This window comes from Pseudarthrobacter niigatensis (assembly GCF_030812615.1).
GTDB lineage: Bacteria > Actinomycetota > Actinomycetes > Actinomycetales > Micrococcaceae > Arthrobacter > Arthrobacter niigatensis.
The window spans coordinates 570,255-627,925 of sequence record NZ_JAUSTB010000001.1 but is presented as its reverse complement, the minus strand read 5'-3'; the positions used below and the strand labels follow the sequence as shown (position 1 = coordinate 627,925).

Genomic DNA, 57,671 nt, shown 5'->3' with positions numbered 1-57,671 from the left:
CTGTGGGCCCCTCTCTTGTCGATCATGTCGTGGCAGGCCGCGCAAAGGAAAATCGCATTGTCTGGGTTTGCGCGGCTAGACGGATCCTCGTGGCACTGGTGGCGTTCGCTTCCGTGGCGGTTCCCATAGATATGGGCCACTTGTCCGAGTTTCAGCGGGCCGGCCGCGTTCTGATCCAGCGGCGCCCGTAGAAGTCGGTTGCATTGTGGATTGTTGCAGAAATAAGCCGAACGTGCGGCCACGTCAGCTTTTACATCGTCAGTGAACCGTCCGTTTTGCTTTCCGTCATCGCTGGTCGCCTTGCATTTAGTCGCCACGGCGAAATCGTATCGCCCATTTCCTTTGCTGAGCAGATGCAGGGTAGTCATAGGACGGTGTGGCCCTGCGTGAGCCTGCGGTGGTGGTTGGCGCCATAGATGTGATTACAACGCCATTCAGCCCGCTTGCTGTGCCCCGTTGTGTCGCAATTGGGATTGCCCAGCCAACGCATATCTGCGAAGGCGTCCGTTCTGTACACGTCATGGTTGCATCACCCATGAAGTGGTCGCCAATAGCTGTACCTGGTTCGTGCTTCAGCCAGTTGGTGGATACTGCAATTCATCTCGGTCTGTGTAACGGCGCTGAGAGAATCGTCCTGTCTGCTTGGTCCTTGGATGCGTCAATGACCGTCCCGGCAGCCCCGTCAGCGGACGCTGACCATTTGGCAGATTCTGTATTGCGGCGTTTGTTTTGGACTGGTGATCAGGGGCTTCACGCATTTAGTGGCAACGTAGACGGCAGAGTCGCGGGTCGAGCATCGTATTAATCGCTCCACCGAATAGGGTGGCACGTGCCGGCGAGCTTGCGACTCCGAATCTCATCCTCGCTGGCGCCGGGAACAAGTCGACCACCTCTGAAGTTTCAGGGCAATCCTCAACAAATCGACCCGACCTTTGTTCAGCTGGCTTCCTCCGACGTTCCTGGCGATTCGCAGGAGTGGAACGGCGATTCCGACAGGTGGGCGCCCTCAGCATCTGGGTATCTCCGGTCGGTAACAGGACATTGGAACCCGGTGGATAGCTCTTGAAGATGCTTTTCAATCTGGTCCACCTGGGCAGAAAAGGTCCCTGTGAGCGGGCTGATCAGACCCGCGTCGCACAGCAGCATGATCTGTCGGCGGACGGTCGACTGCGACAGTCCCAGGGCTATAGAGGCGTCGCCGCAAGACGCTGGGCCATGCGCTACCAGGAAGCGAAGGAGTCGGCTTCGCGTCCGGTTCATCAAGATGTCCTCTGCCATGGAGACCCCACGAATGACTGAGCTTGGACTGTAGACGGGTCTACAGGAGAACGATACGCTCATCTGGAAGGGGATGGAAGCGTCCCGGAAGCGTTATTGCAGGCGGCGTTCGGCAGCGGAATACTGGGCACCAGGGTTGGCATGAACCACTGCACCAGGAGGGAGGCGGGTCTTGTATTCTGACCAAGAGGCATTCAGTGCTGGCTTGTCTCCACAGGCGGAGTTGGCGCGACGCCTGAACCTTCTGCTTGATGTTGTGGTCGCCGAGCGAGGTCAGCCCGTCACGTTCCGTGAGGTTCAGCAGAAGCTGCAGAGCAGGGGAATCAAGCTTTCCAGAGCCCGCTGGTTCTACATGAAGGACGGCACAGGGAGACTCGTCAGTGACCCGGCATTGCTTGGAGCTCTGTGTGAAATCTTCAATGTGGACTCTGGGTATCTGCAGGGTGGCGAGGCCGCAAACCTGCCCGAGCGCATTGATTCACAGCTTGAGTTTGTGAAGTCCCTTCGCGCAGCCCGGGTGAAGACCTTTGCGGCCAGGACTCTTGGTGATGTGTCCCCGGAGACGCTTCGTGCCATCACAGAGTATTTGAACAGGGACATCAACCGGCGGCCGGAAGGTGAGCAAGCAGCGGCGGGTTCGTCGTCGGATGCGGGTGAAGCAGTGGAGTAGGTCGAATAGGCGCTACCGCCGTCGCAATGTTGCCACTACTTCTCGAGCAAATAGCTTAGGTGCGCGTCCAGCAGTTCCTTGATTCGGACTGCGTTGGCCGAGTACCGGGGCGACCGTCCGTGCCGGCGCCCAGGTTCGACGTCGACAATCACCACGCCCGCTTCCTCCAAAGCCGCGAGGTGCTTTGCCACGCTGGGTTCGCCGGCACTGACTGCGGCGACAATGTCGCCGCGCGTAGCCGGTCCCTTAGCCGTTAGGAATCGGAGAATTTCATTCCGCGACCGGTTACCGAATGTAGCGACGGCAGCCTCAACGTCGGCCGACCAGGCGGCGTCGTGTGGCTGAGTAATCCGCGGCATAGCCACATTCTTCCCGAAGGATGCTGAAAAAGTAAGAACGGCACCCTTGACGATACTACAAGTATCTTCGACAATAATTTTTGTAGCTTCTACTGATCGTTGCTGGATCTGCGCATCCACGTCCGCGAGTGGCCTCTTCCGCGACTCTGCTAACTACTCGATCTGAACAAAGTGGTGAAGTCGTGAAAATCGACGCTCAGCCAATTCAAAACGGCTCGGAACCATCCAAGACCATCTCTGTTGATGTCTCGTTGCTGAAGCCTCCTGCGGCAGGGCAATGCAACGTCCCGATCGACCAAATCATGAGCGCGGTGAACAGCGTGAAGGGTTACGTCGTCTCACGCCTGGCACGGATTGGACGCACGTGCGATGTGGACGACCTCATGCAGGACATTCGGGTCGCGGTATGGGACGGGGTGACGAAGGGGCGCTACCGGGAGTTGCCGGGAATTCCGTTCGAAGCTTGGGTCCAAGGCGTCTGCAACAAAATCTGCGCGGCACATGTGCGGCGCGAACTCAGTCATCAGACTTTGCCGCTGCTCATGGATTTCACGACGGCGGAAGTCTCGCCTGAAGTTTTTGCTGTCGTCGGCGCAGGGTTGGGTTTGGACAGCGTTGAGAGGTATGTCGACCACGCATGGGCGCAGGCCATGCTCAGCTTGGTGCAGAGAAACGTCAAGGAGGACACGTGGCAACTCGCTGTCTCAAGCCTGGTTGGGCCACGGCACTATGGACCCCCATCGCCAAGGGACAGGCGACGCTGGCATGCCGTTACTGTCGTGCGGCAGACAGCTATGACGATCAGTGCTGCACTGAACTGCCACCCCGAGCCGGGGCTAAGCATGGAAGGTCTTTGCCGGTGCGCCGCCGATTGCCTTCCCACGGCTGTTCTGAGAAGAGTCGCGGAGACCATAGTCCGTCCAGGGTTGCGCGGCCTGCCTAGGTCCGTGCAGATGGCTGCGCTAGCGACCGAGCTTGGTGTCACTGAGCGGTACGTCGCCGTAAACATCGGTTTCGCGCGGCAGTTGTACCGGACGGCTTGGCGGGTGCTCCAGCACGAAGCCAACAGGCAGCCAGGGTAAGTCATGGTCGGCTGGGGGACGGCAAGCAGGGGGCTGCGCGCACTCCATGCGGTGGGCCGTCAGCGCTCGATCGTTGCCGGACTGTTTGTTGTCTTGATGATAAGCGGGTTCGTTTTCCTGTTCTGGCCGATTGATAGGCCGGGCGCGGCATCGGTCCCAAGCCCGGCACCAAGCTCGCCCTTAGCGCCGGTACCTTCCGGGACACCCCCGGCAATCGCTGTGCCTACTGCTGTTCCTGGCGAAACCGATATGGCCGCACTGAGCTCACCTGTTGATCTTTCGCCAACGCGCGACTTCCGTGCACTCGCTGTAGAGGCAGCAAGGGGAATCTACACGTGGGACAGCCGCTCGTCGTCATACTCGGATGTGTATGCACGGGTGCGTTCGTGGTGGGAGTTGCTTCCCGATGGATCCAACCCCTTGTCGGTATTGGTCAAAGAGTTCGAGGCCACTGGTGTGACTCCCACTTCCTTTGCGAGTCTTGGACAGCAGTCGGCGCGCCGGAGCGCCAAAGCCCAATCTGTTCGCTGCGATCTCGAGCTATCCAAAGTTCAAGAATTCCCTCCGCCGTGGGCTGGCCTTCACGTGTGCACTGTGATCGTGCAAGTGCTCGATGAGACGAGCAGGGACCGAAACACTTATTCCGCACCTATAACGGTGATGCTGAACTGCCCGCCTGCGGCTACAGCTCCGGCTGACCGCTGCGCCATGGTTGCCTTCTATGCGACCGCGGACCGGATCGTCTACTGATGGTCGGTCCTATGGCCGTGGCCGGTCTGGCTAGAAGGCGGGCACTGCTGAAAGGTGTCGCTGCCGCTGTGACTGTCCTTGTGCTTCTCGGCCTGATGGCGTTCGTCGCGGGTGTGGCTCTACTTGCCAGTCTGAGCGGAGAGCCAGTTGTCGCTTGTGCTCCGGCTGATGCTGCATCCATCAGCACGGGTACGGAGACTGGCGATGGCCTGGAGGTCCGCGATGGTAGCCAGGTGCTATACGAGCTGAACTCGCGACAGGAAAGCGTGGCTCGCGCGTACATTGGGGTCGGAAAACAGCTTGGTGTACCCCGTTCGGGACAGATCATTGCCATCATGATGGCGATGCAGGAGTCGAGTTTGCGCGTACTCGCAAATCCCAGGGTTCCGGCTTCCATGGGTTTTCCAAATGATGGCGTTGGGAGCGACCATGACTCGATAGGCTCGGCTCAACAACGTTCCACGGCAGGGTGGGGGAGCGTTGAGCAGCTTATGGACGTTTTCTACAACGCCCGCGCCTTCTACGGCGGCCCTTTGGGTCCCAACCGAGGAAGTCCACGAGGGCTGCTCGACGTACCGGGGTGGCAGGCGATGGACAAAGACTTGGCTGCTCAGGCAGTCCAGGTATCTGCTTTTCCCGAGCTTTACGCGCGTTGGGAGCGTGCAGCGACAGCAGTCGTTGCTGCGTTGGAACCGGACACGTCGCCAGCTCCTTGCTCATCTTCGCCGCCCAAAGTGGGGCCTGCGGCCTCTTGGAAAAACCTGAGTCAACTCCGCCAGGACATTCTGCGGTTCACGCAGGAAGGTCTAGGTGGACGATATGTGTGGGGCGGCACTGCATTCAAAGCCTGGGACTGTTCCGGCTACGTGCAATGGATTTATCGGCAGGCTGGAATCGAACTGCCGCGGGTGGAGCAGTGGCGTGTTGGGGTTCGGACCGACGACCCGCAGCCGGGGGACCTGGTGGTTCAGAATCCCCAAGGACCGGATAACTGGGGGCACGTTGGCATCTACGCGGGCAACGGCATGATGTGGAGCGCCTTGAACCCCGCCGTGGGTACGTTACTGCATCCAATTAGCTGGAATTCCGGCACCGTCTACTTTGATCTGCTTCCGCGCTGAGGGCTCTGTCGCGCGCTGTGGGCATCTCGGCCATGGCGCGTCAGCGCATAAGCGACGTCCTGTTGGGAGACCCACCTCCCCGCGGTGAGTGGGGTCAATGCAAGTCTGGTCGTCGTCGTGTCCGATAGGCGTGTTCGATGTTCAGGTCATGTCGTTCCATGCTTCACCTCCCATGAACGTGTGAGCTCATCTGCTCACTCCATGGAATACGACGGACGGAGCACCCATGTTACTGGCAGCGGTGGACCCAGGAATCACGCCGAACGCGAGTTTCCCCTTCCTTGAATCGCTCAAACAAATTGGCGGCGGCATCCTGGTCGGCGCTTTCATCATCATCGCCATCGTGGCGATCATCGGCGCAGCCCTGCTGCTGGCCGGCAAGCTGAGCCAATCGTCGCGCCTGGCTTCCAGCGGAGGCGTGATCCTCCTCTGGACAGGGCCCGTGGCTGCCATCCTTGGCGGCATCAACGGCTACATCCTCTGGTCGCAGACCGCATTCCCTCTCGGGTTCTAGGTCATGCCCGTTGAGTGCGATCTCAATGGATGGTGGCCGCCCGGATGCGGCTTGGTGTCACAGGCAAACGACAACGCCCTTGGCGCGGTCACGTCACTGTTCGCAAACATTCTGCAGAACATGGCGTCGTGGCTGTGGGCCTTCATCACGGGTGCCTTCACTGTGTCGAACGTCGACGACTCCCAGTGGCTGTCCATCGAGGGACTCACGAGCTGGTGGGTGGTTGTAATGCTGACTCCACTCGCCGTCGTAATGATTATGCAGCTGCTCTCGGGGCTTATCAGCCAGCAACCCAGACGCATTGGAAGGGCGATGATAGGCGGGGCCGTCGCCATCCCACTGGTGGGCGCCGCCGTTTACCTTGTCCGTAAGTTGACGCGGGCAACGGACCTGGCATCCGCCGCCCTGCTCCAATCGATTGGTTCCGACCCCTATCTCGTCTTCATGCGGCTCTTCGGCTTTGAACGAGCGCCTCAGGGAAGTGGCCGGGAATGGAATCTGGTCTCGTTGGCTCCGGGAAACACCGGCGGCCCTGCAGGCGCGGCGGTGGTAACCATGATGGCCTTAGTAGTCGTCTGGATACTCGCCTTCATCCTGATGTGCTCGATGATCTTCCGCTCGTTTGCTGTCGTTGTCCTCGCCGCCGTCGCGCCAGTGGCCCTCATGCTGCTGCCCTGGGACAAGACAAAATCCTGGGCTCGTCGCTGGTGTGAGGTCGTCATCGCGTTGGTTGTGGCCAAGCCCTTGGCTGCAACAGTCTTGGCCGTCGCCGTAAAGCTCTTTGCCGATTCCAAGTCCTTCGCGGGCTTGGCAGCCGGAACCGTAGGCATGGCCCTCGCATGTGGGGCACCCATGATGGCCCTGCGCCTCGTGAGCTTCGCTGGAGGGGAACTGGCTGCAGCCGCGCAAACGGCTGGCGGCGGCCACGTTCTGTCGCGAAGCACCAGTGTTGCGGCCCGGCAGATCAGTCGGCAGGCAGGCGGCCGACTGACTCTCGCGAACATGGTGAGTCGTTCCGCCATGACACGGCCCATCAGTTCGAGCCGTAACGTCTTCCCGACACAGGTGTCAGCTCCTCCTGTGCCCGCCGGGTTGACCTCACCGGGCCCCGATGGAGGACAGAGAGCCTTGAAGACAGGATCGTCAACCGGATCACCGGGTGCACCGCAGTCCGCGGAACCCACACGGTTCGTGCGTGAGAGTCCGAGAAGCCAAGGCGGCGCTGCTCCAGCGCCAGCCCGGCAGAGCACACCTACAGAACCGGGACCGCGAGGGCGGCCTCCCGCTAACACCCCCGGACCGTCGAGCCCGCAACCTCCGAAACCCCAGCCACCAAGAATTGATCCATCGAAGGGAGGCACCCCGCATGTCTGAAGACGGGCGCGCGCTGGAAGCCGTCAAATTCCCAAGGTACGAACGCCGCGGCTTTTTCCTTGGGCTCAAGTGGTACCAATTGCTCATCGTGGCCGGGGGAGCTAGCGTCGCTATCGTTGCATCAGCGAGCAATGGTCCAGTCGGATTACTCACCACTGGGCCTATGTGGCTCGCGCTGGTACTGCTCGGAATACTGCAGTACTCCCGCGTCCCATATCCAGTCTGGGCACAACAGATCGCGACGTTCTTCTACCGCGCAGCTGCGGGCGAGACGAGGTTCCTCGCGAAGCCCGAAGCTCCACGCCTCGCCGGCCGACTTGCCCTCCCGGGTGGGTTGGGCAATCTGGAGATTCGAGCAACCGCCCGTGGGGAATGCTTCCTGGTCGATGGCCACGGCAAGGAAGCAATCGCGGTGCTGAGGTGCAGTACGCGTTCGTTCGCTCTCCTGGATGCAGACGATAAAGCGTGGGCAGTCCAGGCTTGGTCACGCGTTCAGGCCGGCATGGCCCAACGGCAAAGCGTTGCCCGCATCGCCATCCAGGACTACACCGTGCCTTACCCGTCATCGTCCCTCTGGGACTTCTACAGGGAGAATGCCCTGCCGGCGCGAGACCGCAAGGAAGATGCTGCTTGGGGACGCCGCGCGTATGAGGACTTACTGGGCGCCGCGGGCTCAGCTATGAGCCATGAGCTGGTTGTCTCGGTTGTCCTGGCCACGAGCAAGGCGCGACGGCGGATCAGGGAGTCGGGCGGGGGCGTCACCGGCCTTGAACACGTCCTGCGGCTCGAAGTCGAGGCGATACGAACGTCGCTGGGTACCCACAACGTCAAAGTCGATGAATGGCTCGGCGAGCCGGGGCTGCTTGCCATCATCCGCGGTGCCTTCGATCCTGCCCTTCTGCCCGTCGGCAAAGCGACGGCCGCGACAGCTTCGGCGTCGAATGCAGCAGCAGCAGCAGAGTCTACCGATGATCTAACGAGACACGGCCCGATGGGCGTGGAGGAGCACTGGACGTACTTGCGGACGGATTCCGGCTTTCATCAGACCTTCTGGATCGCTGAATGGCCGCGGCAAAAAGTCTTTCCGGGCTTCCTTCACCCTCTGATTTACGTCGGCGAATTCCGCCACACCTTTACCGAGGTCATTCGGGCGGTACCTACCGCTGAAGCTCTGCGCGACATCCGTTCAGCCCAGGAAGCTCACGAGACCCGCCGCCGCATCAACGCCCGCTTCGACAGGCCACTCACCCGTGAGCAAGGGGCCGAGGAAGAAGAGGTGACACAGCGGGAGGAAGAGATTGTCGCCGGCCACGGTGACGTCCGGCCGGCCGCGTACATGACCGTCACGGCTACTTCACTGGAGGACTTGGCGCGGCACCGCCAGGAGCTTGAGTCCGCCGCCGCCGGAGCATTCGTGGAACTGCGCCTTCTGTACGGGCAGCAATGGGCGGCCTTTGTTGCCAGCGGCTTGCCCTTGGGAAGAGGACTGCGATGAACAAGACGAAGGGTAGCTTCGAGTACCATCCGTCGGGTGTAAGTCGGGGGGATCAGAAAGCACGACGGCAGTCCGCACCTTGGGCGTCCAGGTTGGCGAGTTCTTCGTTGGAGCATGAGCAGCCGGAACCTCAGAAGTTTCGCTTCACGGGCGACTGGGGGAGCAAAGAGCCGAATTCGCTCCGTGGCCCACACCGGTTGCGTCCCGCGCCCCACCGCGCCTCAACCATGACCTTCGCCGCCGCTTACCCATTTCTTACCGAATCGGGGCTGGGGCACGAAGGCACCTACATCGGAACCGATGTCTTCGGGTCAGGAGCCTTCTCCTACGATCCCTGGATCCTTTACGACAAAGGGATCATCAGCGGCCCATCCATCGTCGTTATCGGAACCGTCGGCACAGGCAAATCGATGTGCGGCAAGTCGCTCGTCGCGCGGTCCATCACGTTGGGCAGGAAAGCCGCCGTCGCCTCCGATCCCAAGGGTGAGTGGGTTGCCGTCGCCAAAGCTGTAGGCGGAAAGGTCATTTCCGTCGGACCAGGCCGTCCCGCACGAGTAAATCCCTTGGACGCCGGGCCGCGGTCCAGCGCCCTTACCGAGGCACAGTGGCAGGCTGTCGTTCGCCAGCGCCGCCGGTACCTCCTGGTCGCCTTGGTATCCCTCATGCGTCAAGGAATGCCGCTCCGACCCGTCGAGCACACGGCCTTGGATATCGCCCTCATGGAAACCATGGCGGAAAACACCAACCCCACGCTGCCCATGGTGCTTGACCATCTACTGCGACCGTCGAAGGAGATGGTGGCCCTCGTCGGCGCGGAGGGCGGAACCGCCGTCAGCCATTCCCTCCGACGCACGGTGTCCGGTGATCTCGAGGGCATGTTCGATGCTCCGTCCACCGTAGCCTTCGACGCGGACGCGCCAATGATGGTGATGGATACCTCCGCCCTCATCGGAGCGTCAGAGCAGGCCCTTTCGCTAGCCGCCGCTTGCGGCGCCACCTGGCTCGAGGCGGCAATCACCAATCCCGACGGCGGCAAGCGCCTTGTCGTGTACGACGAAGGTTGGCGGATGCTCGCCGATCCCTACATGTTGGCGAAGATGAGCGAGCAGTGGCGTCTCGCCAGAACATACGGCATTGCCAACCTGCTGATCATGCATAAGGTCGCTGACCTCAATGAGATCGGTGACAGCACCAGCGGACATCGGCAGAAAGCCCTGGGCCTCCTCACCGAAGCAGATACCAGGATCATTTACCGCCAGAAGCACGATGCCATGCGACTTACAAAGGAAGCCTTGGGCCTCACCGAAGCTGAGTGCGAGCACGTAGAGAACCTTCCGAAGGGCGTCGGTCTCTGGAAAGTCGGGAACCGCTCCTTCATCGTGGCCAACCGGGTGACAACCGACGAGTTGGCCGTTTTCGGGACAGACGAAAGGATGCTGTGAGACGGCCAGCGAGTTCACGGGCTGCCAGCGACAATCCGCTCGTCACCGCTGCCCTCGTTGGAGCGGCAGCTTACGTATGTCTCTGCGCGCTGGTGCAGGCCGCGGCGCAGCTCGCGACCTCTTGGCACTGCGGCGCCTTGCCGCCGTCGCCCTTCAACCCGGGTGCCGTCGCCGGACTTTTGGCCAACAGGATGGACTGGATAGTCATCCGCCGTGGGGACTGCGCAGTCGGCATAGACAGCGTTTGGTGGATCCTGGCTCCGGCCCTGCTGCTGGTCGGAGTGCTCGCCGTGGCTGCACTTATTGCATGGAGGCGGTGGAAGCAATCGGGGGCATGGCTCCGGCAGGACATCCTGAATCGGGACGGAGTTGCCCGTCGCGCCGAAATCGTCCACGACTTTGGGGCGACGGCGGTGCAGAAGCGAGGGAAGTTCACGCGCCCGGGACTGGTGAAGCCTTCGGTCCAGGACCTTTCTTGGACCCTGGGCCGTTCCCGCGGCGTCACGGTCCACGTCTCCACTGAAGAATCGATGGTGATCCAAGGTGCTCCCCGGTCCGGCAAGGGTCTGTATGTAGTTATCAATGCAATCCTCGACGCACCGGGCGCCGTCGTGACGACGTCCACCCGGGCAGACAACATTGTAGTGACCATGAAGGCAAGGGCTTCTCACAATCGACCGGTGACGGTTTTCGATCCGCAGGGCATGTCGGGTTTGCCGTCGTCCCTCCGCTGGTCACCGGTTCGCGGATGCGAGGACCCGGACGTTGCCACCCGGCGAGCGCTGGTCATCACCGCGGACACGGAGATGAAGGGCGAAAACGCTGCGTGGCAGAAGCGTTCGCTGATCGTCCTCCAATGCCTGCTCCATGCTGCTGCACTGTCCGGTGAGGGAGTGGCTGCATTCCGACGCTGGTCCTCCAGTCCCGTGCTGGCCCGGGAAGCGCTGGAGGTGCTGGGCAGGCCTGGCGCGGCGCTTGGCTGGCAGTCAGACCTGATGGGAATCCTGGAAGACGACCCACGGAATACCTCGAACTCCTGGATCGGTGTCTCGGCAGCGGTTGCACCGCTGTCTTCACCGAAGGTTTTGGCGGCACTGAACCCGCAGGACGAGTCCGAGGAGTTTGACCCGAAGGCCTTCATTCGGGAACGGGGCACGCTCTATTTGATCGGCACGCGCGCGGGCGCCGCTGCCGCCGGCCCATACCTGTCCGCCCTGATCGACGACATCGACAGCGCGGCACGCGAAATGGCCTTCGTTTCGCCAGGCGGCAGGCTTGAGCCGCCGCTGTCCCTCATACTCGATGAGATCGCGAACCTGGCACCGTGGCCCGGGCTGCCCGTGGCGCTCGCCGACGGCGGCGGCATCGGTATCTCCACCCTCGTGGTCCTGCAATCCCTCTCCCAAGCCCGTTCGGGCTGGTCCATCGATGAGGCGTCAACAATTTGGGACTCCGCGATCATCAAGGTGATTTTCGGAGGTGGATCTGACGAACACGATCTCCGATCCCTCGCCGGTCTGCTCGGCGAGCGCAGCCTGACGCTCACCACGCGTTCCTGGTCGTCACAGGGCCGGCAGGACGGTGAACAGCTTCGCGACCGTCCGGTGATCGCCTTGGACGAGATTCGACGGCTCCCTGCTGGCACCGCACTCATGCTGGGTCGGCGCACGCGGCCCATTTTGTTGGATCTCCTGGAATGGCATAAGCGCAAGGACGCGGGGGAACTACGCCGCCTGAAAGCTGAGATGGAGCGCCTGTTGGCCGACGGGCACAAGCAGCGCCAACAGAAGACCGAAGGGACTCCTGATGCATAGCCGTGACAACGTCGATGAGTTTGATGTTCCCTCCTCTGGTTCCTTTGGGGACGACGAGATTACTGCACAACTTTTCAGGTCGGCATTTGCCGGACAGGCTGGGCCCAAGTCCGTGACCCGCCGCTGGCGGGAGATGACGACCGAGCAATCACAGGAGGCATGGCGATCGCTCTCTGCCTGGGTGCGATGGCTCGTGGCCACCTACCAACTGACGACGTCGGTCGTCCCGGACTGCTGGTGGCGTCACCCTGAGATCGTGGCCGAGTTGTACGCGCTGCACCGCGCGGAGCTGGCCTCCTACACGACGGACGACCCCGGCTTCGGGCCGCTCGCCTTTCACGAAAGGCTCCCACACGCCGTCGAACGTCTGAGGACGCACACCAGGGCGGCCGGATGCGTCGGACTGCAGGCACACAAGGAGCCAGCACCGCGCATGCTTGCGAACGACGATCCGGCCTTCCTCGACTGGTGCAAGGCGGCCCATCAACTGGTTCCCGAATTCTGAGTCATGTCGCTCGGATGATCCGGTGACCATGAACCGGTGTCTGCGCAGCTTAGCTGCGGTCCAAGAAGCAGAAGGGTGGCTGTCGTGGCCGCTGCACCCGAAGTTCCGTCAAGCCCAACCGCTGGCCTGAACTCTGCGTTGGGGACTCGGCGAATGGCGCCGGAGGAGCGCGTTGCTGCATTGATGGACGGACTCCACTCGATTCTTGAAAAGGCTGTCGAGTCGCCGTCGCATTGGCAGGTTCTCCTTGACGCTTCCGCCAGCCTGTGGCGCTACTCCGGCGGGAACGTTGCCCTGCTGATGATGCAGATGGCACAGCGCGGTACCGACGAGCCCAAGCTCGTGGCGGGCTACAAGGAATGGGAGCGGCACGGGCGGACTGTTCTTCGCGGTGAACATGCTTTGTGGGTAATTGCCCCAAGGACGGCCCGCGTACAACAGGTGCTCTTGCCTGACGGCACTCGTCACCGCCTCCCCGTTGGCGACAAGGCTCCCAAGGGTGCCGTTGACGAGGGGAAGAAGACGCTCATCACTGGCTGGCGGGGCCAGGCGGTCTTCGACGTCTCCCAAACTGAGGGCACCCCGCTGCTGGTTCCTCGATCAGCTGGACGCACTTCAGTCGAAGTGCCCCGGCTGTGGGAGTCGCTGGCTGGAGTAGCCCGCGCACATGGCTTCTCGGTGCAAGTCACAGACGCGCAGTTTGGGCTTACAAGTGGCTTCACGGACTTTGCCCAGCGCCGGGTGCAGGTGGGTGGCTGGCTGAACTCGGAGGAACGAGCAGCGGTGCTTGCGCACGAGCTCGGGCACGTTCTGCTGCACGGACCAGACGACAAGGTGGGCAAGCTGTATGGGAGCAGCGTGGACCACCGCGGGTTGGCCGAAGTCGAGGCCGAGTCAGTGGCCTACACGGTGCTCAAGGCCCATGGGATTGATCGAGGTCCTCAATCAGCAAGCTATCTGTCCGGTTGGGCTGATGCAGTTATCGAAGCGGAGCAGTCAGCAGTCGGGGCTACTTCTGGAAAGCCGTCGGCCTCACGCGCGGATATTGCCAAGTCAGTGCTCGGCCGGGTGACGGCCGCAAGCAAGGAAATTCTCGAAGCGACCAATCCGCCCGGACTGGGTGGGAAGATTCCGGCTGCAGAAGCCTCCCTGCGAGTTGAAGGCCAGGAAACCTATGCGGGCGTGAAACCGGCAGAGGGACCGTCGCATGGTCTGGCGATATCTGGCCCGTAAGGCCAGCCGTTGAAGCGTGGGATGGGAAAGTCCCGTCCGCGAAGGAAGGACGCACGATATGAGCACCAAAATACCGATCAACATCGCCGGTAACCTCGTGGCAGATCCGGATCTGACCTACGGTGAGTCGGGGGTAGCCCACGCCAAGCTCCGCGTTGCGGTGAACCAGCGCGTCCAGGGTCCAGACGGATCCTGGCATGACGGGGAACCTGTTTTTCACAACGTCTCCGCGTTCCGGGCGCTCGCTGAAAATGCCTCCAATTCTCTGAAGAAGGGCGACCCCGTCACCGTTTCGGGTGAGCTGGAATTCCGCTCCTTCGAAAAGGATGGGGAGCGGCGTGAAGCTCGTCGGATCGTAGCCGAGACGATAGGCCCGGACCTTCGTTTCGGTACCACTGCATACCAGCGTTCTGCGCGTGCCGCTGGGCCGGGGGCTTCAGTAGAGGCAGGCCTGCAGGGGGCGCCCGAACCTGCGTACAACATCGCTACCAAGGGGCCGGTGTCGGTATCCCCTTTCGGCGAGCCGGCGCAGAATGAGGTTAGTCTCTGACCCTGCGCCGTTGGGCGGGGCTATTGAGCCTGCCCGCTAGCGAGACATGGCAATGGCCTGGTCCTTCCGCGGAGGACCTGGCCATTGTCTTGCTGTCCCCCTGATGGACCGCGGTGCGTGCTATAGCCTCGAACTGCCCTTCCACTCGTCCGGTTCCACCCGCTTGATGCTCGAAGAGTGAGCCCATCCCATGTGGTACTTGCCGGATGAATCCAGCCACTCGATGAGACCGTACTTGTGAGTCCACCCAACGGCCTTGCCATAGATACCGCCGACATACACTAACGGGCGGCCGTACTTCGGGAAGTCCCGAATAGGCGCCGGATCATCGATCGGACGGCTCGATTCAGCGTCCATCCGGGCCATCATGCGCTCAAGGTCTTCAGGCGAGCCGGATTTGATCACGCAAATAACTATAGAACATATGTTCGAATACGGGTTTTGGGACCAAGTCAGCGGCAGGAGCTTCAGGTATTCCGCGCCCTCACAACGGATGGCGTTACAGGAGCCGCCCGGCGCCCTTCGGCAGGAGCCCAGGCCAAACAATCGACCGCCTGAATGAAGTACGTGTCCGGCCATGGCGCGCCCGGCATAACCTGGGCTGGGTCGGGGGAGATGAGCAGGACCGATCCGGGCCAGATCGGTTCCGGAAGCGACTCCAGCCAGGCCCGCTGAGTGTGATTGAAGCGATTCCATCTGATCGTGACCCAGGAGCCGGTGGGCTGCACTGCGTCAACGCTAACCAGCGTCACCTCCGCTGTTGTGCCGCCAAGCGCTTTGGCATTGCTGAAGGAACTCCACTGTTCCGTCGCCTGATCCACCCAGGCGCGACGTTGTGTAATTCGTCGCCGCCATTGCCATCCGGTAAGCAGTGCAGCCACGATCAGAGTGGCCCCGCCCACTAACTTTTCAAAGAAGGGGGCGCCGGCGGAGGGCAGGAGAACCAGAGAAAGGACAGTCGCGGATAGAACAGCCACGCTGGCCAGTACCAACCCGGCTGTCGCAACTCTCGGTTTCACCGCTGGGTTCACGACCAATGTTTCGCCTCTTACACCAGCTTAGATCTGCCAGCCGGAACTCGTAAGGACGACGTGCTGGAATCGATGCGTTTCTGATGGAGTCACCCCTTGGTGAGGGCCAGCCTGGCAGTTTCCGGCGCTACTAATTGCGTTCTGAATTTTTTCCCGCTCGTGCAGCTGTTCCCACTCGTAGTCCGCCGGGGCAGCTCCCAACGGCAGATGAGAATCGTAGATTCCCCATCTGTCCCTAAACAGGGCAACTTGACGAACTAGCCGGCCGAAGGATTCTGTCCCACCGACGGCTGCAGTGAGCTCATCCTTCCACGGAACATCCTGCATCAGGGCAGCCCGTGTGACAGTTTCGGTCCTTCGCCGGATCCGTTCGCGGAGCTGGGCGATCATGTCTGCCAACTCGGGTCCCAGAGCAGAGAACGACTCGTGCAAAGGGTCGATCGCCGCCGTCGGTGTTCCTCTCGTGTAGCGACGAAGTCGCGCGCTGAGGAGGGCTAACGGGTCATGAGCTGAATGGCTGTCCTGCAGGGTTTGCTCCATGACGTGCTCAGCGCCGTGACGGCCGATCGCAGTGGCCTTTCGCCAGGCGGCAACTGCAGCGCCCCACGACGGTGACGCGCTTAGTTCCTGCACTGCGAGCGGGGCACGCTTTCCCAGACAGCGTCTGAGGTCCTCACCGGCAGCAATCTGCGCGAGGTAATCGTACTCGGCATACAGCCGTTCAAGGTTGTCCGCCTTCCTGCTCTCTGCTTCGCGGACCTCGTGGGCAGTCCGCTCGGCACCCTCTGCGGCCAATATCTCACCGAGAATGCTGCGCCACGACAGCTGCAGCGAGGGGTCGACGGCTTGGTGTTCTGAGTCGTCGCCCTCGCTGACATATGCGACGTTCCCGGACCGGCCGCGCGTCATGCTCACGTAGAGCAGCTCGCGGGTCAACCGTCCTTGGGTGACCACTGTGTGCCCGGTATCAACCGTAAGGCCTTGGGACCGGTGGGCGGTAGTCGCGTAGCCGAGCTCAACGGACGTCTCAAGATAGGTCCGGGGGAGTACGACGCTCGCCCCAGTCTCCCTCCGCACCGCGAGAATTGAGCCGTCGTGCCTGTTGACCGCTCTGACGTCGAACAGTGTCCCGTTTCGGACAAATTCGTCTTCGCTGTCGATGAGCTGGCGATTGTTGCCGCGGGCGATGATGGTGTCACCGGAACCGGCCTGCAAGCCGTCGGCGAGTTGAGCTGCCAGCTCTGCATCCACAACTCCCTGGGCCACCAGGTCTGCTCGAGCCCGCTCGTTGAGCATGCTGACCGTCTCGTTGTCTGCGGCAATCAGGATGGACGACTTACCCGACTGCATATCGGTCTGCCACGCAAGGTACGCCTGGTCCAGCATGCTTAGGTAGGAGCCGTGCCGGATCCGCCGATGCTGCTCGTAGTCCTCGATCGCTGAGTAGTCTCCCGCCCGCAGCTTGAGGGACGATGAGCGCTCCCACTCCTCATGGAACCTCCAGATAGTCCTGAGGCGCGTCGCTAATCCCTGGCGGTCCAGCCAGCCGAGGACGCCGCCAGCGTCGATTGCGTCCAACTGGCCTGGGTCTCCCACCAGGAGGATTTTGGCCCCAGCTTCCGTTGCTTGTTGCACGAGGGCAGCAAGCTGAAAGGTGGACACCATGGACGCTTCGTCAATGATGACGAGTTGATTCGGGTGGAAGCACCAGCGCTGTTGGGTTGCGGCCAGCTGAGCAGCTTCCTGGGCGAACGCAATGCTCCGGCGGTCGTTGCAATTGGATGCCCCCAGGAGTTCCTGAATGTGGAAGAAACGTTCACCCCTCGTAGCTGCACTCTGACCCATTGACTCGTGCAGCCACTTGGCGACGTTCTCGGTGGTTATGCGTAGTTCGTGGCTCAGCACCGCTGCGCTCGCCGCAGCTGGAGCGAGCCCAATGACGCTCCCAGCTCCGTGCTCGGCTTCCCAAACAGCCTTCACGGCGCCCAGCGTCGTGGTCTTCCCCGTTCCGGCCGGGCCGACGATGGCATCCAGCCGGTTTCGGCTGAGGGCGACGTCGGCAACGGCCGCACGCTGATCGGTATGCAGCCTCGGCACCTGCTGTCGCCGGCCGCTGTCCAGCGAATCCATGACGACTGATGGGCGGACAGCCGGTCCGCCGTTGTCCTTCCTTGCTGTCATGATGGCGTCTTCGCAAGCGAGTGTTGAAGCGTCGGTGTAGAGGCGTGACCCATGGAAGTCGAAAACGCTCCGCTGGTTGAGCTGCAGGTCCGGGCCACCGTTCGGTGGAAGGGAGTAGCGGTACTCGTTCAGGGGCACTGACTGTTCTTCGGCAGCGGTGGCGACTGCATCTATCAGAGCGGCCCGGTCTGATGAGGTGCTGCAGCGGATTTGGGTGCAGACTCTCTCCGCTTCTGCAAGTAGGTTCCAACGGTTCCAGGTTGAGCGTTTTTCGGCAACCCGTTCCCTGGCGATGGTCGCGACAGCGGAGGTCCAGTCGGGAGTGAAGTCCAGGAAGGTAAAAGGGGCGACGCGGGAGCGGTTGATGGTGTGGGCGAGGACGTCAGAGGGCTGAAAACCTTTGGCAATTGCTCGAGCCTGCCATTGTTCAGAGAGCTGGTGCAGTGCTGTGGGACTCTCGGGCTTCGGGGCGCGAGTAGAAAGGGTTGCCTGCTGGCGGAGTTTGATGGTGGTCGTAGCCGATGGAGTCTGGCCGTGATCCTTGGTCCACGCTGCCACAAGACGATCAGTTTCCAAGTCGATGAGGCGGGAGCGATTGGAGAATTCGCTGAGGAGTTCTTCATCGATCCCCGTGAGCTGTTGGCTGGGGTTGTGCGTTTTGGTGAGGGAAGCGCGGATCTCGGGGTCGCACCCAAGGTCCCGTTGGAGGGCGTCGAACAGCAGGCCGTTGTAGTGTTCGCTCGCCGCGACCACTGCTTTATAGAGAGCACGGGAGTCGAGGGTGACCCAGGCTCCGTCGGTGGCGCGCTGTGTGCGGTTGGCGATAACCAGATGGGTGTGGAGCTGCGGATCTCCGGTGCGTGATTCCCAGTGATCGAAGGCTGCGGCAACAGCCCCGCGCGTACCGATGTGGGCGACGCCGTTACGGCCGGCCCTTGTGTGGATGACGTTCTTTTCCAGCCACGCAAGGGTTGCCTCCACCGCATCATGATGGGTTCGCAGGATCTGCTGCTGCTTGCTGTGCGGGCTCAGCGCCCAGAGTACGGACACCGACTTCGGCACGCTGAACGTCAGGTCGAAGCCAACCACCGCATGCCGTTGAGCTGATTGGCCGGCCTTGTTCTCGACAGCGGCAGGTCGGGCATGCGGCCTGCCCAGGGGAGTGCCGGTCTGCGGATGCAACGCCAAATCAAAAACCGCTTTTGCGTCGATTTCCGTGACGACGTCACCAAGCGTTTTGCTGATGCCGTTTAGTCCGCCGCCAATCCAATGACCCTGGGGTGTGCCCGCCTTCATGTAATACGTGGTTGAGTTCGAGGGAGAAACGGAAACGTCATCCGTCATGGTCGTCTTGAACAGGTAGCGCAGACCCGACTGGGCAGACAGACGCGCGATAGACATGGTCACAGTCGAGGTGCCCCTGCCTGCTGTCTGCCTGGATCCCATCCCCGCCGTCGAAGGATGTCCAAGGTTCGGACGTCAAGAGCCACTCCCTTGGCGCGGGAGATTGAGACAAGCAAAGCAGCGGTGTGGGCAAGGTCTTGGACATTAGTCCGCTGAGCTCGTTTGAGGCGTGCGACCTCCGACTGGAGGAGGTTGATGCTCAGTCGCTGTTCCGAACTTTCGGCTTCGAGCCTGTCGATCTCTGCGGCTTGGGAGCGGAGCTTGGACTGGATGTTTTGGCGTTGGCGCTCGCAGGAGACCCTCTCGGATTCCAGATGACGCTTCGCAGCCTGCAGTTGGGCTTTGAGGTGGGGCGCGCTCAAAGTTGTTGCCGGCACCGTGGAAGGTCGAACGGCGTTTCGGTGGCGACGGCTCCGGTGCCTGTTTGCGCAACGTTTAGAGCAGAATCGTTGGCTCCTCCTCGACGCTTCGAAAGCGGTACGGCACTCTTCGCAATTCTTATGGTTCACGTTGATTCATCAGTGAGGCTCAGCGGGGCGACATGACTGACCGTGACGGGCATCTAACGCTGGCGCCTTGGATGCCAGAGGTGTGAGGGCTGGATTCTAGCGAGGAAGGTGGGGAGTGGAGCGGCTCTCGAGTAAGAGCTCGGCGCGTTCGACTACCGACAAGTGGTGTTCGTTGAGGCGCTCGCGGGCTAGGGGACTCGCCAATTCACAGTCTAGGATTTCGACTAAATGCCGGTGAAGCTGGGTTTCCGCGTGGCGGGAGAAGAACACGAGCAAAGCGGGGCGGTGGTCCTGCAGGACCAGCTCACGCTGGCAACTTGTAACGTCACTCCAAATTGGCTTGATCTGCATGAGAAGTAGCCTTGCCCGCAGCGCGAAGATGCCCTGCCGGAGGCGTCCCGCTATGCGGGGGAGAAGCAGTCCAAGACTGACCAGGAGCACAGCAGCCGTCTCTCCGATCCAGTAGAAGCCCGTCAGTGCGGCAGCTGTTTGACTGTCGGCGCCCTCAGCTGCAATCACAGCGCCATAGATCAGCCGGTCCAGCAGGACAAGCGCGAAGAGGACGCATCCCGCTGCGATGAGGGAAAAAGCCGACCGGAAGGCCGGTGCGTGCATGTGCGGGACGTTGCTGCGGCAGACCCGGGCTATGTCGAGGCAGACCCACATGATGAAAGCAGAGCCTGTCCAGAGGAAGACTGCCATCCCGGGCTGGTCAGCGTAGGTCAGCGGCAAGTTGGGATCGGTGCCATCGACGCGGCTGGCGAGAAACCCGGCCGTCACTGTGGTGCACACGGCGGCAGCAGCGAATCTGCCCAAGACGAGCTGCCGCCGTTGTACTTCTGTATCTGTAACCGCTGCCAGCAGAATCGCCGTGCGAAACTGCCAGAACCCCAGGAGCAAGGACAAGAGGGTAACCAGCCCGACGCGGTTGTGTCCGCCAAGTAATGGATCGACGGTGTAGTAAACCGCTGGGACATAAAGGGTACAGGCGATCGCAGCGAGGATAGTGGCGCGGAAGACGCTTCCACGGTGAGCATCGAGCGCTGTTGGAAGTCTGAGAACGGTCAGGACCCAGAGTGCGGCGGTAGGGACCGCTTCCATCAGCCGAATACTTGTCGAAATGCCAAGGGCTCGGGCATGGCATCGACGTCGCTGTTGATGATCCGAGTAGCGAGTTGGTCGGCCAAGACTTCAGCCATGAGCTCTGCGCCGTCTGTGTAGCTGCTGCGTCCGAGCACGCGGAGTACGTCCTGGCTTAGGTCAGGCAGGAAGGTCGCGGCAAGGTCTGCGCTAGTTTCTTCGAGGTCATGACAGAGAATCATGTGGCTGAACTCGTGAAGGACGATTTGCTGCCGGTGCCAGGCCGACTTCACGGGGGCATGCAACACGATGTCCCGGTCCGCGCAGATTAGCCACACGCCGCAGAGTTCCGATCCGGATAGGCCAGGCAGTTCATCGACAATGATGGGGCGGCTTCTTTGCCGTTCCAGTTTGTCCTGAATGAGCTGGAGCGTTGGCGCCTTGGGCAACCCAAAGCCTTTCTCGGCCTTGCGGGCTACTTTTCGAGCTTCACGATAGTTCATGGCTTTGGAAGGTTGACGGGTCAGGGACCTTGACGGGGCCGATTTGATCGAGCGAGTAGCCGCCCGGGTACAAAGACGAGCCGGCCTTTCCTGGCGTGAAATGAGGCTTTCGCTGCAACGGCAGCCGGCGGTGGAGGGCGTTGCGGACTGCCAGAATAATTCCCAGGGTGGCTCGGGAGCCTCGGCCGCTGCGGGGGAGCCCGAGGGCGCCAACGAGCCGGTCATCAGCAAGCATTACACTGATCATTCTTGCAGCGAAGGGTCGTAGAGGAAGCGGCAGACGGCTCTGAAAGACCTGAACTGTCGCGTCCATCAGCTTTTGGCCTTCAATCGATGCAGAGACATGGGTTGCCTCGTATTGGTCGAAGAAACGCTCCGCTTCGGCATAGGTCTCCGGCATACCCTTTACGTTCATCCGGGATCCCAACTCTGCGAAAAAACGGGCTGCAGCGGTTAGCTCTGCTCCTGTGGGCGGGCGCCACGCATGCTGCTGGGCCCAGCGAACCGGGACGACCAGCAGGGTCAGAAGGACGTAGAGGTAATCGTCCGCGCTGCCGGGGACGTTGCGGTGAGCGCGATTGAGCAGGGCGACCATGTGCTCTCCCCGGTCGCTATCGAGGCCGCTTGCGATGAGCTCGTAAATGACGATTGCAGTGTCGTAAGAGCGCTTCATGGGACGCTCCTGGATTTCGCCGTTCCGGTAGAGAGTGGCCGCGATGCTTGGGATAGCGAAGTTGCGGTAGTACGCGAGGAAGAAGCCAAGCTCCATGTCTGCCGCCAGATCGTAGAGGACCATGGTGCGGAAGGTCGTTTCCCAGTCGTTCGAGGAAGGGCTCTCCTGGCGCCGGAGGCTATCAGCGAGGGTGGGATGAATCTTCATCGTGGCCCCCGTTCATAATGCTTGCTACTGCACACTCGAACTGTGGGCTACGAAGGCTCCCCAGCTCGGCTAACTTGCTTACATCCTAGAACTGTTGTCCTCAGCTGGCTAGGTGAATGTAGACGGGTCTACGCAGGTTTCTCGGCGCGGTTGTTGGCCAGTTCCCGCTGCAAGCCCTTTTCCCCCTGCCGCATCATCAGGGCATGTGCTGCTACGAAGGCCGGAGCGGCAACCGGTGTCAGTACGTGCATCCAGCGTTGGGTAGGCCGTACGCGCCACTCTATGTCCATACGCGTTGCATCGTCTTGCTCTTGGGGGACCAGCGTGACCCGCCCTGTGCCCTGCAAGTGCCCCCCGGCGTCGAACTCTATTTCATGAGGCGCGGCGACTTTCGTGGGGTGGATTGTGATGGTGAGCGTGTAACCCAGGAACGCCTTGAAGTTGAGGTGGGCTGTGGTGGCCTTCAGGATTTCCTCCTGACCCTCGCTCGGCGCTTCGGTTCGCTCAAGCGGCGCAGCGAAGGTGCAGTGCGGCCACCACTGGGGCCAACTCATATCGGTGTCTGCGATCACGGCCCACACCTTTTCGGGCGAGGCGGGGAGCTGCCATGTAGAGCTGAGGTCGAAGAGGCGCGGCTGCATATGAATATCTTGGCACCAACTCCAGCACGCACTGCTCCACCGGCTTCGCGAGGCAAGCAAGGAAGGCATTTTCGACGTCTCCGGCCTCGTCGAGCATAACTCTGTGCTTCGGGCTGGTTGTCAGGTAGGACTCTAAGACTCAACAGTTGGCATGTGCAGGAACAGCCTTTCGAACCCTATTCTGACGCGCTTTTCGCCGCTGCCTGACGTCAGGTTGGGGTGTACTTTCCTCAACACGTAAGGAGGCCTTTTTCGGTTGAAGCCGCACTGAACTGCAGACCGGAGTCCCTCCGAAGATGCCTCTAGCAGTTCTTAGATCACATTGGGTTCCGGCGCAAAGGTTTGGTGTACTGACACCCGAAGGGCCGCGCCTATGATGCCAGCATTGTTCCTAAGTCGAGCGGGGACGATCGGGGCATTCAGTCTCAAGTTGGGAAGGTACTCATCGGCGCAGGCCGAGATCCCCCCGCCCACGATGAACAGGTCGGGGGAGAAAATGAACTCGATATGGGAGAAGTAGCGTTGAAGAACGACACTGTATTCTTCCCAGCTCAGTTCGTTTCTCTCACGGGCCACGGCTGAGGCTTTGGTTTCAGCGTCAGAGCCATCGAGCTCAAGATGCCCCAGTTCGGAGTTGGGCACGAGTTTTCCGTCGAATACCAAGGCGGACCCGATTCCTGTTCCGAGCGTGATTACTAGAACGATTCCACTAACGCCTTTCCCGGCTCCGTAGGTCACCTCGGCTAATACAGCAGCGTCGGCATCGTTGATGACTTCGACCGTCCGTTGAAGACGGTTAGCGAAAAGGGTTTGAATATCGCAGCCAACCCATGAAGGGTCCAAGTTTGCCGCTGACCGGGAAACTCCGTCCTGGATGACTCCAGGATATGTAACCCCTATCGCCGCCGCCCTGCGTCCTTCCATCTGCCTTTCCAACTGCTGGACGACTTTTGAGACTGCATCAGCAACAGCATTTGGTGTCGCCGGAAGTGGCGTTTGGACGCGTACGATATCTCCTTCAAGGCGACCGGCTGTGAGGTCGGCAATGCCGCCCTTAATCCCGGTGCCTCCGATGTCGATGCCAATTGTGAACGGTGCGGTCACGTGTTCAGTCCTTGCTGCTGAAGGCGGCGTCGAAGGACGTTTGGGAGGCGGGGAAGTCGTATTTCTTGAGGGCTGCGAGGGCTTCGGGGGCGCCGTGGAGGCGGTCCATGCCGGCGTCTTCCCATTCGATGCTGATGGGGCCGTTGTAGCCGATGGCGGCCAGGGCGCGGAAGGAGGCTTCCCAGGGGACGTCGCCGCGGCCTGCGGAGACGAAGTCCCAGCCGCGGCGGGGGTCGCCCCAGGGCAGGTGGGAGCCCAGGACGGTGTTGCGTCCGGTTTGGCGGATCTTGGTGTCTTTGCAGTCGACGTGGTAGATCCGGTCTTTGAAGTCCCATATGAAGGAGACGGGGTCCATGCCTTGCCACATCATGTGGGAGGGGTCCCAGTTCAGGCCGAACGCTTCGCGGTGGCCGATGGCGTCGAGGGTGCGGTGGGTGGTCCAGTAGTCGTAGGCGATCTCGCTGGGGTGGACTTCGTGGGCGAACCGGATGCCGTGTTCGTCGAAGACGTCCAGGATGGGGTTCCAGCGGTCGGCGAAGTCCTGGTAGCCGGCGTCGATGGTTTTTTCGGGGACGGGCGGGAACATGGCGACGTATTGCCAGATGGAGGAGCCGGTGAACCCGACGACGGTGTCCACGCCGAGGGCTTTGGCGAGCCGGGCGGTGTGCTTCATTTCTTCGGCGGCGCGTTGGCGGACGCCTTCGGGGTCGCCGTCGCCCCAGACTTTGGCGCGGACGATGGCTTCGTGGCGGAAGTCGATGGGGTCATCGCAGACGGCTTGGCCGGTGAGGTGGTTGGAGATGGCCCAGACTTTGAGGTTGTACTTGTCCAGGATGGCGAGTTTGGAGTCGATGTAGCCGGGTTCGTCCCAGCGCCAGGCGTCGAGGTGGTCGCCGGAGACGGCGATTTCGAGGCCGTCGTAGCCCCAGCCGGAGGCCAGGCGTGCGACTTCCTCGAAGGGCAGGTCGGCCCACTGGCCGGTGAACAGGGTAAACGGGCGGGGCATGGTCAGGCTCCTTCTGCGACGAGTGACTTGGCGTGCACGGGGGTGAGAACACTCCTGTTGCTGGCGGATTCCTCGACTGACGCCAGGACACGCTGAACCTGCAGGCCTTCCTCGAACGACGGCGAGGGCTGCGTTCCGTCCTTGATGGCCAGCAGGAAGTCGCGGACCTGGTGGGTGAAGGTGTGTTCCCAGCCGATGATGTGGCCCTGCGGCCACCAGGCGGCGAGGTAGGGGTGCTCGGGTTCGTTGACCAGGATCCGGCGGAAGCCCTGTTCGCGGGACGGGAGGGTGGCGTCCAGGAAGCCGAGCTCATTGAGGTTTTCCAAGTCGAAGGTCAGGGAACCTTTGGTGCCATAGATCTCGATCTGCATAGAATTCTTCTGTCCAGTGGCCACCCGAGAGGCTTCGACAGAAGCACCCATATCGCCGGTGAGCCATAGCGTGGCCCATGCAGCGTCATCGACAGTGACGTTTTCCATACCTTGATCGCCCGGCCGCTGTGTGACAAACGTCTTCAACGTACCTGATGCTTCCATGACGGCCTGGCCGGTCAGGAACTGGATTTGGTCGATGGCGTGGGATGCGATGTCGCCCAAGGCGCCGGAGCCGGCGGTTTCCTTGCGCAGCCGCCAGGTCATGGGTGCCTGGGCGTCGGAGAGCCAGTCCTGGAGGTAGGCGGCGCGGACGTGCCGGACCGTGCCGAGCCGGCCTTCGCTGATGAGTTCCCTGGCGAGGGCCAGGGCAGGGACGCGGCGGTAGTTGAAACCGATCATGGACTGCACGCCCCTGGCGCGGGCCTTGGCGGCGGCGGCGGTCATGAGTTCGGCCTCGGCCAGCGTGTTCGCGAGCGGCTTTTCGACCAGGACGTGCTTGCCGGCCTCCAGGGCGGCGATGGCAATCTCGGCGTGCATCCAGCCGGGTGCGCAGATGTCGATGATATGGATGTCGTCGCGGTTGATGACTGACCGCCAGTCGGTGGCGGACTCGGCCCAGCCATACCTGGCGGCTGCTTCGGCCACCGCGGTGGCGTCCCGGCCCACCAGGACCTTCTGCTCGAAGGCCGGGACGTCGAAGAAGCTGGCCACGTTCCGCCACGCGTTGGAATGGGCTTTGCCCATGAAGGCGTAGCCGATGGCGGCAACCCCCAACGGGCGGCCGGACCGTCGGGAGGGCGTGGATTCGGATGGGTGTGCGGGTGTGCTCATGATGCGTTCCTGCTGCCTGTCAGAGGGTGGCGGTTTCCGGGGCCCAGTCCTCCGGGATGGGGGAGGATGCCGGGGCTGAGCTGTCGACGTCGACGAACGTGCCGGCGTCGATGGACTCGCTGATGGAAACCATGGTGTCCAGCACGTGGTAGGCCAGGTTGCCGGTGGCACGGTGCGGGACGCCGGCGCGGAGGGACCGGGCCATGTCCAGCACGCCCATGCCGCGGCCGTTGGCCGGACCCGTGGCCGGGATGGTGGTCCAGTCCTCGTCGCCGGCGCGCCAGAGTTTGATGTCGCCGGTGAAGTAGTTCGGGTCCGGCAGGGAGAGCGTGGCCTCGGTCCCGGTGATCTCCACGAATCCCATCCGGGTGCGGGGGGACTCGAAGGAGAAGACGCTGTGCGAGGAAGCGCCCGACTCGAACTGGGCCATGGCTGAGACGTGGGTGGGTACCTCGACGGTGAATTCCTCGCCGGCCTTGGGGCCGGAGCCGATGACGCGCACGTCCTTGGCCTTGGAGCCGACGGCGGCCACCTTGCGGATGGAGCCGAAGGCCTGGACCAGGGTGGTCAGGTAGTACGGGCCCATGTCGAACAGCGGTCCGGCGCCGTGCTGGAAGAGGAACGCGGGATTGGGGTGCCAGGATTCCGGGCCAGGGGTCTGGAACGTGGTCATAGCCGTCAGCGGGGTGCCGATGTCGCCGCGCTGGATCAGCCGCAGGGCGGTCTGGATGCCGGCTCCGAGGAAGGTGTCGGGGGCGCAGCCGAGGCGGATGCCGGCCGAGTCTGCGGTCTTGAGCAGGCCCAGGCCGGATTCACGGTCCAGGCTGAACGGCTTCTCGGTCCAGACGTGCTTGCCGGCGTTGACGGCGGCGGTGGCCACCTCCACATGGGCTGCGGGAATAGTGAGGTTGACGATGATTTCGACGTCGGGATGGTTCAGGGCCTTGTCCACCCCGCCCCACTCGGCGATGCCGTATTCCTTGGCGCGGGCCTCGGCGGCCTCTTCGAAGAGGTCGGCAATGACGTGGACTTTCAGGTCCGGGAATGCGGTGAGGTTATCCAGGTACTGCTTGCTGATGACCCCGGCGCCGATGACGCCGACGCCGACCGGTCCTTTGCGTGTAGAGGGTGCTGCGGGGGTGCTCACGCGGTGGCTCCTTCTGTGGTGCTGTTGGCTGCGTTGTTGAGGAAGGCCAGGCTCTGGGCGATGCCCTCGAAGATGTCGCCGGAGTAGTCGTCGAACTCCACCACGCCCACCTCCAGGGACTTTGCCGCGGCAATGACATCCAGGACCGGTACCTTGCCCTGGCCTGCCGGCTGCTGTTCCTTGTTGTCCCTTGTCAGCGGGCCGTCCTTGATGTGGATGAACTTCACCCGGTCACCGAGCCTGCCCAGCAGCTCCACGGGGTCCTGGCCACCGACGGCTGCCCAGTAGGTGTCCACTTCAAGGACCAGTTCCGGGTCCAGCAGGCTTTCAAAATACTCCAGCGCGGTGCGGCCATCAATGCTGGACTCCAGCTCCCAGGCGTGGTTGTGGTAGCCAACACGGATGCCGTACTCCGCGCCCTTCCTGGCGGCGGCGTTGAGCTTTGCGGCAGTGGCCTGGATGTCCTCGGCGTTCTGCCAGTGCTCCGCCGGCAGGTAGGGGTCGATGACAGTGGTGATGCCCAGTTCCTTCGCCGCAGCGAAGATTTCGTCCTGGTCCTGGCTCAGCAGCGGCGCGTGCCCGGACGGGGCGGTCAGGCCGTTCTCCTTCAAGGCGGCGCCGAGTTCCTTGGCCGTGGCAACGAAGTTGTACGGCTCAACCTGGGTGAAACCGATATCAGCAACCTTCCTAATAGTTCCGGCGAGGTCCTCGGACATGGCGGTGCGGAGCGTGTAGAGCTGCAGTGAATAGGACATGGGTTTTCCTTGTTCTTGGGTAGGGCGGAGCCAGGGGTAATGGTGGCGCGCGAAAGTGCTGGCGCGCTGGTAGCTGGCCTGCCTGGGGTTGCTTGGCGCTCTAAAGCGCGACGGTACGGAATCCGCAGTTGCCGCTGGATGATTCCGGGGTGTTGGACGTGCGTGCTGCCACGCGGTATCGGTTGCAGTAGGAATCGTGACAGAGGTAGGAACCGCCACGCATGACGCGTCCGGCGCCGATAGTGGGACCTCGCGGGTTATCGGTTGGTGAGTTGCGGTAGTACTTGGGCAGGAACCAGTCAGAGCACCACTCCCAAACGTTGCCCGCTACTTCGTAGAGGCCGTAACCGTTGGGTGGGAAAGCCTTCACCGGCGCCGTTCCCAGATAGCCATCGTCGGTTGTGTTCTTCTGGGGGAAGCTGCCTTGCCAGATGTTGCAGCGGTGTTCACCGTTAGGTGTTAGCTCGTTGCCCCAGGCATACCGCATACCTTCCAAGCCGCCGCGGGCAGCGTACTCCCACTCCGCCTCGGTGGGCAATCGACGCCCAGCCCAATGACAGTAGGCAAGGGCATCGGTGTGCGATACGTGGACAACAGGATGATCCGGGATGGCCTCCCAGTGTGAGTCAGGTCCTGTGGGATGCGCCCAGTCGGCCCCACGGATATTCAGCCACCACGGTGCTCCTGCCGCGGCTCCGAGGATGTCATCTTTTGTGGAGGTAGAGAGCAAGTGGAAGACAGCAGATGAGCCAAAAGCCTCGGCTTCGGTACGGTAGCCGGAGTCTGCCATGAAGGCAGCAAACATCTTGTTGGTGACCGTTGTGGCGTCGATGGCGAATGAATCGACGTGGACCTGGTGGGTGGGTGACTCACCATCGCGGGGATATCCTTCGCCAAAGGTATCTCCCATGGTGTACGTTCCGCCGGGCAGCGAAATGTCCTCGTGGGTCAGTTTGGGTGATCCGGTGGACGGGGTATGCGTCTGAGCCGCCTCTGGCGTTCCACTTGAGTCGCGTTTCGGCGCGCAACAGCTCTTGCCATGGCCTGCACTGGAGTCACTCAACGTCAGGGGGATCATTGCTTCCTCGTCAGGTCCCGTTGCCGGATCATGGCCTCCAAGCGCACTTCCGTCGCTTCGAGCCATGCCATCAGGCTGTTGACCATATAGAGGCCCCTCTCGCTCTGCAGCCTGACGAGTTCCTCCCGCCAGTACCGGTCGTCTTCATCCTCGTCAGGGGCGAAGTCTTCCTCTGCCAGAGCGATGACAATAAGGTGGTTTTGGCGGTGCTCGCGCCGGAAGCTCAGTTCGGCCCGGACGAGTTCCAGAGCCTTTTCCGGGCTCTGTGATCCCGCGAATTTAAGCCGTACCTGGAAATCAGGGTCCAGTGGCCGCATGGGGGGTTCATACGGGGAGTCAATCCATTCCTGCAGTTTCCGGCGGCCTTCGTTGGTTATTTCGTACAGCTTGGCGTCCGGTCCGGAATCCCGAGGGTCGGGGACCGGAGTGGCCCATCCCCGGTCCACGATTTTGCCGAGTTGGCGGTAAATCTGGGAGGTCTGTGCGCTGTAACCAACGTAAGGACCGTGGAGGTCAAGCCATTTGCGGACGTCGTATCCGGTGCGGGCGCTGGTACTCAGCAGACTTAGAAGAATCACCTCGAGTCGGCCCAGTGATGCCCCGGTCTCGGCGCGGGAACGCTTCAACGCCGGTACTTTTTCGACAGGTACGGTCACCATTTGTCCTACTCCTCCGCCATGACTGTTGCAGCAAACCGCTTCCGCATTGCCGTCCGATCTTCCTCGCTTATGGGCACCTGCGCGTGCCAGGAGACGTGTGTCGCCGAGTTGCCGGGGTTCAAACGTTCCTCAAGGTGCTTGGCGAGGTGACCCCGACCGGTGTTACGAAGATGCTGCATGTAGTCCTTGGGCTGATTGTAGAGGGTAGGCCCTACCTGAAGCGCTCCCTGCATCGGGTCCGGAAGCGCTCCCGGCGTTCCCGCATAGAATCCGAGCCACTCCATGAGGTTGGACCGCATCTGGGCAGCGAGAACATGCTCAGCATCGATCAGGTTTTTCGTGAGGTAGGGGTCCTCGGTGACGTTGAACAGGGACTCGAGTTCGGCCCGGAAACAGCCTGGGTGGTAGGTGCGGATGTACAGGTGGTCTCGGGTGCGCACTGCCCGCTGGTAGGTGTGGGCCCCGTGTCCCCAGACGAGGTAGGGACGCGACTCGATGGCTTCTCCGCGTACGGCCGGGGCGTAGGAGGCGCCTTGCCACTTTTCCGGCTGCTGGAGTCCCAACAGGTCCAGCAGCGTCGGGGCGTAGTCAATGTTGTATAGCAGTGCGTCGTTGTGGCGGCCAGCTACGCCTGGTTGGTCTGTGATGCCCGGCCAGTGGATGATCATGGGGAGGCGATGCACAGGTTCGGAGGCGAGGCCATGTTCGGCGTAGAGGCCAAGCTCGCCAAAGGATTCGCCGTGATCCGAGGAGACGATGATCGCGACGTCGTCGGCCAGTCCCATCTCCTCGATGGACCGGCGAAGCCTGCCGAACTCTGAATCCCAGAAATGGATGGCCCCGTCGTAGCCATTGATCAGGTGTTCGAAGTCGGCCCGGGTGCGGATCTCGTCCGGCATGTTCTGGGGGACACGGGATTTCTTCGGGCCCCCGGAGTAGTGGAGATCAAGGGCGCTGCGTGCGCCGTATACCTCGGCGTGGCCATCAATGGCCTCCTGGTCAGGCCAGGCGGGCGCGGGGCCGGAAGCCGCGGCCTTCTGTGTCCACGACTCGTCCTGCAGGTAGTCTGTGTGCGGGTCCCAGTAGGTGACGTGGAGGTACCAGTCTTCAACGTCCCGGTGCTTCCCGATCCACTCCAGGGCGGCATCAGTGATCATGTCTGCCGGTTCGTCGCCCATGTCGGGGGTAACCTGGACGTTTTCCCTGAAGTTGCCCATGAAGTAATACGCCCGGTGCCGTTCAGCGAACGATGAGACCGCCGCGCACGTGTAGCCGGCCATGTTCAGCGCCTGGCCCAGAAGCGGCCGCTGAGGATGCGGCGCATGGCCTGCATCAAGGCGGAACCGTGCATCGTCGCCGAAGTGCCCGATGACACCATTGGTGATCCCATGCTGGCCGCTGGTCAGCGCTGTCCGGGAGGGCAGGCACGGGGAGTCTGAGCAGTAATACCGGTCAAAGACCACGCTGCTCTTAGCCATCTCGTCCAGGTTGGGCGTGATGTTCCTGGCATAGCCATAGGCGCCGGTGTGGTCGGGGCGGAGCGAGTCCACGTCCACATAGATGATCTTCATCGATCCATTCCAATCTGCTGGTTGCCGCTGAAGTCTGCGTGCGGTCGCCGCCGGTCGCGCTACGGTCCGCTGATGTCATCATTTATAGCACTAGTGGAAATCATTGAATAGGTATTTGTGCGGATTTGGTCGGTCGAAACTATTTCACAAGTTAACTAGCGGGTGCCTTGTGTTCTGGTTCACACTGTGCCATTCTCGAGTAACTGCTCAATGCTGAGCGGAAGGTACTGCGGCGAGAAACAGCTGGGTGCCTCCACAGCTGAAAGGACGTAATGATGCGTTTTAAGAAGGCCGCCGTTGCAGCCACAATCGCCGCCGGTCTGGCGCTGGCCGGATGCGGTGGCAGCAGCGGGACCAGCGGCGCGGCGAAATCATCCCCCAGCCTTGTTGTTGGCAACATCATTCCCCCGGCAACGTTCGAAGCGCGGAACATCAACTGGGGCAACCAGTCGGTGTACTTCCAGGCGGTGTACGACAGCCTCCTCAAGCCCTCGCCCAACGGCAAGGACGTCGAAGCCAACCTCGCTACGGAATGGAACTACAACGCAGATAAGACAGTCCTTACGATGAAACTGCGTGATGACGTCACCTTCACCGACGGCACTGCGTTCACCGCCGATGTCGCAGCTAAGAATCTTCTTCGCTTCCGGGACGGAACGTCGCCCCAGAAGAGCAAGATCGTGGATCTGGCAGACGCCACTGCCAAGGACAAAAGCACTCTGGAAATCAAGCTCAAGCAGGCGAATCCGGCGTTCCTGATCTACCTCGCCCAAGCTGCCGGCATGCAGGAAAGCCCCGCGGCTTTTGACAAGTCAGATGTGCAGACCAACCCGGTCGGTTCCGGACCCTACATTCTTAATACCGGTTCCAGTGTTGTCGGGACGTCGTACAAGTTCGACAAGAACCCCAAGTACTGGAACCCGGACGCGGTCAAGTACGACAGTCTGACCATCAACGTCTACAACGACTCGACCTCATTGCTCAACGCCCTGCGCGGCAAACAACTGGATGCCTCTGCAATCAACGATGTCAGCATCATTCCCCAGGTAAAGGCCGCCGGCTTCACCGACAACGGCAGCAATTTGAATTTCGCCGGCCTGATGCTGTTTGACCGTGCCGGGCAAAGCAATCCGGCGCTGGGCAAGGTCGAAGTGCGGCAAGCCATTAACTATGCCGTCGACCGGGACGCCTTCCTCAAGGCCGTGGGCCTGGGCTTCGGCGAAGTGACCGGCCAGGTCTTCCGTGAAGACTCACCGGCTTACGACAAGTCCTTGAACGACACCTACAAGTTCGATCCTGCCAAGGCCAAGGACTTGCTCGCCAAGGCGGGCTACCCCAACGGCTTTGACCTGACCATCCCCACCTCCCCGGGATTCCCAAAGCAGATGTGGCCGCTGCTGCAGCAGCAGCTGGGCGACGTGGGGATTAAGGTTTCCTACACCGACGTCGGACAGAACATCATCGCCGACCTTCAGGCCAAGAAATACGGGGTGTCATACTTCACGCTGCAGCGCGACGCGAACGAATGGCAGCTCATCAGCAACCTTCTGGCCCCCACAGCAACCTGGAACACCTTCAAATACCAGGATTCCACGGTGGATGCGTTGGTATCCAAAATCCGCACCGCGGAGGGCGCTGACCGTGACTCCGCTCTGAAGGAACTGAACAAGTACGTCGTTGACCAGGCTTGGTTCGCCCCGTGGTACACACCCACGAACTTCTTCGTCACCAATGCAAAGACGAAGGTCGAACTGAACCAGGGCAACGCCTGGCCCAACCTCTGGAACATCACGCCCAAGGCATAGGACCACTGCCGGGGGCCGACTCAAGCCCCCGGCAGCCCTACCCACTGAAAGATCACCATCATGATTTCATTCATCGTGAAAAGGCTGCTCACCGGCATCGTCATGCTCGCCGCCATTACTACCGTCGGGTTCACGCTGCTGTATCTGGGCGGCGGTGACATTGCCAGGAAGATTCTCGGCGAGTCCGCGGACGCCCAAACTGTCGCCCAGAAGGCACAGGAACTCGGCCTTGACCGTCCCGTCCTGGTCCAATACGGCGACTGGGTAGTCCACGCCCTTTCCGGAGACTTCGGCTCTTCATGGTTCAGCGGCCAGACGGTGTCGGCCGCCATCATCTCCCGGCTGTCCGTCACCCTGTCCCTTGTCATCGGCACCGTACTTGTCGTCGCTATCGTCTCCGTAGTCCTTGGCGTCCTCGCAGCGACCAGACGGGGATGGGTCGACAAGCTTGCCCAGCTGCTCGCCGTCCTCGGCCACGCCATCCCTGGATTCCTCTTCGCCGTCGGCCTCGTTCTGTTCTTTGCGCTGACCCTGGGCTGGTTCGACCCCACAGGGTACGTCCCCTTTACAGAATCACCCACAGGATGGCTCAAGACCGTGACCCTGCCGGTGATTGCCCTGGCGCTGGGTGGCATCGCCAACGTCACTCAACAGATCCGAGGCGCCGTCATCGACGCCCTTCGCAACGACTACGTCCGCACCCTCCGCAGCCGCGGAATACCCGAGCGGACGGTCATCCTCAAGCACGTCCTGCGCAACGCCGCAGGCCCGGCCCTGGCAGTCCTGGCCGTCATCTTCGTTGGGCTCCTCGGCGGAGCAGTCATCGTGGAGCAGGTCTTTGCGATCCCCGGCCTGGGACAAGTAGCCGTCCAAGCCACAACCCAGGGTGATATCCCACTCGTCATGGGCTTGCTTGTCTCAACGGGTGTCATCGTCATCGTCTTCAACCTCCTGGTCGACCTGGCCCAGGGCTGGCTCAACCCGAAAGTGCGTCTGTCATGACAACTCCTGCACATACCACTGACCCCGAGATCGTCGTCGCACCCCGCGATGGCACCAGGGTTTCCCTGTTCCGCCGGGTACTGCGCAACCCCCTCGCCGTCGCATCGATGGCCTTCCTGACCATTGCCGTGATCACCGCGGTATTTGCCCAGTTCCTGGCCCCGCACGATCCCAACAACGCTGTCATCCAGAACGTCCTCGCCCCTCCTGGCGCGGACAATCCGCTCGGCGCCGACGGCGCAGGCCGGGATGTGCTGTCCCGGTTGATTTTCGGCGCCCAGTTCAGCCTCGCCGGTGCCCTGGTCGCACTGCTGACCGCAATGGTCATCGGCGTCACCGGCGGGCTGCTGGCCGGCTACTTTGGCAAGTGGATCGACACCCTCTGGACCTGGGTGATCTCGCTGATGATGGCCCTGCCGACCATCATCGTCCTATTGGCAGCACGCGCCGTCGTTGGACCCTCGCTGTGGCTGTCGATGCTGATCTTCGGCGTCATGCTCTCCCCGGCGTTCTTCCGGCTGGTCTACGCCTCGGTCACCGCGGTCCGGAACGAACTTTACGTCGACGCCGCCCGCGTCTCAGGACTCAGCGACGCCCGCATCATCGCCATCCACATCCTCTCGGTCGTCCGCGCTCCGATCGTGATCCAGTCCGCCATCGTCGGTGGTATCGCCCTGGCCGTCCAGTCGGGGCTGGAATTCCTTGGCCTGGGCGACATCAATGTCCCCACCTGGGGTTCGATGCTCAGCGACGGCTTCACCAACCTCTACACCTCCCCGATGCTGATCCTCTGGCCCGCCCTGGCCATCGGCCTTACCCTTATCTCCCTGACCCTGCTCGCCAACAGCCTGCGCGACGAGCTCGAACGCGCGAACGCACCCCGCAAACAGGGCCGCAAGAAGAAAGCCACAGCCGCCGTGACCGATGTCAAGGCGGTGGAGGACATCATCCGGCACCCGGAACCGGCGGCTCCAGAAGGAGAAATCGTCCTCGAAATCTCCAACCTCTCCGTGGGTTACCCTGCTCCCGATGGCGGCATCAAAAAGGTCGTCCATGACGTTTCCCTGACAGTCCGCAGGGGAGAGGTACACGGCCTCGTTGGCGAATCAGGTTCAGGCAAGACGCAGACCGCATGGTCAGTCCTCCGGCTTCTGCCCGAAGGCGGCAAGATCGTGGGCGGCTCCATCCATTTCCAGGGCAAAGACCTCACCAAGGCGCCCGCACGGGATATGGAAAAGATGCGCGGGCGGAACATCGCCTACATCCCCCAGGAACCCATGTCCAACCTGGACCCGTCATTCACCATCGGCAGCCAACTCGTTGAGCCCATGCGCATCCAGCTTGGAATCACAGCCAAAGAAGCCAAGGAGCGTGCGCTGAGACTGCTTGCACGAGTGGGCATCCCGAACCCTGAACGCACCTTTGCCGCCTACCCCCACCAAGTCTCCGGCGGCATGGCCCAGCGCGTTCTGATCGCCGGGGCCATCTCCTGCAACCCGGACCTCCTGATTGCCGACGAACCCACCACCGCCCTGGACGTCACCGTCCAGGCCGAAGTTCTGGACCTGCTCCGCGATCTCCAGTCCGAGTTCCAGATGGCAGTCGTGCTGGTAACGCACAACTTTGGGGTCGTCGCCGACCTTTGTGACCGCGTATCCGTCATGCGCCTCGGACGGATCGTCGAAACCGGCCCCACCGAGCCCATCTTCGAATCCCCGCGCCACCCCTACACCCAGGAACTCCTCGGCGCCATCCTCAGCGACGCCGAACCGCGCGGCCCCCTCGTTACCACCGGAAGCACCGCCGTCCCAACCCCGAATGGAGCAGTCCGATGACTGAAGCACTGCTGGACATCCAGAACGTCACCGTCGAATACCCCGGCCACGGCTTCCGCGGCAAACCCTTCCGGGCACTGCACAGCGTCTCCGTCGATGTCCAAAAAGGCGAGTGCGTAGGTCTGGTTGGCGAATCCGGATCGGGCAAGACCACGCTCGGCAGGGCCGTCCTTGGCCTGGCTCCCGTCACCGAAGGCAAAGTGTTGTTCCGCGGAGAGGACATCTCCCACGCCAACCGCGCCGACCGCCGCCGGCTAGCCAGCGACATCCAGGTCGTTTTCCAGGACCCCTACACGTCCCTGAACCCCTCCCTGACGGTGGAACAGATCCTGTCCGAACCGCTTGATGTCCGCAAGGTCCCCCGGGCTGAATCGTCCAAGCGCATCAAGGACCTCTTCGACATGGTGCGCCTGCCGGCCGACGCCGGAAACCGCCTCCCGCGGGAGTTCTCCGGCGGCCAGCGCCAGCGCATCGCCATCGCCCGTGCGCTGGCGCTCAAACCAGCGCTGATCGTCTGCGACGAGCCAGTATCCGCCCTTGACCTCTCGACCCAGGCACGTGTCCTGGAACTGTTCAAGGACATCCAGGAACAAACCCAGGTCGCCTACCTCTTCGTTTCCCACGACCTCGAGGTCGTCCGGCACATCAGCCACCGCGTGGCGGTGATGTACCGGGGCGAAATTGTCGAATTCGGCGACGGGGACCAGGTCACCAGCCAGCCCCAGCACCCCTACACGCAACGCCTGTTCTTCGCCGCGCCGGTAGCAAACCCAAAGGCGCAGGCACTCCGCCGGGAAGAACGCCGCCAGCTGCTTGCTACCCAGAACGCATAAGAGAACGAATCACGTGAGCGGAACAGTCGTCGGTTTCTGACACGGACAACGCAGAGAACGTCACCAGGCTCGGTGCGAATTCCCTCGGAGGTGCCCCAGCCGTCACGTACGACGCCATCAGGGGCAGGGCCGCTGACACGCTGATCACAGAAGCCGCCCACCTGGACACCACGTTCATCATCGTGAGGAACCGCAGGATGCAAGGCATCGGGAGGGTCATAGGCAGCACTGCCCGCAGCGTCGCCCACAACGCCCCCGCGACGTTTACATTGCCAACATCTACGGCGCGGACTGACAGCACAAAACCTTGGAACGAAGCAAAGGCAACACAAGTGACAAACATCCTTCTGATCACGGCCGACGACATGGACGGCAACACTCCCGGCGCTTTCGGAGGTCCGGATGACGCAACCCCCAACCTCGACCGGCTGGCCGGGGAAGGTATGGTGTTTGGCCGCGCCCACGTCCCGGCAGCGGTCTGCCAGCCAAGCCGCTCCGCCCTCATGACGGGGCTCTGGCCGCACCGCAACGGCGCTGAAGGCTTCGAACCCATCAATGACGGCATCGGCGTGATCAACGACCAGCTGAAGCAGGCCGGATACAGGGTGGGAATTCTCGGCAAGGTCGGACACATCCAGCCCGTGGAGCGATTCGGCTGGGACATGGCGGCCGATATGCGCCAGCTGGGCCTCGGGCGGAACCCCGAAGCCTACGGCACCCGCACCGAGGAGTTCATCGCCAATGCCTGCCGGGACGGCCACCCCTGGTTCCTGATGGCCAACGCCCACGACCCCCACCGACCGTTCCACGGCAGCGCCGCGGAGCGCGAATTCTGGACGGACGAGGAACGCAGCGAATACCCCGAACCGTCCAAGGTATTTGCTACCGGCGAAGTGGACGTTCCTGGCTTCCTTCCAGACATCCCCGGCGTGCGTGAAGAATACGCCGAATACCTGAGCTCGGCACGGCGGTGCGATGACGTGGTCGGAGCCGTGCTCGACGCACTCCAGCGAACCGGGCAAGCGGACGATACCCTCGTTATTTTCTTGTCCGACAACGGCATGGCCTTCCCGTTTGCCAAAGCCAACTGCTACCTCCGCAGCACCCTGACCCCGCTCATTGTCCGTTGGCCTGGGGTGACCAGACCGGGAACCAGCAACGACGACGCCTTCGTCAACATGCTGGACCTCTTTCCCACCTTTTGTGACGTCGCCGACGTCCGGGTACCCGACGGAATCGACGGCATCTCTCTCATCCCGCTCCTCAAAGGCGGGAGGGAACAGGGCCGCGACCGGGTGTTCACCGTCTTCCACGAAACGTCAGCCAAACAGCGTTTTGAGATGCGCTGCGTCCAGGACTCCCAGTACGGGTACATCTGGAACGGATGGGCGGACGGCAGCACGCAGTACCGCGCTGAGAACATGTGGGGGCTGTCGTGGCCGGCGATGCTTGAGGCAGCCGAAAACGACCAGGCCATCCGCCAGCGCGCCGACTTTTACCTCACCCGGGCCCGGGAAGAACTGTATGACCTCTCAGCCGACCCGAACTGCCTCACCAACCTCGCCGGCGACCCGGACCTTAAACCGGTGCTCACCCGGACGAGGAACAGTCTCGCGCACTGGATGGCCACCACCGGCGATCCAATGGCCCCGGAATTCCACTCGGGAGTCGGCCTGCCAGTTGCACACACTGCAGCGGGCGCCTCATGAGCAGCCCCAATGTGGTGTGGATTTCCACACATGACATCAACCCGGACCTTGGCTGCTACTCCGGGGAATGGCCGGGTGCCGACTACGCGCACACACCGAACCTGGACCGTCTGGCGGCAGAGGGCGCCCGGTTCGACCGGGCGTTCGCCGCTGCACCGGTCTGCGCGCCTGCGCGGTCAGCGATCATGACAGGCTGTTTCCCCAATGCCATCGGCACGATGCACATGCGTACCAAGGCCGTCCCACCGTCTGAAGTGAAGCTGTTGCCCCAATATTTCCGGGAAGCGGGCTACTACTGCACCAACAACTACTTCACTGACTTCCAGGTGGACGTCCCCCCCACCGTTTTTGATGACTGCAGCCCAACGGCGCACTGGCGCAACAGGCCGGATAAGGAAACGCCCTTCTTCGCAGCCTTCCACGGAATGACCACCCACGAGTCCCAGATCTACCTTGATGAGGAATCCTTCCAGCTGGCAACCTCTCATGTCGAGTCACAGGAGCGGCACGACCTGTCGGCCGCGCCGCTCCCGCCCTACTACCCGGACACGGAAGTCTTCCGGCGGGCATGGGCACGTTACGCGGATCTCATCACCGAGATGGACCACTGGGTCGGCGGCCTCCTTGACCAGCTGGAGGAAGACGGGCTCGTCGCGAACACCATCGTGGTCTTCTGGAGCGACCATGGCAGGGGAATGCCCCGGGCTAAGCGCTGGGCAACCGAAGCCGGTTTGCGGGTACCCCTGATCATCCGTTGGCCAGGTGTCATGTACCCTGGCTCAGTCCGGACTGACCTCGTTCACACCATGGATCTGGCTCCCACCATGCTCGAAGCCGGCGGGCTGGGCGTTCCTGCCCATATGCACGGCATGTCACTCCTGGGGCGGGACGGCACCTTCAATGACCGTCCCAATATGTACGTCTACGCCGGTCGGGACCGGATGGACGAATCGGAAGATACCTCCCGGACCGTTCGTGACGAACGGTACCGCTACGTCCGGAACTTCCATCCGGACCGCTCACCTATGCCGCACATCGACTACCCCGATCACACCGCGACCTGGGCAGAGCTCCGGCGATTGAGAGGGGAGGAAGCCAGGCAGCTGGCAAGCGGCGAGGCGCCCACTATCTTGAGTGACCTTCAACGGAGCCTCGTGGCGGCGTCCAAGCCTCATGAGGAACTCTACGACCTGGACCAGGACCCCCATGAGACCTGCAACCTCATCGGGGAGCCGAGGTACATGAAAGCCTTGGCCCGGTTAAGGGAAGTACTCAACACGTGGCAAAACGACATTGGAGACCTGGGAATGACGCCCGAACGCCAGCTGATGGAAGCCTGGCGGCCCGGCGGCGAGGCTCCAGTCACTGCAGCGCCGGCGTTGTCGATGACTGAGGAGGGCGTGGTGGCCGTCTGTTCGACGCCGGGTGCCTCCATCGGATGGACCCCGTTGCCGCGGCATGCCAAAGAACCCCGGAACCTCATGGACCGGGTGACCGGGAGCCCCGAGGAAGACGGCCGGACGTGGAATCTTTACACCGGCCCCGTCCCGACCAAGGAGGCCGGCGTCCTGCGGTTCAAGGCGTGGCGGCTTGGCTATTCCGCGAGTGACGAAAGCCTGCTGGCGACACCAGGACATGAGCCCGTCAAAGACGTACAGGGACACAGACTCCAGGACGAGTCGCCGGTCCCTACCGTGAACAACAACCTGCAGTGAAAGAAGGAACGATGTACACCCTTACCGTCGACCAGCGGATTGACGCGCTGGTTCAGGAGCTCACGCTTGAGGAGAAAGTTCAGCTGCTGACAGGCCGTGATTTTTGGACGACGTGGCCGATGGAAAAGATCGGGCTGCGGCCCATTCTGGTGTCGGATGGTCCTAGCGGTGTCCGCGGCGAGGTGTGGGATGAGCGCCAATCATCCATGAACTTCCCGTCCGCGACGGCAATCAGCTCGTCCTGGGATCCTGCCATTGCCGACAGGCTGGGTGCCGCTTCCGCCGTCGAGGCCCGCCGGAAGGGTGTGGACGTCGTCCTGGGTCCCACCATCAACCTTCACCGCTCACCCCTGGGCGGCCGGCACTTCGAGGCCTTCAGCGAAGACCCTGTGCTGACGGCCGAACTCGCCGCCGCCTACGTCGCCGGCACCCAGCGCAACGGGGTGGGAGCAACCCCTAAGCACTATGTCGCCAACGATTCCGAAACCGACCGGTTTACCGTTGATGTGAAAGTCGACGAGCGTCCCCTGCGCGAGCTGTATCTCCTCGCATTCGAAAAGGCCATTGTCGACTCCAAGGCATGGCTCGTCATGAGCGCCTACAACGCCATCAACGGCACCACCGCAACCGAAAACCAGCTCCTGGAAACACCGTTGAACAGTGAGTGGGGATTCGACGGTGTCGTCATCAGCGACTGGACGGCCGTACGCAGCATCAACAGCGCCAACGCCTCCCAGGACCTCGCGATGCCCGGCCCGGACGGGGCCTGGGGCGACGAGTTGGTCTCCGCCGTCCAATCAGGACAAGTCCAGGAAGCCGCGATTGACCGGAAAGTGTTCCGTATCCTGCAGCTCGCCGCGCGGGTCGGCGCCCTCGAAGGGTTCGAACCGGTGGCCGCAGAGCCCGTAGACCGGGAAGATCCCATAGCCTTTGCCCGGGAAGCTTCCGCGGCCGGCACCGTGATGGTGAAAAATGACGGCGTGCTGCCGCTGCATCCTGCGTCCGTCGCCAAGGTCGCGGTCATCGGGCACAACGCCCGCTTCGCCCGCACCCAGGGCGGCGGGTCGGCCACTGTCCTTCCGGAAAAGGTCGTCACCCCATTGGACGGGATCCGGGAGGTTTTCGGAACGGACAAGGTCAGCTACAGTGTGGGCGCCGTCGTTCAGGAAGGCATCGCCGAACTGCCCTTGGAAAGAATGACCAACCCTGTTACCGGTGCCCCGGGTGCGCGCGTGACATTCGTGGATGACGGCGGTGCGGAGCTGTTCGCCGAGGACCGGCGTTCCACCGCTCTGGTCTGGTTCGGCGGAGACGCCCCGATCCAGGCCTCCGCCTTGGTCCAGATCCACACGATCTACGCCCCGGAAGAAAGCGGCACACTCAATATCGGGTACGCGACAGTAGGCCACGGAAGGGTCTTCATCGACGGAGCCCTTCAGTACGAGGGAACCACTGAAGCTGAAGGAACAGATCTCGCGGCCGCCTTCCTCGCACCGCCATCGATCTCCACCCCCGTCCAGGTAACTGCCGGTGTACCAGTTGAAGTGAAGGTGGAGCTCGACACCGCCGACCGCACCGGTGCCCTTGCCAACGCCCTCGGCATCACCGTCGGAATCGAACCAGACACATCCAATCCCGAGGCCCTCATTGCCGAGGCCGTGGAAGCCGCCCGCTCAGCCGACATCGCCGTCGTCGTCGTCGGCACCAACTCCCGGGTCGAATCCGAAGGCTACGACCGCTTCTCGCTGGAGCTGCCAGGGCTACAGGACCGCCTCGTTCAGGCCGTCGCAGCCGCAAATCCCCGGACAGTGGTCATCGTCAATTCCGGCTCCCCGGTCCTACTGCCATGGCGCGACAAGGTCGCCGCGACCCTGATTGGCTACTTCGGCGGACAGGAATTCGGCCACGCCCTGACGGATGTCCTCACGGGCGTTAGCGAACCCGGCGGAAGGCTTCCCACCACCTGGCCTGCCACCCAGGACGACGTGCCCGTTATCAACGTGAGCCCGGATGCAGATGGCACCCTGACCTACGACGAAGGCATCCACGTCGGTTACCGTGCCTGGCTCAAGACCGGCAAGACCCCCGCCTATGAATTCGGGTACGGCCTCGGGTACACCAGCTGGAACCTGGCCGCAGCGGACGCCCCTGAACAGGCCGCACCAGGGACCGGCCTGCCTCTGACAGTCGCCCTGACCAACACAGGGAACCGGGCCGGCAAAAATGTAGTCCAGATCTACGCCGAAAAGCACGACTCAGCCGTTGACCGCCCCATCCGATGGCTCGTTGCCTCCGCCCCCGTGTGGGCCGAATCCGGAGAAACGGTTGAGGCAACCATTAATGTCCCGACCCGCCTGCTGGCGTACTGGGATAACGGATGGACCTACGAACCGGGCGAGTACATCCTGCGAATCGGCACTTCCGTCACCAACCTTCCGATCACCAAGCGCCTCCGGCTCACCTGAACCCGGGGAGAATGGCAGTGAGCCACGTCATGGAGAGATACCAATCGATGCAACCCTCGGGCATGCACGCCAGCGGTGGGGGAGAGCGGCTGACCGGCATGCTGGAGGTCAACGTCTCCGAAGCCGCAGAACTGGACCGGGCGCTGGAAGAAGCCATTGCGGTAATCACCAAAGCCGCGACGCAGCACCATATGGGAATCATGGTCACCCGAACCGGCGTGGGCAGATACATCGTCAGGGCCCACCCCGCCGTCCCCTATGGCCTTGTCCGGCAACAACACGGATAAGCAAAAGTCCCGCGACTGCACCAGCACCCCACCACGTATGAAAGGAAGAGAGATGTCGAAGACGAACATCATCTTCATCATGTCCGACGACCACGCCGCACACGCCATCTCGGCATACGGCAGCCGGGTCAACCAAACCCCGCACCTGGACCGCATCGCCCAAGACGGCATGCGCATGGACGCCGTGTACTGCACGAACTCCATCTGCAGCCCCTCTCGTGCGTCCATCCTCACCGGAACCTACAGCCACATCAACGGCGTATCGTCAATCTGGACAGAAATGGACTACCGGGTGCCCACGTTCGTGGACGTACTCCATCACAAGGGCTACAAGACGGCGCTTTTTGGAAAGTGGCATCTGGGCGAACACGGCAAAGCTTTGCCCCGGGGATTCGATGCGTGGAAGATCTTTCCAGGGCAGGGTGACTATGTAGACCCGGAAATGATCGATGAGAACGGAAGCACGACAGTTCCCGGGTACGCCACAGACATCGTCACCGATCTTTCCATCGACTGGCTGGACGGGCTGACCGGTGAGGAACCGTTCTGCATGCTCGTGCACCACAAAGCGCCACACCGCCCATGGATTCCCGACGAGAAGCACAAGCACCTCTACGCCGATGGGCAGATCCCGGAGCCTGAAACGTTCTTCGACGACTACGCCACGCGCAGCCAAGCTGTACGGAACGTCCACATGACCATCGCCGACGACATGGGGGCCGAGGACATCAAGACCGAGGTCCCCGAGGAACTGCGCGGACCCGAAAACCGGGAAGCACGCATGCGGTGGAAATACCAAATCTACATGCGTGACTATCTTCAGTGCATCCAGTCCATCGACGACAACGTCGGCCGACTCCTGAACCACCTCGACGAGCGAGGACTGACCGAAAACACCCTCGTCGTCTACACCTCCGACCAGGGGTTCTTCCTCGGCGACCACGGCTGGTTCGACAAGCGGCTGATGTTCGACCAGTCCCTCCAGATGCCGATGCTGATGAAATGGCCTGCCGAAATCACTGCCGGCAGCCGCTGCGAGGCAATTATCACCAATGTTGACTTCGCGGCTACTTTCCTGGACATTGCGGGAATCAACGCCGGCGACGCGCTCCCAACATCACAGGGCCGCAGCTTCCGGCCCCTTCTGCGGGGCGAGGACATCGACGATTGGCCCGATGCGGCCTATTACCGGTACTGGGAACACGACGATCCCATTCACGCCGCCCCCGGCCACTACGGCATCCGCACCGCGGACTACAAGCTCATCCATTACTACAACGCCGGACTGGCCGTGCCAGGCTCCTCAGATCGTATATACGACGCAGAATGGGAACTATACGATCTCCGAAACGATCCCACCGAAGTCCGAAATGTAGCCGACGACCCCAGCTACACCCGTATCCGGTCCGAGCTCGAACAGAAACTCGCCGAATACCAGCAGCACTACCAGGATGAACCGTATAAAGGACCCGGAACGCCTCACCCGCAGTGGGGCCCTCATGACGAAGGAACACTCGAACGCGTCGAAAAGTACGTGGAAGCGCTTCGGGCATCCAGCTGAAGATCCATTGGAACCAGGCCGGTCAGTCCCGAGGGGACTGACCGGCACCCGTCGTAGTCATATGGGTCCCACGGAACCCGAGCCTAGGAACATCCAGAACCATGTCCACCACACCCCCAGAAGAATTTAGAATCCCACCCTTTGCCGTGTTTGCCGCCCTCCAGTGGGGTGTGAGGCTCTTTTCGTGCAGCCGACGTGAGCGGGCACGGAGGTTCCTTGCACTGCTCCTCCCTTCCGAACGGGGACCCGGATGGCCACAAGAAATTTCGCTTCGCCATCCCAAAGCCACAAGCAGCTCGAGGAAGGATACAAGGGCACATGAACCACACCCCTGCCGCTCCCGAAGGGCACAGAGCATTCTCTGACAGGCTTCTTCGAGGAGGCGATGAACCCGACCCCAGATTCAGCCTGGCAAACGAGCGGACCTTCCTGGCCTGGATTCGCACCTCACTAGCGTTACTCGCTGGCGGTATTGCGGTAGAGGCGTTCATGGCCGACCTGTTCGGACCAGAACTGCGGAAGAGCTTGGCTATCCTCTTACTAGGCTTAGCGCTGCTCCTTAGCGGCGGCTCATTCTTTCGCTGGGTCAACATCGAGCGAGCCATGCGGCAGAAGGCACCGTTACCGATGCCGTGGATCGCCCCGCTCCTGGCAATCGGCGGCGCCGTGGCCGCCGGCATGATGGTCGGCTTCGTGATACTGAGGCAAGACTAGCAATGCGACAAAAACGGCAGCTTCCGGTTCACAGCGACGTCGGACTCCAGCCAGAGAGGACAGACCTAGCGTGGCGTCGGACCACGATGTCACTCATTGCGGCTGCGGCAGTCTTTCTGCGCTGGATACCCCACCACGGTTGGTTCGTTGGCACCCTCGTGCTGTCAGCCATTGCGACGGCCTTTGCCATAAGCCTGACCCACACACGGCGTTTCCGGCGGGCCGTACACGGGATCAACCATGACAGCATGCGATCAGACGCGTTGTCCCCCGCAGCTATCGCTGCCGCCGTCGCCGTCCTGGCCACCTTAGGGATCTACACCGTTCTTTTTCTACCCCTTGAGCACTAATTCCAAGTTGAAGAGTTCTTGGGCGCCAAAAGCCGGGTAGCACGGGGCGAAGTCTTGCGTTGGTGTCAGAGTGGCCCGGAATTCAGATTCACTGACAGTGGCTCACGCTGATATCAGATCCCACCCTAACAGTCCTAGTCAGGAAACCTGTGTTCGAGAGACAAGAAGTCGCCCTAATAACCAAAGAATCTGGCCTGGTGAAACTTGCTTGCGCTACGGCCGGGCGATGGCACCTTCGCGGACTCCTCTAACCGTGAGAGAACAAGATCGAAGTCCTCTGACAGGCCGTACTTGCCCTGCTCAGGCAGCCGGACGTCAGGTTGGGGTGTATTTCAAGGAGCCAATGAGGTCAGTTTGCCTTCATCTAGGTGGACTTCATCGGCGGCGATATTTGCGTTCTGGCCGTCCGGCTCTGCCGTACTCCAGTCGCACGTTCGCGCGCCCGGCATCGACGAAGTATTCGAGGTAGCGCCTGACGCTGACACGGGATATCCCGAGAGCGTCTGCGCAGTCTGAAGCGGACATCTCGCTACCGGACCCGAGTAGCTCGGCTACGAGTGCGGCCGTCTCAGCACTGAGCCCCTTGGGCAGTCTGTGGACAACGTCCGAGAGTGGCGCTGCGGAGTACCCGAAGATTTTGTTGATGTCCTCTTGCCCGGCAGCGGCGGTTTGGTTAAGTGTTTCTGCCTGGTTGCGGAAGCGTTGGAGCTGTGCGGTCAAGTCTTCATATTCGAAGGGCTTGATGATGTAGTGGACAGCTCCTCCTTCCAGCGCATGTCGGACGCTGTTCGCTTCTGTCGCTGCGGTGATGACGATAACGCCCACGGGGATGCGCGAGGCACGCCATTCCCGAAGGAGGTCCAGACCGTTGGCATCTGGCAAGTGAACGTCCAGAAGAATCAGGTCAGGGTTTAGTTTTCTCACTGCTTCTCTTGCGGATTTACCATTATGCGCCGTTCCTACTACCTGGAAACCCGGCGTCTGGTTGACAAACCGGGAGTGGATGCCGGCCACTCTGAAGTCGTCTTCGACGACGAGGACATTGATCATGGGAGGACCGCCGAATGGGGGAGGGTTGCTTCAAAGACGGCCCCGGCCTCGTTACGTACTGTGACTGCTCCTTTTCGTTTGGCGCAGACGAGACGGACCAGAGCGAGCCCGACTCCGCGGCCGGCAGCGGGTGCTGGTTTGGTGCTGAAGCCGCGGGTGAAGATCCGTTGTTCGAGGTCCTCTGGTACTCCGGGTCCAGGGTCGCTGACTCTAATGGTGATCATGGAATCCCTGTCGCTGATGTGTACAAATACGGTGGCGTCTTCCAGCCCGGCGATGGCGTCGACGGCGTTGTCGATGAAGTTTCCCAGCACAGTGATGGCGTCGGCGGCCAGTGATGGTTCGAGGGGGTCGAGATGCGATTCGTTGTCGAGCCGTAGTTCAATGCCTGATTCTTCGGCGAGGCTTATTTTTGCCACCAGCAGCGCGGCAACTGAGGAGTCCCTGATGTGGCGCGCTATTTCCCCGTTAATTTCGGCGCGGCGCCTGGTCAGTGCCCGGATGAACGTTTTCACCTCCGTGAAGTCTCCCAGCTGGAGCATGCCTGACACGGTGTGCAACTGGTTGTAGAACTCGTGCGTTTGGGCCCGGAGCGTTTCGGTGATGCTCTGGTTGGCCGCCAGTTGGCTTTGCAGTTCGGCCAACTCTGTTCGGTCACGCAGAGTCGTGACCGTTCCGATTGGCCTGCCCCGGCTGCCGACAGTCCTGCGGTTCAAGACCAGCAGCCTCGACCCGCTCACGGCCATTGTTTCCTCTGCATTCGTCGTTCCCAGCAGTAATTCCCTGATGTTGTCCTCAAGTGGCAGCTCCTGGGCACGTTTGCCAACCGAATCGCCCTGCAACCCCAACAACTCGGTGGCTGGCTGGTTCAAAAGGGTGACCCTTCCATCAGGCCCGACACCAATGACCCCTTCCCGAATGCTGTAGAGCAATGCCTCACGGTTGTCGGCGAGTTCGGCGATCTCCTCCGGTTCCAAGCCTCTGGTGCGCCGCCGGATAAGCCGGGACAGCAGCCACGAGCCGGCAACGCCAAGCGCCGCACCCATGCCAAGGAAGAACATCAGGTCTGGCACCGCAGCTGCCAGTGCACTTCCGAAGGCGGGGTAGTCTTCCGCTACCAGGGCCAACCCGGTAACCGTACCGTCAGCTTTCAATACCGGGACACGCGCCGCAATGGTCTGCCGGCCGCCGAAGGTGAGGTCGCCGGTCCATGAGCGCCCCAGCGCGGCCCGTGATGCCGCTACATCCACCGCATCCCCGACAGTTTCCGGCTCGGAGGAGGCAAGAACAACGCCCTTTGGATCTGTCACTGCGACGATCGAGGCCCCGGAAAGGGCACGCGCCTTGTCCACGTCTGGGGCGAGGATGACCGATGCCTGCGCTGCGGAGATGTCGTCACGGACGACCGGGGTGGAGGCCAGGTTTTCGGCGATGGCAAGCATCCTTTGGCCGTGGACGTCGACGAAGTCGGCCCGCGATTGGGCCACCGAAACCATCGTTACGGCCAGCAGGACGATGGTGATCACCCCAAGCTGCAGCAGCAGGAACTGCCGTGACAGGCTTAGGCGGCGTCCCGGCCTGAACGTGACCACAAAGACCACAACCTTCATTGATTCGCTAACAGTGACAGGCCCTCGTGGCATGAGTCACGCTTTGATAGTAGCCACGTCACACAGAGGACGGCGCACACACCACAAGGAGGTGAGGACCATGATGACACTGCACAAAGCTGTCCGTGTCATTGCCCTCACCATCCTCCTGACGCTCAGTGCGTGTGGAACCTCAGCTCCGGCAGCGACACTGGTAAACCCGACGCGGATGATGGTCCCTAACACCCCGGGTGGGGGTTATGACATCACCGCCCGGGTCGCGGCCCGTGTCATGGAGGATGCAGGGATTTCCGGGCACATGGAAATCTTCAACGTTCCGGGTGAGGGTGGCAGTGTTGCCCTGGCCCGTTTGATGAATGAAACCGGAAACCGCGGCCTGGTGATGATGATGGGCCTCGGGGTGGTTGGCTCAAGCTACGCCAACGGTTCCAGGATCAAAGTCTCCGATGCCACCCCCGTGGCCAAACTCCTCGAGGAACCCGAGGGGATCCTCGTTCGGGGAGACTCTCCCTACCGAACAGTGGGGGACCTCGTTGCTGCATGGAAGGCCTCCCCACATTCGGTCACGGTGGGGGGAGGGTCGGCCATCGGTGGTCCCGACCACCTGTTTCCGATGGAACTCGCACGTGCGGCGGGCATCAGGCTCACCGACGTGGCCTATCAGCCCTATTCCGGAGGGGGCGAGCTGCTGCCGGCCCTGCTGGGCAGCAAGATTGCTTTTGGAACTTCCGGCATCGCCGAGTACGAGGAACAAATTGCCTCCGGGCAGCTGCGGGTCCTTGCTGTATCAGGCCAGGACCGGCAGCCTGGCATCAGCGCACCGACTCTGCGCGAATCCGGAATCGACTTGGCCTTCACAAACTGGCGTGGACTCATGGCCCCGCCAGGGCTCTCCGATTCAGACCGGAAAAGGCTCACCGAAGCGCTCACCCGACTGCACGAATCGCAGGCCTGGAAGCAAGCCCTCGCGGACAACGGCTGGGAAGACTCCTTCACCACAGGGGCCGACTTCGACGCTTTCCTCAAACAACAGGAAAGCACAGTCGCCAGCACCCTCACCGAGCTCAATCTTCACTAACCACTGAAGCACGGACGCCATCATCGAGCGGTTCACCGCTCAGGAAACGCACCACAACCACGACAGGAAAAACCCCATGCCCGAAAACACCTCAACCCAGCACGCGGACAGCGACATCGTTGTTGAACTCCGCGCCGTGGACAAGCACTTCGGCCCTCTTCATGCCCTTCGAAACATCAACCTGCGGGTCAACCGGGGTGAAGTCGTCGTCGTCCTTGGCCCCTCCGGCTCCGGCAAATCGACCATGTGCCGCACCATCAACCGCCTCGAAACCATCGACAGCGGCGAGATCCTCGTCGACGGAGCACCCCAGCCCGCCGAAGGCAAGGAGCTGTTCAAGTTCCGTACCGAGGTGGGTATGGTCTTCCAGTCGTTCAACCTGTTCGCCAACCGCACCATCCTGGACAACGTCACGCTCGCACCACGAAAGATCCTCGGGCAAAGCAAGACCGACGCCGAACGCAGGGCCCGCGAACTGCTGGACATGGTGGGCATCGGCTCCAAAGCCGGCTCCTACCCCGCACAGCTCTCCGGCGGCCAGTCACAGCGCGCAGCCATCGCCAGAGCCCTGGCGATGGAACCAAAGGTCATCCTGTTCGACGAGCCAACGTCAGCACTGGACCCCGAATCCACCCAAGACGTGCTGACCACCATGCGCCAGCTGGCCGAACGCGGCACCACAATGGTCGTCGTCACCCACGAAATGTCCTTCGCCAGGTCCTGCGCGGACCGGATCATCTTCATGGCAGACGGGGCAATCATCGAGTCAGCTGACCCGGAAACGTTCTTTTCCGCCCCAAGCAGCGAACGCGCCCGCAGTTTCCTCTCCTCCGTTCACTAACCCACCCACATCAGACGACGGCATAGACGCCCGCGCCCAATCCAAAAGGACAATCATGAAAAAGCTCCGAATCCTCGCCCCCATCGCCATCGCAGCCACCCTCGCCCTGGGCGCCACCGGCTGCGGGAATTCAACAGCTCCCGCCGCCAGCAGCCCGGTCGAGAGCTTCCCGGCCGGCACCACAATGGCCAAAATCCAACAACGCGGGAAAATCATTGTGGGTGTGAAATTCGACCAGCCCATGTTCGGCGTCAAGAACCCTGTCACGGGCGACATGGAAGGCCTCGACATCGAACTGGCAAAGCTCCTCGCCAAGGATCTCACCGGCAGCGAAGACAACGTCGAATATGTCGAAGCCGTGACAGCCAACCGCGAAGCGTTCCTTCAACAGGGCAAGGTGGACGCGATCCTTGCCTCCTACGCCGTTACCGACGAGCGGAAAAAGGCCGTTGCCTTCGAAGGCCCGTACCTTGAAAGCGGCGTCTCCACCATGGTCCGCAACGACGACTCGTCCATCTCAAACAAGGACGACCTCAATGGCAAGCCGGTCTGCACCACCACCGGCGCGCGGGCAGCGCAACTCCTGCCCACCCTGGCGCCCCAAGCAAAGCTCACCCTGTTCGGCACCTACAGCGAATGCGCCCAGGCCCTGAAGCAGAAGCGCGTTGACGCCGTCGTCACCAACGAATCACTCCTCCTGGGCCTGATGGACCAGAACAAGGGTGACTTCAAACTCGTCGGCGACTACATGGCAAGCGAGGAATACGCCATCGGTTCGGCCAAGGACGACACCGCGTGGCACGACTACCTTGACGGCTTCCTGAAGAAGATCGAAGACAACGGTGAGTGGAAGAAGGCCTACGACAACACCATCGGAACCGTCAAGCCTTCCGATGTCACCCCGCCCCACGTCACTCTCTAAGGACCGCTCATGTCGTTTATCTCCGGCTATGTCGCTGACTTCACCAGTGGGGTCTTGATCACCCTGGAACTTACGGTGCTGGGTTGGGCCGGGGCGCTGGTTCTGGGAACCCTCCTGACCGCCATGCGGGTCAGTCCCATCCGCACCCTTAACGCCGCAGCAGCGACGTATGTAACAATCTTCCGGAACATTCCGTTGCCGGTGCAGATGGTCCTGTTCGTTTTCGGCCTGCCGCTGCTGGGCATTCAATACCCTTTGTTCGCTTCAGCGGCCATCGTCCTGGTCATCTACACCGCACCCTTCGTCAGTGAAACCCTCCGGTCAGGCCTGAACACGGTTTCCACCGGTGAACTCGAAGCCCTGCGTGCGCTCGGGTTCGGTCCGCGCCCGGCCATGCAGCACGTCATCCTGCCCCAGGCGTTCGGGACCGTCATCCAGCCACTGGGCAATGTGCTGATCACCATGATCAAAAACACCTCTGTCGCCGCGCTGGTTGGCGTCGCGGACCTCACGTTCGCCACCAATAAAGCAGCTGTGGACGAAGCCCAGCCGTTCCTGATCTTCGGCGGAGCCGCCATCAGCTACCTGCTGATCGGCCTCATCGTCGGCCGGCTCGTGGGCGTTCTTGACCGAAAGGCGGCGTTCAGCCGATGAGTACAAAACCACTCTTTGATACACCAGGACCACGGGCGCGGCGACGCCACACTGTGATTGAAATCGCCTGCATCGCCCTGATCGCGTTCGGCCTGTACGAGGCCTACGAGATGCTCGATGTCCACGGCGAATTCAGCCAGGCAGCGTGGAAGCCCTTCACCCAACCAGGCCTGTGGGTCCTCCTCGGACAGGGCCTGCTGAACAACCTCCAGGCAGCAGCCGTCGGCATGGTCCTCTCCATGCTCTTTGGCACCTTGCTCGCCTTCGGGTTGCTCTCGCGCAGCGCGCCGATAAGGATCGCCTGCAGAATATTCACCGACGTGTTCGCCAGCGTTCCCTTGCTGCTGCTCCTGTACTTCACCTCGCTGGTCCTGCCGACCTATGGCCTGAAGCTCCCGGACTTCTGGTTCCTCGTCATCGCCCTCACCCTGTTCAGCAGTGCAGTCATTGGAGACCTCCTACGGTCAGGTATCCGGGCCATTCCCCATGGTCAGACCGAAGCGGCCGAAGCCCTTGGTTTCTCCGGGTTCCGGACAATGCAGTTGGTGCTGCTGCCCCAAGCACTGCGCTCCATGAGCCCGGCCCTCGTCAGCCAGATGGTGATTCTTTTCAAAGGCACAGCACTGGCCTACGTGCTCGGCGGATACATCGAGCTTCTGCGAAGCGCCACCGTCATCGGCACCTACTACAGCCGCTCACTGCTGCAGGCCCAAATCGTGGCAGCCGTCGGCTTCATGCTGGTCAACATCGCACTCGGACTGCTCGCCACCTGGTTAGCCCGCCGTCAACGCCGGCAGAATATCGCAGAACCCCGCCCAGACAACCTGGAAGTGTCAGCGGAACTAAGCTCCAGATAGCAGCAAAAAGCAACAAAGTAGGGGACCATCCCGCCCGGGGCGGTCCCCTACTCGCTAAGCCAACACCCGGACAGGACCGCCAGTGGCATCCCCTTGTCCATAACATGCATCAGCCAGAGAGAGCGGACTGTGACCACGCACCAGAATCCCGTCCCCAACATCACCCAACGACTGGCGCCGGTCCCCAACTGGACAAAACTACGTCACGGTGAGGAAGTAACCATCCGTCAGAACGGCGAATTTGTCGCCTCAGGCCACGTCGACATGATGGCCATTGATGGAAGTATTCTTTGGCTCATCAAAAACGACGGCCACGGCCGTGCCCTGTTCCTGCACCGCGACGGTGTCCAAATATTCAAACGCCCCATCCCAGCTACTTCTACTCCCATTCCCTAAAAGCCGATAATGGAGATTCTGTAAGGCTGGGGGAGTGGGTGGGCTTTGGAGTGTGCTGGCAGAAGTTGCCGCGGCAACCGGGGCCGACCGGCTATCAGCGTTGCCACGTGCTGGCTCGCAGCTGCGCCAACCGTGAGGGGGAAGCCAGCGCTAAACGCGTTCGCGACCACCTTCGCGGGCAGGTTCGAAAGAACCACTCACTAATGAAAACCGGTCAGACCCCACACACCGTTCATCGGACAGTCCCGGCATACAGTGTCTGCTCTGGAGGCGTTCATTTCGACGCGACGGACCCTCCCCGTCGAAAATGACAGGGAGGGTTCGTGGGGCGCTGCGAGATGCTCCACCCGGTGCCCATGGAATGCTCTAGTCGAGAGTTCGCAATTAGCACCGGGACTTTTTCTGCTGCCGCCGTCCCCGGAGCAAGACTGCCTGAGGCCGGTCACAGCCCAAGATTGAGGAACCGCCAGCCACAGCACAAATGTCAAAGGGTTGCCGTGGCGGCTACTTCGGAGTAAGCCCCCGGTTCTAGGACACAGTAAGCCCGCCGTCCACTGTCAGCAGGTGTCCGTTGATGAAAGATGCATCGTTGGACGCTAGGAAGGAAACCGCGCTGGCGAGGTCGTCCGGGGCCCCCAGCCTACCGAGGGGCGTCTTCGCCCGGCGAAGTTCGTAGCCTTCCTCATCCACAAGGGCGCGGGCTCCTTCTGTCGGCACGGCGCCTGGGACGACTGCGTTGACTCGAATTCCCTGTCGTCCCAGTTCGCTGGACATCTGCCAGGTCAGGCTGGAGACGGCGCCCTTCACTGCGGCGTAGATGCCGGCGTCGCGGGTGGCCCGGACGGCGGCTGGTGAGGAGACGTTCACGATGCAACCGGATCCGCGTGCTGCCATGAGGGGAGCAGCGGCCTGGATCATCCAGATGACGCCTTTCAGTCCGACGCCGAGCATCCTATCGATGTCTTCCTCGGTCATTTCGACCAGAGGCCCGTAACGGATCCACATGGCGTTGTTGACCACGACATCGAGCCGCCCAAGCCGTTCAGCAACTTCTTGAGCCCAGTCCTGGACTTCGGCCTTATCCGCTACGTCGAGACAGACGCTTTCAGCGGAGCCGCCTGCCTCTTTGATCTCTGCCGCGACGTTCCCGGCAGTGGCTCGGTCTACGTCGGCCACTATGACGTGAAACCCGTCTTTTCCGAGGCGATGGGCGATGGCGGCGCCGATGCCGCGTCCCGCCCCGGTGACAACGGCAACCTGTAGTTGAGACAGATTTTCCATGCTTCTCCTTTACAGTGAGGCGTAAACGGCGTCGATGAGACGCCTTGCCCGAGGTCCGTTTGTTCCCACTTCGTGCATTTTGTTGATGGCGTAGCCGAAGGACACCTGCTCCACCGGGTCGGCGAATCCAATGGAGCCGCCAATGCCGTGGTGGCCGAACGCTGCATCATGAGGGCCCATATAGACAGCGTCAGGCGAGTTGAGCAGCAGGCCGAGTCCCTGGCGGTAGTTCCGTTCCTGGACGATCTCGATCATGTTGTGCTGCATTTCGGCAAAGCGGCGGACAGTGTCTGGCTTCATGATCCTCACGCCGTCGATGGTTCCCCCGTTGGCCATGGCAGCGTAGATGCGGGCAACAGCCCGGCCATTTCCGTGCCCGCTGGCACTGGCAATCTCGGCGGTTCGCCATTCGGCAGAGTTGACCATCTTTCGCCAGGGCCAGTCCGGGTTTTGCGCCAGTGCCAGCACCCGGAGGGAATCCGGCGCCTCGGCGTCGCGGGCAGCGATCAACCGCGAGCGGTCATTCGGTAGGAGGTCGCTGGTTCGGGAGAACTCCGTCTCGGGCAGCCCCATCCAGTAGTCGGCCCCGAGCGGGTCTGTAATTTCGCTTCGAATGAACTCACCGATTGGTGTCCCGGTTACTCGGCGTACGAGTTCGCCGAGAATGTAGCCCTGTGTTTGAACGTGGTAAGCCGCAACCGTGCCGGGTTCCCAGAGGGGGCGGGCACGTTCCAACGCTTTGACCATCGCTTCACGATCAAAGGTCGCACCTGGCCAGAGGGGTTCATCGACCAGGGCGGGGAGACCTGCCCTATGATCCAGCACCCAGCGCAAGAGGATAATTTCCTTACCGTTCTGGCCGAATTCCGGCCAATAATTGGCTACGGGTTTGTCAAGGTCGAGCTGGCCGCGGTCGACCAGAACGGCGATCGCAATGGCTGAGATGCCCTTGGCCACGGACATCATGCAGACAAGAGTGTCCTGGGTCCAGGGCTTCATGCGAGCGTCGTCGGTCCAACCACCCCACAGATCGACGACCGTATTGCCGGCCACAGTTACATGCAGTGATGACCCGAGCTCGTCGCCTTGCCGGTAGTTCTCGAGGTACGCGTCCACCACCTTGCCGAACCTGTCGTCCACCCAACCCTGGACGGGTGGATTGTCGGCCTGCTTCTCAATTTTCATTTAGGTCTCCAGTTTAATACGTCAATGTATAGGGCGTATTTGCCCCGGCTAAGGATTACCCTGCTTGCTACCTAGCGGAGGATACGGGGGAGTGGCTGCTGATCTCCGGTCATCCATTCAAGTCGTCTTTTTACTGAATCCAGCGCCAATTGTCGGTGTGTGAGGACATAGAAGCTCTGGTCGCGGATAGCGGAGACGACGCTTTCGGCAACCGTGGATGGGTCCAGACCGTCCCGCTCGGTAGCCGACCGAATGCCGTCTACTACCTCTTTACGCAGCGGGTGCTCCGTACCCGGCAGACCTTCGGGACGGTTGCGTTCAGAGTCAGTCATCCGGGTTTTCACACCACCAGGAAGGATGATCGAGACCCCAATCTGCGGGTCGCTCTCGGCCAGCTCCACTGCAAGGTTTTCAGTAAACCCCAGGACGGCGAACTTTGATGCGATGTACGGCGCCATCGTCCTCATGCCCGAGTTGACGGCCGCAAGGGACGCTGTGTTCACGATGTGCCCTTCACCGGCAGCGCGCAAGGCAGGGAGGAATGCCCTGCACCCGTTCACCACTCCAAAAAAATTCACGTCCATCACCCAGTGCCAGGCGCCATCGGGAATGTCTTCGAAAGGGCCTCCAGCGTCAACACCTGCATTGTTGCAGAGGACGTGGACCGCCCCGAACGTTCGCAGGGTGAGGTTAGCCAGGTTTTCAAGGTCCTCAGGGTCCCGAACATCTACGCGGCGGCCGACAGCGTCAACTCCACGTGCCTGAAGTTCCGTGACCGCCTGCTGCAGAGGTTCGTTTTCAACATCGGCGAGGACAACGCGCATTCCCTCATCGGCGAACCGTTCCACCATTGCGCGCCCGATTCCGCTCGCGGCCCCGGTAACAACCGCTACCCGCCCGGAAAGATCCTTCATAGCTCTCCATTCTCAACCGAGACGCTCCGGGCGCCTGGGTGGATATTTTGCAGCTCTGCCTGTACCTACCGCCGAACCGAGCTCCAGCTGCAGACGGTACGGTGGGTCCTGCTTAGGGGCTCAGGAAGCTCTTACCTCAAGCCCGAGGTCCTGCTCCATCGGCCGGATAATTGCTGTGTGATCTGCGCCAGCTTCCAGACGTGAATTAAGGTCTTTCCATCTGGCGGCCACTGCCTCACTGATCGGGGCTTCCATCTCAAGCGCATGTTCCAGGTCCACAGCGATACGGACATCCTTCTCAAGCAGAGAAGCAGAAAAACCGGAATTGAATGTGCCGGGCAGAACATAGTTGGGCAGCTTCAATTCGCTCGATCCACTGCGCCCGCTCGATGTGTTCACCACGTCGAGGAACACGGAGGGCTGGACACCAAATTTCCGCGCGGCCAGGACTGCTTCGTTGGTTGCCAGCAGGTGCGTGGCGGAGAGCAGGTTGTTCAGGGCTTTTACGGCATGTCCGGCCCCGACCTCTCCAACGTGGATGATGCGGCTTCCAAGCAGCGGGAGGAATGCGTGTGCCCGTTCAACGTCGGCTGCTGCGCCTCCCACCATCAAGGTAAGATCGCCGGTCTTCGCACGGGCAACGCCTCCAGAGACAGGAGCATCCACAACTGCAACGCCGAAGCCAGCGCATCGCTTTGCAAGGGACACTGTGCGGTCTGGAATTGAGGAGCTCATATCAATAATGAGCGAGACCAGGCGTCCGGGTTCATCGCACAAGGTTTTGACGACGCTGTCCACAATGTCGCTGGAAGGCAACATAAGGATGACGGTTTCGCAGGTCGCAGCAATTTCTGCTGTTCCGGTAGCGACGGTCAGGCCGTCGGATGCGGCTGCCTGACGAACGGATTCCGAAGCGTCGAAAACAACAACGTTCATACCGGCGTTGGCCAGAAGCGTGACCATCGGCCGGCCCATGTTTCCCAGACCGATGAATCCGACCGCAGCGTCACTCATGCGTATCAATGCCCATCTCAGTGAGAACGCGCTGTGCGGTGCGTGTGGCTTCAAGCGCGGCAGGGACACCGCAGTAGATGGTGGTCTGCAGGAGGGCTTCGCGGATCTCCTCCGGCGTCAGGCCGTTGTTGATCGCACCCTTTACATGAAGTGCGAGCTCCTCCATTTTGCCCAGAGCGGTAATCATTCCCAGGTTGATGAAGCTGCGCTCACGCAGGGAGATGGTATCGCGGTTCCAGAGATAGCCCCAGCAGTACTCGGTCACGAGTTCCTGGAGGGGTTTAGAGAAGGCTGTGGCGTTCCCCAATGACCTGTTGACATGTTCGTCGCCGAGCACCTGCCGCCGCATGGCTTCGCCCTTTTCATAACGGCTTTGCTCGACTTGGGTCAGATCGTGCGATTCCATCAGGACTCCTTCGTCGTGTTGTATGATAGCTACTAGATGCTATCAGACAATGTATACCAGACACCTGGTGAATGGGTGGCAGTGTTTACTGTTAGAGGTGCTTGGTTGTCCGCTAGTTTGAATTGGAAGCTACTGCTCCTGGTTGAGGAGCTCATGAAGGGGTTACCGCGATGACTATGAGTGAGATGCAAGTCCTGCGCCACGCACCAATCCGTGAGCAAGTAGCTTCCATTCTTCGTAATGCAA

53 protein-coding genes (2 of these 53 cut by a window edge) are annotated in these 57,671 nt (G+C 61.6%); 29 read left to right on the top strand and 24 right to left on the bottom strand.

Annotation, left to right across the window (positions count from 1 at the left end; genetic code table 11):
• Positions 1-368, bottom strand: the beginning of a protein-coding gene (locus J2T23_RS02915; RefSeq protein WP_307356962.1) for a DUF6650 family protein. 490 nt of this gene lie to the left of the window's left edge; only the first 368 of its 858 coding nucleotides appear in the window; its start codon is at positions 366-368; its stop codon lies beyond the left edge, outside the window.
• Between the two features lie 568 nt (positions 369-936).
• Positions 937-1,260 carry an ArsR/SmtB family transcription factor gene (locus J2T23_RS19850; protein WP_370871417.1) on the bottom strand — a complete coding sequence of 108 codons (324 nt, stop codon included), beginning with the start codon at positions 1,258-1,260 and terminating at the stop codon, positions 937-939.
• A 190-nt stretch (positions 1,261-1,450) separates the two neighbouring features.
• Between J2T23_RS19850 and J2T23_RS02910 the strand changes: the two genes are divergently transcribed.
• Positions 1,451-1,948 carry a hypothetical protein gene (locus tag J2T23_RS02910; RefSeq protein ID WP_307356960.1) on the top strand — a complete coding sequence of 166 codons (498 nt, stop codon included), beginning with the start codon at positions 1,451-1,453 and terminating at the stop codon, positions 1,946-1,948.
• 35 nt (positions 1,949-1,983) lie between these two features.
• On the opposite strand, the gene J2T23_RS02905 is transcribed toward J2T23_RS02910, so the two are convergent.
• Positions 1,984-2,307: an ArsR/SmtB family transcription factor gene (locus tag J2T23_RS02905; protein ID WP_307356958.1), complete on the bottom strand. Its 324-nt coding sequence runs from the start codon at positions 2,305-2,307 to the stop codon at positions 1,984-1,986.
• 182 nt (positions 2,308-2,489) lie between these two features.
• On the opposite strand from J2T23_RS02905, the gene J2T23_RS02900 reads away from it, so the two are divergent.
• The 10 genes from J2T23_RS02900 to J2T23_RS02860 all read left to right on the top strand — a co-directional run bounded on the left by J2T23_RS02900 (position 2,490) and on the right by J2T23_RS02860 (position 14,187).
• Complete coding sequence (locus J2T23_RS02900; protein ID WP_307356956.1) at positions 2,490-3,389, top strand: hypothetical protein; 900 nt, start codon at positions 2,490-2,492, stop codon at positions 3,387-3,389.
• Positions 3,390-4,207: 818 nt separating this feature from the next.
• Complete coding sequence (locus J2T23_RS02895) at positions 4,208-5,260, top strand: C40 family peptidase (RefSeq protein WP_307356955.1); 1,053 nt, start codon at positions 4,208-4,210, stop codon at positions 5,258-5,260.
• Between the two features lie 226 nt (positions 5,261-5,486).
• Positions 5,487-5,774: a hypothetical protein gene (locus tag J2T23_RS02890; RefSeq protein WP_307356952.1), complete on the top strand. Its 288-nt coding sequence runs from the start codon at positions 5,487-5,489 to the stop codon at positions 5,772-5,774.
• 3 nt (positions 5,775-5,777) lie between these two features.
• Entirely contained in the window at positions 5,778-7,148 is a 1,371-nt protein-coding gene (locus tag J2T23_RS19845) for a type IV secretion system protein (RefSeq protein WP_370871411.1), read from the top strand.
• Positions 7,141-8,643: an SCO6880 family protein gene (locus J2T23_RS02885; RefSeq protein WP_307356949.1), complete on the top strand. Its 1,503-nt coding sequence runs from the start codon at positions 7,141-7,143 to the stop codon at positions 8,641-8,643. Before J2T23_RS19845 ends, J2T23_RS02885 begins: the two co-directional genes overlap by 8 nt.
• A 227-nt stretch (positions 8,644-8,870) precedes the next feature.
• The gene (locus J2T23_RS02880; protein ID WP_307356947.1) at positions 8,871-10,085 is read left to right on the top strand and encodes a putative type IV secretion/conjugal transfer ATPase; all 1,215 of its coding nucleotides are present in this window, start codon (positions 8,871-8,873) and stop codon (positions 10,083-10,085) included.
• Complete coding sequence (locus J2T23_RS02875) at positions 10,082-11,899, top strand: type IV secretory system conjugative DNA transfer family protein (protein WP_307356945.1); 1,818 nt, start codon at positions 10,082-10,084, stop codon at positions 11,897-11,899. The genes J2T23_RS02880 and J2T23_RS02875 overlap by 4 nt, the downstream gene beginning before the upstream one ends.
• Positions 11,892-12,404, top strand: a complete 513-nt coding sequence (locus J2T23_RS02870; RefSeq protein WP_307356943.1) for a hypothetical protein — start codon at positions 11,892-11,894, stop codon at positions 12,402-12,404. Before J2T23_RS02875 ends, J2T23_RS02870 begins: the two co-directional genes overlap by 8 nt.
• A gap of 153 nt (positions 12,405-12,557) precedes the next feature.
• The gene (locus J2T23_RS02865) at positions 12,558-13,637 is read left to right on the top strand and encodes an ArdC-like ssDNA-binding domain-containing protein (protein ID WP_307356941.1); all 1,080 of its coding nucleotides are present in this window, start codon (positions 12,558-12,560) and stop codon (positions 13,635-13,637) included.
• A 58-nt stretch (positions 13,638-13,695) separates the two neighbouring features.
• Positions 13,696-14,187, top strand: coding sequence for a single-stranded DNA-binding protein (locus tag J2T23_RS02860; protein WP_307356939.1), 492 nt, complete (start codon positions 13,696-13,698; stop codon positions 14,185-14,187).
• Between the two features lie 120 nt (positions 14,188-14,307).
• On the opposite strand, the gene J2T23_RS02855 is transcribed toward J2T23_RS02860, so the two are convergent.
• From J2T23_RS02855 to J2T23_RS02790, 14 genes are all read right to left on the bottom strand, one after another.
• Entirely contained in the window at positions 14,308-14,592 is a 285-nt protein-coding gene (locus tag J2T23_RS02855) for a hypothetical protein (RefSeq protein ID WP_307356938.1), read from the bottom strand.
• 653 nt (positions 14,593-15,245) lie between these two features.
• Positions 15,246-18,800 carry a MobF family relaxase gene (gene mobF / locus J2T23_RS02850; RefSeq protein ID WP_307356936.1) on the bottom strand — a complete coding sequence of 1,185 codons (3,555 nt, stop codon included), beginning with the start codon at positions 18,798-18,800 and terminating at the stop codon, positions 15,246-15,248.
• A gap of 608 nt (positions 18,801-19,408) precedes the next feature.
• On the bottom strand, positions 19,409-20,413 hold the full coding sequence (locus J2T23_RS02845; RefSeq protein WP_307356934.1) for a hypothetical protein: 1,005 nt from the start codon (positions 20,411-20,413) through the stop codon (positions 19,409-19,411).
• Positions 20,413-20,895: a hypothetical protein gene (locus tag J2T23_RS02840; RefSeq protein WP_141160678.1), complete on the bottom strand. Its 483-nt coding sequence runs from the start codon at positions 20,893-20,895 to the stop codon at positions 20,413-20,415. Before J2T23_RS02840 ends, J2T23_RS02845 begins: the two co-directional genes overlap by 1 nt.
• Positions 20,882-21,775: an oxygenase MpaB family protein gene (locus tag J2T23_RS02835; protein ID WP_307356931.1), complete on the bottom strand. Its 894-nt coding sequence runs from the start codon at positions 21,773-21,775 to the stop codon at positions 20,882-20,884. The genes J2T23_RS02840 and J2T23_RS02835 overlap by 14 nt, the downstream gene beginning before the upstream one ends.
• A 128-nt stretch (positions 21,776-21,903) precedes the next feature.
• A complete protein-coding gene (locus J2T23_RS02830) occupies positions 21,904-22,416 on the bottom strand; it encodes an SRPBCC family protein (RefSeq protein ID WP_307356929.1) in 513 nt (170 codons plus the stop codon).
• Positions 22,417-22,728: 312 nt separating this feature from the next.
• Positions 22,729-23,520, bottom strand: a complete 792-nt coding sequence (gene ppgK, locus J2T23_RS02825; RefSeq protein WP_307356927.1) for a polyphosphate--glucose phosphotransferase — start codon at positions 23,518-23,520, stop codon at positions 22,729-22,731.
• A gap of 4 nt (positions 23,521-23,524) precedes the next feature.
• Positions 23,525-24,526: a sugar phosphate isomerase/epimerase family protein gene (locus J2T23_RS02820; protein ID WP_307356924.1), complete on the bottom strand. Its 1,002-nt coding sequence runs from the start codon at positions 24,524-24,526 to the stop codon at positions 23,525-23,527.
• A 2-nt stretch (positions 24,527-24,528) separates the two neighbouring features.
• A complete protein-coding gene (locus J2T23_RS02815; RefSeq protein ID WP_307356922.1) occupies positions 24,529-25,731 on the bottom strand; it encodes a Gfo/Idh/MocA family protein in 1,203 nt (400 codons plus the stop codon).
• Positions 25,732-25,750: 19 nt separating this feature from the next.
• Positions 25,751-26,878 carry a Gfo/Idh/MocA family protein gene (locus J2T23_RS02810; protein WP_307356920.1) on the bottom strand — a complete coding sequence of 376 codons (1,128 nt, stop codon included), beginning with the start codon at positions 26,876-26,878 and terminating at the stop codon, positions 25,751-25,753.
• Positions 26,875-27,633 carry a sugar phosphate isomerase/epimerase family protein gene (locus tag J2T23_RS02805; RefSeq protein ID WP_307356918.1) on the bottom strand — a complete coding sequence of 253 codons (759 nt, stop codon included), beginning with the start codon at positions 27,631-27,633 and terminating at the stop codon, positions 26,875-26,877. Before J2T23_RS02805 ends, J2T23_RS02810 begins: the two co-directional genes overlap by 4 nt.
• 100 nt (positions 27,634-27,733) lie before the next feature.
• The gene (locus J2T23_RS02800) at positions 27,734-28,711 is read right to left on the bottom strand and encodes a formylglycine-generating enzyme family protein (RefSeq protein ID WP_307356916.1); all 978 of its coding nucleotides are present in this window, start codon (positions 28,709-28,711) and stop codon (positions 27,734-27,736) included.
• Positions 28,708-29,370: a PadR family transcriptional regulator gene (locus tag J2T23_RS02795; RefSeq protein WP_307356914.1), complete on the bottom strand. Its 663-nt coding sequence runs from the start codon at positions 29,368-29,370 to the stop codon at positions 28,708-28,710. Before J2T23_RS02795 ends, J2T23_RS02800 begins: the two co-directional genes overlap by 4 nt.
• A 5-nt stretch (positions 29,371-29,375) precedes the next feature.
• Positions 29,376-30,941 carry a sulfatase family protein gene (locus J2T23_RS02790; RefSeq protein ID WP_307356912.1) on the bottom strand — a complete coding sequence of 522 codons (1,566 nt, stop codon included), beginning with the start codon at positions 30,939-30,941 and terminating at the stop codon, positions 29,376-29,378.
• Positions 30,942-31,216: 275 nt separating this feature from the next.
• Here J2T23_RS02790 and J2T23_RS02785 point away from each other — a divergent pair, with 275 nt between their 5' ends.
• From J2T23_RS02785 to J2T23_RS02735, 11 genes are all read left to right on the top strand, one after another.
• Positions 31,217-32,746, top strand: coding sequence for an ABC transporter substrate-binding protein (locus tag J2T23_RS02785; RefSeq protein WP_307356910.1), 1,530 nt, complete (start codon positions 31,217-31,219; stop codon positions 32,744-32,746).
• Between the two features lie 60 nt (positions 32,747-32,806).
• A complete protein-coding gene (locus tag J2T23_RS02780; RefSeq protein WP_307356908.1) occupies positions 32,807-33,748 on the top strand; it encodes an ABC transporter permease in 942 nt (313 codons plus the stop codon).
• Positions 33,745-35,583 (top strand): dipeptide/oligopeptide/nickel ABC transporter permease/ATP-binding protein, encoded by a 1,839-nt coding sequence (locus J2T23_RS02775; RefSeq protein WP_307356906.1) that lies wholly within the window; start codon positions 33,745-33,747, stop codon positions 35,581-35,583. The genes J2T23_RS02780 and J2T23_RS02775 overlap by 4 nt, the downstream gene beginning before the upstream one ends.
• Positions 35,580-36,416, top strand: coding sequence for an ATP-binding cassette domain-containing protein (locus tag J2T23_RS02770; RefSeq protein WP_307356904.1), 837 nt, complete (start codon positions 35,580-35,582; stop codon positions 36,414-36,416). The genes J2T23_RS02775 and J2T23_RS02770 overlap by 4 nt, the downstream gene beginning before the upstream one ends.
• A gap of 332 nt (positions 36,417-36,748) precedes the next feature.
• Positions 36,749-38,125: a sulfatase family protein gene (locus J2T23_RS02765; protein WP_307356902.1), complete on the top strand. Its 1,377-nt coding sequence runs from the start codon at positions 36,749-36,751 to the stop codon at positions 38,123-38,125.
• Positions 38,122-39,840: a sulfatase family protein gene (locus tag J2T23_RS02760; protein WP_307356900.1), complete on the top strand. Its 1,719-nt coding sequence runs from the start codon at positions 38,122-38,124 to the stop codon at positions 39,838-39,840. Before J2T23_RS02765 ends, J2T23_RS02760 begins: the two co-directional genes overlap by 4 nt.
• Positions 39,841-39,851: 11 nt before the next feature.
• Positions 39,852-42,305, top strand: a complete 2,454-nt coding sequence (locus J2T23_RS02755; protein ID WP_307356898.1) for a beta-glucosidase family protein — start codon at positions 39,852-39,854, stop codon at positions 42,303-42,305.
• 62 nt (positions 42,306-42,367) lie between these two features.
• On the top strand, positions 42,368-42,592 hold the full coding sequence (locus tag J2T23_RS02750; protein ID WP_307356896.1) for a hypothetical protein: 225 nt from the start codon (positions 42,368-42,370) through the stop codon (positions 42,590-42,592).
• A 52-nt stretch (positions 42,593-42,644) separates the two neighbouring features.
• The gene (locus J2T23_RS02745; RefSeq protein WP_307356894.1) at positions 42,645-44,153 is read left to right on the top strand and encodes a sulfatase family protein; all 1,509 of its coding nucleotides are present in this window, start codon (positions 42,645-42,647) and stop codon (positions 44,151-44,153) included.
• A 318-nt stretch (positions 44,154-44,471) separates the two neighbouring features.
• Positions 44,472-44,867 carry a YidH family protein gene (locus tag J2T23_RS02740; protein WP_307356892.1) on the top strand — a complete coding sequence of 132 codons (396 nt, stop codon included), beginning with the start codon at positions 44,472-44,474 and terminating at the stop codon, positions 44,865-44,867.
• Positions 44,868-44,869: 2 nt separating this feature from the next.
• Positions 44,870-45,217: a DUF202 domain-containing protein gene (locus J2T23_RS02735; RefSeq protein ID WP_307356890.1), complete on the top strand. Its 348-nt coding sequence runs from the start codon at positions 44,870-44,872 to the stop codon at positions 45,215-45,217.
• A gap of 375 nt (positions 45,218-45,592) precedes the next feature.
• Here the strand turns inward: J2T23_RS02735 and J2T23_RS02730 are convergent, their stop codons facing one another.
• Both J2T23_RS02730 and J2T23_RS02725 read right to left on the bottom strand, forming a co-directional pair.
• Positions 45,593-46,267, bottom strand: coding sequence for a DUF3037 domain-containing protein (locus J2T23_RS02730; protein ID WP_307356888.1), 675 nt, complete (start codon positions 46,265-46,267; stop codon positions 45,593-45,595).
• Positions 46,264-47,910, bottom strand: a complete 1,647-nt coding sequence (locus J2T23_RS02725; protein ID WP_307356886.1) for a sensor histidine kinase — start codon at positions 47,908-47,910, stop codon at positions 46,264-46,266. The genes J2T23_RS02730 and J2T23_RS02725 overlap by 4 nt, the downstream gene beginning before the upstream one ends.
• A gap of 70 nt (positions 47,911-47,980) precedes the next feature.
• Here J2T23_RS02725 and J2T23_RS02720 point away from each other — a divergent pair, with 70 nt between their 5' ends.
• From J2T23_RS02720 to J2T23_RS02695, 6 genes are all read left to right on the top strand, one after another.
• Positions 47,981-48,955: a Bug family tripartite tricarboxylate transporter substrate binding protein gene (locus J2T23_RS02720; RefSeq protein WP_370871416.1), complete on the top strand. Its 975-nt coding sequence runs from the start codon at positions 47,981-47,983 to the stop codon at positions 48,953-48,955.
• Between the two features lie 76 nt (positions 48,956-49,031).
• Complete coding sequence (locus tag J2T23_RS02715; RefSeq protein ID WP_307356882.1) at positions 49,032-49,796, top strand: amino acid ABC transporter ATP-binding protein; 765 nt, start codon at positions 49,032-49,034, stop codon at positions 49,794-49,796.
• Between the two features lie 55 nt (positions 49,797-49,851).
• A complete protein-coding gene (locus J2T23_RS02710; protein WP_307356881.1) occupies positions 49,852-50,718 on the top strand; it encodes a glutamate ABC transporter substrate-binding protein in 867 nt (288 codons plus the stop codon).
• Positions 50,719-50,727: 9 nt separating this feature from the next.
• Complete coding sequence (locus J2T23_RS02705) at positions 50,728-51,372, top strand: amino acid ABC transporter permease (protein WP_307356880.1); 645 nt, start codon at positions 50,728-50,730, stop codon at positions 51,370-51,372.
• Positions 51,369-52,229, top strand: a complete 861-nt coding sequence (locus J2T23_RS02700) for an amino acid ABC transporter permease (RefSeq protein ID WP_307356878.1) — start codon at positions 51,369-51,371, stop codon at positions 52,227-52,229. Before J2T23_RS02705 ends, J2T23_RS02700 begins: the two co-directional genes overlap by 4 nt.
• Positions 52,230-52,358: 129 nt before the next feature.
• A complete protein-coding gene (locus tag J2T23_RS02695; protein ID WP_307356876.1) occupies positions 52,359-52,625 on the top strand; it encodes a hypothetical protein in 267 nt (88 codons plus the stop codon).
• Positions 52,626-53,153: 528 nt separating this feature from the next.
• Here J2T23_RS02695 and J2T23_RS02690 read toward each other — a convergent pair.
• From J2T23_RS02690 to J2T23_RS02670, 5 genes are all read right to left on the bottom strand, one after another.
• Entirely contained in the window at positions 53,154-53,906 is a 753-nt protein-coding gene (locus tag J2T23_RS02690; RefSeq protein WP_307356874.1) for an SDR family NAD(P)-dependent oxidoreductase, read from the bottom strand.
• 9 nt (positions 53,907-53,915) lie between these two features.
• A complete protein-coding gene (locus tag J2T23_RS02685) occupies positions 53,916-55,091 on the bottom strand; it encodes a serine hydrolase domain-containing protein (RefSeq protein WP_307356872.1) in 1,176 nt (391 codons plus the stop codon).
• 71 nt (positions 55,092-55,162) lie between these two features.
• The gene (locus J2T23_RS02680; protein WP_307356870.1) at positions 55,163-56,005 is read right to left on the bottom strand and encodes an SDR family NAD(P)-dependent oxidoreductase; all 843 of its coding nucleotides are present in this window, start codon (positions 56,003-56,005) and stop codon (positions 55,163-55,165) included.
• Between the two features lie 120 nt (positions 56,006-56,125).
• A complete protein-coding gene (locus J2T23_RS02675; protein ID WP_307356868.1) occupies positions 56,126-57,019 on the bottom strand; it encodes an NAD(P)-dependent oxidoreductase in 894 nt (297 codons plus the stop codon).
• Entirely contained in the window at positions 57,012-57,425 is a 414-nt protein-coding gene (locus J2T23_RS02670; protein WP_307356866.1) for a carboxymuconolactone decarboxylase family protein, read from the bottom strand. Before J2T23_RS02670 ends, J2T23_RS02675 begins: the two co-directional genes overlap by 8 nt.
• A gap of 170 nt (positions 57,426-57,595) precedes the next feature.
• Here J2T23_RS02670 and J2T23_RS02665 point away from each other — a divergent pair, with 170 nt between their 5' ends.
• Positions 57,596-57,671: the 5' portion of a GntR family transcriptional regulator gene (locus tag J2T23_RS02665; protein ID WP_307356864.1), read on the top strand. The gene runs 632 nt beyond the window's last position; only the first 76 of its 708 coding nucleotides appear in the window; the start codon lies at positions 57,596-57,598; its stop codon lies beyond the right edge, outside the window.

Excerpts from the sequence above, each read along its gene's own strand:
- J2T23_RS19850 (WP_370871417.1), bottom strand. The coding sequence starts at position 1,260 with ATGAACCGGACGCGAAGCCGACTCCTTCGCTTCCTGGTAGCGCATGGC.
- J2T23_RS02905 (WP_307356958.1), bottom strand. The coding sequence starts at position 2,307 with ATGCCGCGGATTACTCAGCCACACGACGCCGCCTGGTCGGCCGACGTT.
- J2T23_RS02890 (WP_307356952.1), top strand. The coding sequence starts at position 5,487 with ATGTTACTGGCAGCGGTGGACCCAGGAATCACGCCGAACGCGAGTTTC.
- J2T23_RS19845 (WP_370871411.1), top strand. The coding sequence starts at position 5,778 with ATGCCCGTTGAGTGCGATCTCAATGGATGGTGGCCGCCCGGATGCGGC.
- J2T23_RS02885 (WP_307356949.1), top strand. The coding sequence starts at position 7,141 with ATGTCTGAAGACGGGCGCGCGCTGGAAGCCGTCAAATTCCCAAGGTAC.
- J2T23_RS02880 (WP_307356947.1), top strand. The coding sequence starts at position 8,871 with ATGACCTTCGCCGCCGCTTACCCATTTCTTACCGAATCGGGGCTGGGG.
- J2T23_RS02870 (WP_307356943.1), top strand. The coding sequence starts at position 11,892 with ATGCATAGCCGTGACAACGTCGATGAGTTTGATGTTCCCTCCTCTGGT.
- J2T23_RS02865 (WP_307356941.1), top strand. The coding sequence starts at position 12,558 with ATGGCGCCGGAGGAGCGCGTTGCTGCATTGATGGACGGACTCCACTCG.
- J2T23_RS02860 (WP_307356939.1), top strand. The coding sequence starts at position 13,696 with ATGAGCACCAAAATACCGATCAACATCGCCGGTAACCTCGTGGCAGAT.
- mobF (WP_307356936.1), bottom strand. The coding sequence starts at position 18,800 with ATGTCTATCGCGCGTCTGTCTGCCCAGTCGGGTCTGCGCTACCTGTTC.
- J2T23_RS02845 (WP_307356934.1), bottom strand. The coding sequence starts at position 20,413 with ATGGAAGCGGTCCCTACCGCCGCACTCTGGGTCCTGACCGTTCTCAGA.
- J2T23_RS02840 (WP_141160678.1), bottom strand. The coding sequence starts at position 20,895 with ATGAACTATCGTGAAGCTCGAAAAGTAGCCCGCAAGGCCGAGAAAGGC.
- J2T23_RS02835 (WP_307356931.1), bottom strand. The coding sequence starts at position 21,775 with ATGAAGATTCATCCCACCCTCGCTGATAGCCTCCGGCGCCAGGAGAGC.
- J2T23_RS02830 (WP_307356929.1), bottom strand. The coding sequence starts at position 22,416 with ATGCAGCCGCGCCTCTTCGACCTCAGCTCTACATGGCAGCTCCCCGCC.
- J2T23_RS02820 (WP_307356924.1), bottom strand. The coding sequence starts at position 24,526 with ATGCCCCGCCCGTTTACCCTGTTCACCGGCCAGTGGGCCGACCTGCCC.
- J2T23_RS02815 (WP_307356922.1), bottom strand. The coding sequence starts at position 25,731 with ATGAGCACACCCGCACACCCATCCGAATCCACGCCCTCCCGACGGTCC.
- J2T23_RS02805 (WP_307356918.1), bottom strand. The coding sequence starts at position 27,633 with ATGTCCTATTCACTGCAGCTCTACACGCTCCGCACCGCCATGTCCGAG.
- J2T23_RS02800 (WP_307356916.1), bottom strand. The coding sequence starts at position 28,711 with ATGATCCCCCTGACGTTGAGTGACTCCAGTGCAGGCCATGGCAAGAGC.
- J2T23_RS02795 (WP_307356914.1), bottom strand. The coding sequence starts at position 29,370 with ATGGTGACCGTACCTGTCGAAAAAGTACCGGCGTTGAAGCGTTCCCGC.
- J2T23_RS02790 (WP_307356912.1), bottom strand. The coding sequence starts at position 30,941 with ATGAAGATCATCTATGTGGACGTGGACTCGCTCCGCCCCGACCACACC.
- J2T23_RS02785 (WP_307356910.1), top strand. The coding sequence starts at position 31,217 with ATGCGTTTTAAGAAGGCCGCCGTTGCAGCCACAATCGCCGCCGGTCTG.
- J2T23_RS02780 (WP_307356908.1), top strand. The coding sequence starts at position 32,807 with ATGATTTCATTCATCGTGAAAAGGCTGCTCACCGGCATCGTCATGCTC.
- J2T23_RS02775 (WP_307356906.1), top strand. The coding sequence starts at position 33,745 with ATGACAACTCCTGCACATACCACTGACCCCGAGATCGTCGTCGCACCC.
- J2T23_RS02770 (WP_307356904.1), top strand. The coding sequence starts at position 35,580 with ATGACTGAAGCACTGCTGGACATCCAGAACGTCACCGTCGAATACCCC.
- J2T23_RS02760 (WP_307356900.1), top strand. The coding sequence starts at position 38,122 with ATGAGCAGCCCCAATGTGGTGTGGATTTCCACACATGACATCAACCCG.
- J2T23_RS02755 (WP_307356898.1), top strand. The coding sequence starts at position 39,852 with ATGTACACCCTTACCGTCGACCAGCGGATTGACGCGCTGGTTCAGGAG.
- J2T23_RS02750 (WP_307356896.1), top strand. The coding sequence starts at position 42,368 with ATGCACGCCAGCGGTGGGGGAGAGCGGCTGACCGGCATGCTGGAGGTC.
- J2T23_RS02745 (WP_307356894.1), top strand. The coding sequence starts at position 42,645 with ATGTCGAAGACGAACATCATCTTCATCATGTCCGACGACCACGCCGCA.
- J2T23_RS02740 (WP_307356892.1), top strand. The coding sequence starts at position 44,472 with ATGAACCACACCCCTGCCGCTCCCGAAGGGCACAGAGCATTCTCTGAC.
- J2T23_RS02735 (WP_307356890.1), top strand. The coding sequence starts at position 44,870 with ATGCGACAAAAACGGCAGCTTCCGGTTCACAGCGACGTCGGACTCCAG.
- J2T23_RS02730 (WP_307356888.1), bottom strand. The coding sequence starts at position 46,267 with ATGATCAATGTCCTCGTCGTCGAAGACGACTTCAGAGTGGCCGGCATC.
- J2T23_RS02725 (WP_307356886.1), bottom strand. The coding sequence starts at position 47,910 with ATGCCACGAGGGCCTGTCACTGTTAGCGAATCAATGAAGGTTGTGGTC.
- J2T23_RS02720 (WP_370871416.1), top strand. The coding sequence starts at position 47,981 with ATGACACTGCACAAAGCTGTCCGTGTCATTGCCCTCACCATCCTCCTG.
- J2T23_RS02715 (WP_307356882.1), top strand. The coding sequence starts at position 49,032 with ATGCCCGAAAACACCTCAACCCAGCACGCGGACAGCGACATCGTTGTT.
- J2T23_RS02710 (WP_307356881.1), top strand. The coding sequence starts at position 49,852 with ATGAAAAAGCTCCGAATCCTCGCCCCCATCGCCATCGCAGCCACCCTC.
- J2T23_RS02705 (WP_307356880.1), top strand. The coding sequence starts at position 50,728 with ATGTCGTTTATCTCCGGCTATGTCGCTGACTTCACCAGTGGGGTCTTG.
- J2T23_RS02700 (WP_307356878.1), top strand. The coding sequence starts at position 51,369 with ATGAGTACAAAACCACTCTTTGATACACCAGGACCACGGGCGCGGCGA.
- J2T23_RS02690 (WP_307356874.1), bottom strand. The coding sequence starts at position 53,906 with ATGGAAAATCTGTCTCAACTACAGGTTGCCGTTGTCACCGGGGCGGGA.
- J2T23_RS02685 (WP_307356872.1), bottom strand. The coding sequence starts at position 55,091 with ATGAAAATTGAGAAGCAGGCCGACAATCCACCCGTCCAGGGTTGGGTG.
- J2T23_RS02680 (WP_307356870.1), bottom strand. The coding sequence starts at position 56,005 with ATGAAGGATCTTTCCGGGCGGGTAGCGGTTGTTACCGGGGCCGCGAGC.
- J2T23_RS02675 (WP_307356868.1), bottom strand. The coding sequence starts at position 57,019 with ATGAGTGACGCTGCGGTCGGATTCATCGGTCTGGGAAACATGGGCCGG.
- J2T23_RS02670 (WP_307356866.1), bottom strand. The coding sequence starts at position 57,425 with ATGGAATCGCACGATCTGACCCAAGTCGAGCAAAGCCGTTATGAAAAG.